Genomic DNA, 57671 nt, shown 5'->3' on the forward strand with positions numbered 1-57671 from the left:
TGGGAACCGTGGATGACAAGTTTTTTACGACACTTCTGACGCTGAGCCCGTTCGGAGATCACATCACAGCCGACTTTGCCAAAACGCTTATTGACGCTGAAAATCTGGGGGATGATGCAGTCACCGACTATCTCAGCGTCAGCTTCTCCGTGGCCGACTATGTCGGGCATTTCTTCGGGCCGTCCAGCTTGGAATACGAGGATAACTTGCTGCATCTGGATCGCACTCTGGCTAACCTTTTTGCCTATGTCGACGATCAGGTAGGGCTTGAAAACACACTGATCGTGCTGTCATCCGATCACGGTGCACCCGAGGCCCCCGGCTATCTTGCATCGCTTGGAATACCCGGCGGCAACGTGTCGCCCGACGAATGGGACACTGCGCCAGCACTGGCGCGTATCCGGGATCGCTTTGGCATAACTGGCGATTTGTTCGAAGGGTATGACCATCCCTACCTGACCCTCTCAGAGGCAGTTCGTAACAATCCGGATATCGATCAGTCCGAGCTGGAGACAGCCATTTCGCGAGAACTGGTCGCATTTGAAGGGGTCGCCTACGCTGTGCCGACATCCCGCTTGCGCGATGCATCCCTGCCGCAGAATGCACTGACACAAGCCATCCTGAACAACTACAACCCGGATCGTTCTGGCGATATCCACGTCGTTTTCCAACCCGAGTGGTTCATAAACGATATGGATGGGCTCTCTGTAACTGTGACCCATGGATCGCCGTGGCGTTACGATACCTATGTTCCGATAATATTCGGCGGATTCACCATCGGTGCCGAGACCGTGTCGCGGCCTGTGCATACGATAGATGTGGCGCTGACATTGTCACAAATTGCCGGAACCCGTCCCCCGTCGGGTGCGACTGGGGGTGTCTTGTATGAGGTAGTAGACCATTAGGCGCGTTGTTCGAAGTGGCGGTGGGGTATTTGCTGCGAAGTTCTGATTTTCAGTGCGCACCGCGCTTGGATCGGTCACGCGGCTAAAAAGCCCACTTTCCTCGAAACCAAACCCTGATTCAGATGAAAGCTTGCATCATAATTTGACCAAATTAAGCAAGCATTTGGCTTGAAATCAAATGAGCTCGGACCCTTTCAGCCCAATATTGGATGTCAGTACCGTTGGCGGTGCCTAACCAGTTGCAGACACAAGGGTGGAGGAGCGGTCATGAGGCCCGAAGCAGTAAGTGCTGTGGAAGTCATCAGCATGTATTTGAACAGACACTACGAAGCAGATCAACGCGCCGATGGGATGGTGGAGATGCTCTTGGAGAACGCGATTTCCAGTTCTGATTTTTGGCCATTGCTGCATGGGCTTTGGGGTGGTTTTCAAAAGATCGACCACACCATGTTTGTTCATGCCATGGATGTCGAAAAACGGAAATCGTGTTGGATGCCGACAACCGGATGGCATCGTCTTCCCAAGGAAATCACGGTGTATCGTGGTCAAAGCTTGCAGAAGGAAGTTGGATTGTCTTGGACCACCAGTTTTCATGCGGCTGCGGACTATGCGATCGGAAACAACGGAAGGTCGATCAAAACACCCATTATCCTTGCGACCAAAATCGACAAGAAAGCTGTCGCAATGGTCATAGAGAACGAAGCCCCGAATGATTTGGTCTTATGGAAAGCACCAAGGATTTCTGATTGCATCATAAAGCAGGTTTCACCCGTCACACACTGATGAACAGCATAGCCTGCAGAGCCCAGGATTACGGGCCCCACAGAAGTGTCTATACTCTCAAGCTGATGTTCTAAAATCGGGCGACGGGTCTTCGCCCGCAACACATCGTTTGGCCCGACCGGTCACTCTGCGCTCATTCCGAGATGGTCGCGCCAAGGGACGAATTCGCAGGGGTTGGTCTGATCGATATCCGAAGCTTCGGTCGTCTGGTGACAAGGAGGATTTTGAACAAAGAGCCAGAGCTGGCCTTGACCAAGGCCGGTTGCGATATAACGCTCCATCCCGATCAGCCTACTGGACATATAGCTTTGTTCATCAAAGCGAAAACGAGTTCGCAATCAAAACAACTTCTCATTTCCCAGTTTGACATTAGGCTGGAACCGATGTTCCGACAGCTCCTACCCATATCGGCACTACTTCTTGGATCAGGCCTTCTTCTGTTCGCAGGTGGGGTCCATGGCCTGATACTTCCGGTTCGGGGCTCTTTCGAAGGGTTTTCTGCCAGTGCACTGGGTCTTTTGGGAACGGGGTGGGCAGTCGGATATGTAGCTGGATGCCTTGTTGCACCAAGGCTGGTTGGAGCAGTGGGACATATTCGCACCTTCGGCGTCATGTGCGCTCTCGCTGCCGTAACGATCCTTTTCCAAGCTGTGGTAGTAGAAACATGGGCCTGGATACCATCGCGCGCAGTTTCAGGTTTTTGTTTTGCGGGCGCTGCAATGATCGTCGAGTCTTGGCTCAACGATAAGGTTGAACCTAATACGCGTGGTACGGTCTTTGGCATCTACACGATGGTTAATCTGGGTGCGGTGACAGCCGGTCAGATGGCTATCTCACTGGGAGATGCAACGGGTTTCATCTTTTTTGCCATTGGCGCGATGGTGTATTGCTTGGCGCTGATACCAACAGCTCTGTCAACTTCGGCCTCGCCCGCTCCGCTGACATCTGTGCGTCTCGACCTACCAGCGTTGTGGCGAAACTCACCCGTTGCGGTCGCAGCGGTCTTTCTTGTTGGCATTTCTAATGCAGCATTTGGGACACTTGCTGCGGTGTATGCAGATCGCGTGGGGTTATCACTGACTGCAATTGCCTTGTTCGCAAGTATTCCGGTTTTGGCCGGAGCTTTTGCGCAAGTTCCGATTGGATTTGCAAGTGATCGAATGGACCGCCGCAAAGTCTTGCTGTTTACAGCGGTCGTGGCGCTCGCTTCTGACCTGGCTTTCGTCCTTCTTGCGCCAGAGTCGCGTGTCATGAACCTTGCTTTGGTCGGGATATTCGGCGCTGCAATTTTTGCGATGTATCCGGTCATCGTTGCGCACGCGAATGACCATGCGCCACCAGGCACTTCGATCCAGGTTTCAGGCGGGCTTTTGATGGTTTTCGGCTTAGGTTCGATCGTCGGGCCGCTGATCGCTGGTTTGGCGATGGCCGGGCTCGGGCCGCAAGGTTTGTTTCTGACAACCGTCGTAGCGCATTGTCTGATGATCCTGTTCACGATCTGGCGCATTCTCTCTAAGTCGGCCGTTCCCGAGGAAGAGAAGACGGCATTCCGGGTCAGCGCCCCTGCCAGGGTGGTTACGCCTGAAACTGCCGCACTTGCTGCTGGTGAAGATGAGGCAATTTCGCTTGCTGAAGCCGAGATCGAGTTGGGCACCCCATCGGATGTGACGGATCCGTTGGGGCCAAGAACAAATTCTGAAGACAGTCAGTTGTGATCTTTTTCAGTGCATGAGCAGCGCACAATGTTGGGTCACCGTCGGCGTCATTGGAGCGCTTTGAGGACATTCCTATCACTCGTCAACAACACGAAACTCACCGGAAGGTGCGTCAGTAGGTGGCTCTTCGAACTCATTTGAAATCAAACCGCGACGGATGAGCTCACGGATGGCCGCCGCTCTGGACGGCAATCTGTTCTCAAACCGCCAATCATCGATAGCCTTAAGCTCTTCTAAGTCGAGCATCAGTTGCAGTTTTTCGGTGCGCTTGGGTGGTCGATTTTGATCTGACAATGATATGACCTCAGTCGCTTACGTCACTTACTCCATGCATGTATAGCAATGCGCCTGCATGTCTACATCCATATTGGCATGTTGAGCTGGATACCCAGGATCATGAAATACCCCATGATGCTCCTGATACGTATTGTAAGTATATGAAAATATTTGATAAAAAGTAAAAACTGCTTATGTTCCCCTCTGTAAACAACGCAACGGAGTGGAAATGCTACAGCAAGTATTGAAGTCTGAAGTTCAGGAAGAAACGAATGATACGGGCATCGATAAGGATGCATGGATCGCTAATGCAGTGACGGAAGTTCTGGCCGATACCATGGTTCTCATGGTGAAAACGCAAGGCACGCACTGGAACGTAGTGGGTCCGCTGTTTCTGCCGATCCATGAACTGACAGAACGTCAATATCGTGACCTGTTCGAAGCCACTGACGAACTGGCTGAACGTGTGCGCGCGCTGGGTCAGGTGGCACCGATTTCGTTCACGGACATGATCAGCCAAGCCAAACTGACCGAAGAAGAAACGGTCAAAGACGCAGAGGGCATGATCAAACAATTGGTCGCGGACCACGAAGCGATAGTTCGAAACCTGCGTGACACCGCCGCGACTGCGGCGCGTTATGGCGATGGGGCTACAGAAGATCTGATGAACGCCAGAATGTCGAAGCATGAGGAAGCAGTCTGGATGCTGAAGGCGATTGTTGCAGCCTGATAGTCGGATTTCGCCGAATTGAACCAGTGTTTGAGAAGAAAGGATAAATGATGACACGAGTTGGGTACGAAAAAAAGGCGCAGCTGCAACTGGATAGCTGGAATGCCCAAATTGATGTTCTCGAAGCCAAACTGAAAGTGGCGGAAGCGGATGCCAAAATCGAACTCGAAGAACAACTTAGTCAACTCTACGAGGTAAGGTCCGATGCCGAAGCGCAGCTGAAGGATCTGAAATCGACGAGCGACGAGGCTTGGGAAGATGTCAAAGAAGGCTACGAGGCCGCCTGGGGCGATATGCAGAATGCCTTGAAACAGGCCGCCGACCGGTTTGCGTAACGTATCTGGCTGGGCGTTTGCACTTAGGTCGAATTAATGATGGTGGGCGGAGCGTAAACGCTCAGAAATTGGCTGAGATGATTGCGTCCCGCGACCGTCATGCTCTGTGACCAGACACTGCCACAAATGCGCAGGTTGCTTGCGCAATACGACGACTCTGCGACCTGCGCGCTTTTTGATGGTTTAGATGAGAGTTACGCAAACCGGTGCGTGAACTCCGGCAGTGGTTTTGGGTCGATACTGACATGTGGAGTCTGAGACTTCGAACGCCAAGTAACGCAACGACGGCAAGCAAATCGGGTGCGGCCCTGATATCAGGCGACTTGCTACAGGTCGACAATAGGGCGGCAGATCTCAAGCCATGATCAGCCTTGCGTCATTCGCAAGAAATTGTACGCCCGAGAAGACGACATCGATTTCGGGTTTTTCCTTCCGCATCGATTGCGTCCATCGACCAGCCGCCATCTGCTCTCAGGCTCAACATCAAGAAGCCGAAATCGCTATTGCTCACAACGGTGCTTGCCAGGCTGCCAGCCACTTCGACGTTGGTCGCATGATCCGTGGGCATAGGATCCAGTTGAGTTCCTCCATTGCCACTTATCCCTTGCACCGGACCGTCCAGCATATCGATCGCCTGAAAAGCGTGGATATGCCCTGACAAAACCAGGCTGACTGTTTCTGGAATAAGTCCTCCGAACGCTGCCCGCTGGGTATCGTCACCATCAATCAATTCCCCGAAAGCATGCATGTTCACCCAAAGTGGCCGGTGCGTGAGAAACCAGATTTCGCCGCTGGTTCTTGCAAACAGGTCTTGGGCCATTCGCCGGTAGACATTTGTCAGGTCGGGGCTGCTTTGCGGGGCCGGTCCGGCGGACGAGTCAAACGCAATCAGACTAAGACCATCGACAGAAACGACCCACGGCAGGGTTACAACGGGGCAACTAAAGGGACGAGCCCCGGCTTCGAAGTACCGGAACCACCCTTTATCGCCGCGTCCGCAGTTTTCGTGATTGCCTCGAAGAAATAAGAACGGGACGCGCCTGAGCAGACCGTTCGCCGGGTCCAACCAGTCTGCACCCCAGGAGTCGAAGGTGTCACCGAAAGGAGATCCGCCGCATTTTTCTGCGTCTGGGCATTGCGATGCCCGATACAGGTAGTCGCCAACATGGATAACCAGATCCGGAGATCGGTCTGTGATCTCCTCCAGAATGGAACTCAAGGGCCAAGCGGTTGGATCATTGCAGTTCTGTACTCTGCCGCCGCGAATTCGGCACCCGGTATCCCCGATCACGGCAATCCGTTGCAAGCTTGGATTGAGCGTGGGCAGCGGGGTTCCTTCCAGCAGTATCTCGCGAACCAGTTTTGACGCGTGGTATTCGCAAACCAGATGCGGGAACTGGTCCTCGGGCATCGCTCGCTTTTTCATCGCAACAGCCTGCCCATCGATTTGCAAAAGGGGGCAGTCAGGCGAGGCAGAGATTGCTCTTACAATAATTTGGTCATCGGGTCCGAGTTGGACCCAATGATGCAGCACGTCGGCTTTGGAAGGTAAAACAGCAAAACACAGCCAAACCCACGCCCCAAAAACGAGTGAAGCGGTTCTCGTCAACATGCCGGCCCCCTTTCCGAAATTGATGCAAGGTTAGGGAAGGGGCTCTGTATGTCCAGTGATTATCCTGCGCCGTGGACGCGAGCGGGCCGAGGATTCAGGCGGTTCCAACCGGTTGCCTGTCAGGTCTCATGTCATCGGGGCGCATCGCGATGTAATGTTCAAGCTTCGCCTTGATGCCCCCGAACTCCGGATCGTCAAACAGATTGTTCTGCTCACAGGGATCTGAAACCAGATCATACAGTTCACCTGCACCCGAGTTCAGTTCCACCGTCATCTTGTGTGTTCTTGTGCGTACAGTACGCAATTCCAGCGCCATACCCACGCGCCCCGGCAGCAGACCCCATTCGTTGAGTGCAAAGTCACGACGCCCTTTGTTCTCAAGCACATCGCGCAGGCTTGTGCCGTGCTGTGTCTGCAGTGGTGCAGCATTGCCGTAGTCCATGAAGGTTGGTCCCAGATCGAGGGTTGAAACCGGCTCGTCCACCACCTGTCCAGCTGGGATGCCGGGCCCTCGAACAATCATGGGAACCCGCAACAGCCCCTCGTAGTGCATCGGTCCTTTCAGTATCAGCCCGTGATCGCCCAGCCAGTCGCCATGGTCCGAGATGTAGATAACGATGGTGTTCTCATCCAGACCGGCTTGTTGCAAGGCAATCAGCATGCGCCCGACCTCGTGGTCAATATAGGCAATCTGACCATAAGTATTGGCAATTATCTCGCGCAGTTGTTCATCTGTTTGGGGGGCAATCCGGCTGTATGCCTTGCGCACATCAGCGAACTTCGGATCCGCCGGTTCGTTCTCAATCGCCGCAAGATGCCACCACGGCTTGCCGTCAAAGTCTCGTGTTCGATTGGGTGGCAGATCTACCTCTTCAGGCTTGTGCAGCCATGACCAGGGTTCGGGGCAATCAAACGGGTGATGCGGATCAGGAAAGCTGACCCAGGTGCAAAATGGCGTTTGGGCGTCCCGGCCGTGATTAAGCCACTCGATGAACCGATCTGATGTCCAGCTTGTATTGTGGAATGCTGTCGGCAGTTTCGAATGCCAGGTCTGGGCCGCATCCCTTGTGTCACCCGCATTGTCCCACATCAGTTTGGTGCGGTCATCCCCACGTCCGTCAGCGTGATAGAACCGTTCGTAATGCTGTCCCAGCGGCGGTTTTACGGGTGCCCACCAATTATGCCCGACCAGCATTAACTCAACGTGCTGAAAACCCATGTAGGGCCCATTCCACCGCTCATCATAGTCAGCCCCGGATTGAAGGCATTCCGGTGTGCCGGTTGGCTCGTAGGTGTGATAGGTTGAAAAATGCGCCTTTCCGAAAAAGCTGGTCTGGTATCCAGCCGCTGCCATTGCACCGGCCCAGCCCTTTTCCCCGACATTAGGATCAAGGTCGATGCCGTTGTCATGAACCCCGTGCGTGCGACACAGCTGCCCCGTCAGAATCGACGCCCGTGCTGGCTGACAGACCACGGACGGCGTAGTACATGACGTGAAGTGGGTTCCGTCGTTGGCCAACTGGTCCAGATGCGGTGTCTTGACGTTGCGCCCCATGAATCCAAAGCAATCCGCGCGTTGCTGGTCGGCAGAAATCAAGAGGATGTTCGGGCAGCTCATATTTGGGGCTCCGTACGAGAACGATTGGAAAGGAAGACGACAGTCACGGCGAGAGCTATAAAAATGGCGGCTATGGGGTTGGTGAACAGGAACCACGCGTCACCACCGGTTGCGGCAAACGCCTGGCGCGCGGTTTCTTCAAGATTGCCGCCGAGGATGAACGCAATCACAAAAGGCAGAGGCGACATGCCCAACCGCCGCATCAGATATCCAAGGACTCCAAACCCGACTGCAAACCAGATCGCGGACATGCGTGCCTCTTGCACGTAGATAGCGGTGAACGTCAGCAACAGAACCACGGGCAGCAGAATGTGTTTGGGGATATGGATCATGTGACCGACAATCCGCATGAACCCGCCACCAATGGTCCAGTTGAGCAGATTTGCAAGCATCATGACCGTAAACAGGCCAAAGGCCATGACCAATTCCGGATTGATGCTGCCTGTTGTGAACTTGAAAACCGACGGTCCGGGATTGAATCCGCCGATACTGTCCGCGGCAAGGATAAGAAACACAGCAGCGGCATTTCCCGGAATGCCGAGACTGAGAACTGGGATAAGGTTCGCGCCCGAGACGGAACTGTTGGCGGCCTCGGTGGATGCAATGCCTTCTGGCGCCCCATTGCCAAACTGCGTTGCATCCGGGGCTTTCTTGGCGTGACGTCGACTTCCGGTCGTGAACCCAAGTGTCGCGGCCAGCGTGCTACCGACGCCCGGCAAAGCACCAATGGCCGTTCCGATCAAGGCCGAGCGCGCAATGTAAGGCGCAATACGAAGCAGGTCAGCACGGTGCAAACGTTGATCGCCGGTTTCCGTGTATTGGGGCTGCGCTTTGGTAAAGCGATGTTCGTGCCACAGGTCCTCGATGGATTTGAACACTTCGCCAAGGATCAAAACGCCTAGTATGGCCGTTGCAATCGGAAATCCCTGCGCCAGAGTTTGCGATCCCATTGTCAGGCGCGGATAGAAGTCTTCGCCCGTTCCGATGTACACCGCCAGCAGGCCAAGTCCCATGGAAATCAGCCCCTTACCCACTGAGTCCCCGATGACCGAGGCGATGAATGCAAGCGACAGGATCAACAGAGCCGTTTTCTCTGGCAGGTCCAGATAGGCTTCGACCAGTACCGCCAAGAATGGTGCGCACAGGATCAAAACAATATCCGAGAACGTGTCCCCTGACGCTGAACTTACATGAGCGACCTTTAGTGCTTTGCGGGCCTTGCCTGCCTGCGTCATCGGATAGCCGTCCAGTGTGGTCATGAACGCGTCCGGTGTGCCTGGCGTGTTGAACAGGATCGCGGGAACGGCTCCTCCGATTGTGGCGCCTTTCATGATCCCGATCAGAAAGCCCATGACGGGCAAAAGCGCGTCTTGCGAGAATCCGAAGATTGAAATCAGGATTGGCAACGAGATCGCCATCGCCATCGGACCGGCCAACCCCGGCGTTGCCCCCACAGCGATGCCCAGAAGGAACCCGAACAAAACCATGACCGGTGTGACCGGAACACCAAAGTCGGCAATCGCGAACAGGTCCGGGCCCTGAAACACGGCCCCGACGCCGAGTTGGATATAGGTCCAGACCTCCATCATACGTCCCCGTTGGGTGGCAGCAACAGGTCATCAAACGGGACATCATACAGCAGGATCAACAGCGCACTTGCGATGACGCCAACCACCACTGCCCGGTAAGACGGACGTCCTTCGATCAGCGCGATCAGCGCGACAATCATCACTGTGCCGCCAAGGAAGAACCCGACCATGTTCCAGGGTGCTGTCGTGCGCAGCGATGCATAGCTTTCCCCCGGGCCAAATAAGGCCACCGCAGCTGGTCCCGCCCAACGCATGATTGTGAAAGTCAGCAAAAGCAGTCCAAGTAGCATCGCCAGATAACGCAGATTGGTCTGACGCAAGCGCCCGTCCATCGCCGTGGCGCGCTGTAAGACCAGCAAAAGCCCTCCAACACCGATGAAACCTGCTGCCAGCGTGGGGGCAAGTGCGTCACCGATCGTCACCTGACGGCGCACCTTTTCGATCAGACCCGTTCCGGTATCCAAGGGAACCCAGACCAAAGCGATCACCAAAGCCGCCACGATGGCGACAAGCGCGACGACGCGATTTGTATGGTTTTCCGGGGACATACGCCTGTCTCGCTGAACCAGAATGACTGTGGCGAAGTGTGGTTGCCCCGCCAGAGGGCGGGGCAATCATGTTATTCGGACGCCGCCTCCAACAACGCGCCGGCCTCAACATACTCGGCCTGCAAACGTTCTTGCAACGCGTCGCCCGACTGGATCAGCGGGCCGCCAAAGGCTTTGGTGATCATCGCGTTGGACTTCGTGCCTTCGGTTGAGATAGCCGTACCGATGGCCGATGCCAAAGCGTCCCGTACCTTCGGATCCATGCCGCCGGGGCCCACAAAGACAAAGGCACCGTCAGAGTTGAACTCGACACCCAGATCCGCAAATGTCGGTGCGTCCGGCGTCTGTTTCAGGGGTTCGGAAAGCGCCGAGGCCAGATTGACCAGATCCCCGGCGGCAACACCTTTGCCCTGGATGCCGGCCATGAAACCAAGGTCCATGTCACCCGCATTCACGCCATTCATAACTGCACGGCCACCTTTGACCGACACAATGTTAAAATCGACGCCCTGCGCCTTGCCCAGCAGATACGCGAGGTCGGCAAGACGTGGGCTCATCACCCCAAACCGCAGCTCTTCGCCGGCCTTGGCAGCGGTAACCACGTCTTCAAAGCTGTTCCAGCCTTTGGAAGACAGTGACACGACCCCCATCTGGAAACCCGCTGTCGTGGTAATGCCGGTGAAATCCGCAGGGCTGACGCCTGCATCAGCAGCTTTCATGTTGTAACCCAGCGTCTCTGTCACAACCATTCCAATGACGGACCCGTCATTCGGCATATCCTTGATGGCCAAGGCAAGGTTCATCCCGCCCTTTCCTGTCACTTGCTCGGGTATGAACTCCCAGCCGGTTGCCGCTTCCAGGTCTTCCGCGATCAATCGGGCCTGCGTATCGGCACCACCCCCTGCAGCAAACGCAATCATAAGCTTGATGGGCCCCGGCGGCGCCCACTCCTCGGCCTGCGCCGATACCGCCAGCGCCGCACCAAAAACGATAGCCGCGATGGTCTTGAATGCGAAATTCATAGCGTTTCCTCCCTGACGCAACAGGTCAAGCATCGTCGGAAATAAGTTGACCTGTCAACTAATATCAGTTGACGCATCAACCAAACTGCCCCTACGATCATGCAAATGAGGGGTGATTTATGACACTGGACAACGACCACCATCTGGGGCCCTACGAAGAGCCGTTGGAGCAGATGATCACCCTGCGTCTGGCCCGCGTATATGCTCGGCTTAATGCCCAAGCGGCCAAAATCCTTAAAGAATCCGCGGGCCTCTCTCAGGTGCAGTGGCGGGTTTTGGTGATGCTGATCAGTCTCGGCCCACTGTCCGCACATCAGATTGTACGCCGCCTTTTGATGGATAAGGGCCAACTCAGCCGCACAATAAAGATAATGGAAAAAGACGGGCTGCTTTCGGTGCGCGGCAGCGAATCAGACAGCAGGGCCTCGGTTCTGGAAATCTCAGCCAAAGGACGTGAGCTTTACGAACGTGCCCTGCCGCAAATGCGCGAACGCCAATCATTTCTGAACGCACAGTTCACAACCGAGGAACGCCGCAAGTTCATCGAAGCGCTCGGACGTATCGAGGCGGTTGTACAGGACTTTGAGATGGAGGCATCGTGACCAACTTTTTGGTGATCATGTCGGATGAGCATCAGGCGCGCGCCATGGGTTGCGCCGGTCATGACTTTGTCCAGACGCCACATCTGGATGCGTTGGCAGCTCATGGAACCCGGTTCACAAACGCATATACACCTAGCCCGATCTGCGTCCCTGCTCGTGCGTGTTTCGCCACAGGCCAGCCGGTTCACGTCACGCGCCTTTGGGACAATGCCATGCCCTATTCCGGCCAGATGCAGGGTTGGGGCCACGCCCTGCAACAAGGCGGGATACCGGTCGAAAGCATCGGCAAACTGCATTACCGCGCGCCCGAAGATCCGGCCGGCTTTGACGTCGAGCACCTCCCGATGATGGTAGCCGACGGGGTTGGCATGGTTTGGGCTTCGATCCGGCGCGAGGATGAACGCGTCACTGCAGGTCCAAGAATGCTGGGGGAATACATCGGACCGGGTCAAAGCAGATACACCGAATACGATGCAGCCGTCACAAAGCGGGCCGAAGACTGGTTAGTAGACCGTGCAGCGCGAGGGGGCCCACAACCATGGTGCCTGTACGTTGGTCTCGTCGCTCCACACTTCCCGCTGGTTTGCCCGAAAGAGTTCTTTGAGTTGTATCCCAGCGACATTCTGCCCCCGGTCAAGTTGCACCCCGATGAGGGCCACTTGCGCCACCCTTGGGTAGAAAAACAGAACGCGATGATGGATAGCGAAAACCGGTTCTCCAGCCAACAAGAACGTCTTACGGCGATGTCGGCCTATTTCGGGCTTACAAGTTGGCTGGACAGCAACGTGGGCCGTATCCTGAACGCTTTGCAAGCCAGCGGCATGGCAGAGGACACTGTCATAGTCTATACCTCGGATCACGGTGACAACGTCGGTGCACGCGGGCTGTGGGGAAAGTCCAACCTGTATGAGGAAAGTGTGGCGATACCTATGATTATGGCTGGTCCGGATGTACCTGTCGGTACCTGTGAGACCCCGGTCAGCCTTTTGGACCTCGCCGCAACCATCCCTGCGCATTTTGGTCAGGACTTCCGCTCGGAGGGGAGATCGCTTTATGAAATTGCCGCAGCTCCATCCGACCCGGATCGCCCGATCCTGAGCCAGTACCACGCCGCCGGGGCAGTGTCCGGTGCGTTCATGCTGCGCCAGGGTCGCTGGAAACTGAACCAATACATCGGTTTTGAGCCCGAACTGTTTGACCTGGTCGCAGACCCGGAGGAGTTGATCAACCTCGCTTCGGATTCCGGTCATAAAAAAACGCTTGAGCGCATGGAAAACGCGATGTCGAATCTCTTGAGTATCGAAGCTGTAGACGCGCAAGCTTTCGCTGATCAGGCTGCTTTGATCGCGCATTACGGCGGTCGTGAAGCCGCACTCAAACTCGGCGCTCCCGGCGCCACTCCGCCACCCGGGGTCACGTGATGAAACTCACCATTCTTGGGTCCGGCTCGCCCGAGGCTCACGCCCGCCGCGCTTCAAGCGGTTATCTTCTTGAAATCGGCAAAGATGTGATCCTGCTTGATTGCGGCGGCGGCGTGTTCGACAATCTGCTGCGCTCTGGCCGGTCACCTTCGGACGTCACGCACCTGTTTTTCACGCATCTGCATACCGACCACATGATGGACTATGCGCGGCTTGTACACGCAGCGTGGGACGAAGGAGGTGCGCCGCTCAAAGTGTTCGGCCCGACCCCAATCGCGCAGATCACTAACGGCTACTTTGGTCAGAATGGCGTCCTTTCCCACGACCTTCGTGCCCGCACGCAGTTTGCCCCAAGCCAAGAGGTCTGGAAAGCGCGCGGAGGCAGCCTGCCGCGCCCATGGCCCGCGCCAAGGGTACAAGAAATAGCGCCCGGATTTGTATATCAGGGCGAAGGCTGGTCGCTGAATTCCTGCGAAGTTCCGCACGCGCAGCCCTTTTTGTCCTGCCTTGCATTCTCGGTGCAAAGCGATGAGAAGAAATTTGTTTATTCCGGCGATGCTGGCCTGTGCGATGACCTGTCCGCTCTTAGTCAAGACGCCGACTTGCTGCTGCATTGGTGTTATCGTTTGGACGGTGAGCCCGCAAATCCCACGATGGCTGCCTTGACGCCGACCCCAAGCGAAATCGCATCAGCCGCGAAAGACGCTGGAGTCAAACAGCTATTACTGACTCATTTTCGTGTTCATATGGATAGCGAATCCTCACACGAAACCGCTTTGAACAGCATTCGCGGAGTGTTTGAAGGCCCGTTTGGCATTGTGGAAGATCTGCAAGAGTACTCGGTCTGACTGTTGCGCGATCAGACAGAGGCCGCCGCAAAGTGTGGATACGTTTCGTTACGTTCACGTGATGTTAGTTCAGCTGAGGGGCTTCGCGTTGCTTTGCCGTCTCACACTGAAACTGCGGTTCTGAGCTGATGCTTCTCGATCTGGGATTTCTCCCCATGCAGGTACGGCGTTCCGCGTTCCAAAACCAGGAAACTGTCACCCAAGGCGTATGCAAAATCAAAATACTGTTCGACGAGCACTATAGCCATCTCACCCTGATCGCGCAGCAGGCGAATGACATCTCCTATTTGCTTGATAATATTGGGTTGAATGCCCTCGGTTGGCTCGTCCAGCAGAAGCAGCTTTGGTTTCGTGATCAGCGCACGCGCGATTGCAAGTTGTTGTTGTTGACCTCCAGACAAGTCGCCCCCGCGCCGCGCAAGAAACTCTTTGAGGATTGGAAAAAGCTCAAAGATATAGTCCGGGATCGTGTGATCGGTGCGGGGCAGGCAGGCAAAGCCGGTTTCGAGGTTCTCGCGAACGGTCAAAAACGGGAAAATCTCGCGACCTTGCGGAACGTAGGCCACACCTTTTCTGGCGAGGTCATAGGCCGTGGCCCTGCCGATCTCTTCGCCGTTGAGCAGGTATTGACCTCCGCTGCGGGGATGCGTGCCGGATATGGCTTTCAACAGGCTCGTCTTTCCCACGCCGTTGGTGCCCATCACGCATGTGACATGACCCTGTCGCGCGGTGATGTTTACATTGCTCAAAATCTGGCTGCCACCGTAGTGCAGCGACAGATCAGAGACTTCAAGAAGGTTAGCGCCCAAGATAAACCTCGATTACTCTTTCGTCCCGAGTGACATGGTCCAACGATCCTTCCGCAAGAACCGAGCCTTCGTGCAACACGGTCACTCTGCAGTTGAGGCGGCGGACGAACTCCATATCGTGCTCGACAACGACGACAGCCCGGGTTTTGGCCGCCTCGACGAGGATGTCGGTGGTGTGCTCACGCTCTGCCGGAGTCATTCCGGCCGCCGGTTCATCCACCAGCAGCAATTGCGGGTCCTGCGCCAGCAGCATGCCGATTTCAAGCCATTGTTTTTGACCGTGGCTGAGTTCGCCTGCTTTGCGGTCCAGAGCGTTTTGCAACCCAATTTCTTCAGCCAGTCTGGCGACTTTCGCGTGATCTTCCTGTCGCGCCCGGAACCGGAGCACGGCCAGCGGTCCGCGCTTGTTTTTCAGGGCAAGCATCAGGTTTTCGCGCACGCTTTGATCTTCGAACACGGTTGGGCGTTGGAATTTTCGCCCCACGCCGGCCTGCGCGATCTGACTTTCGCTCATCGACAGTAGCGAGACCGACTTTTCGCCCCATAGAACATGACCGTCGTCTGGCTTGGTTTTGCCTGTGATGATGTCCATGAAGGTCGTCTTGCCTGCTCCGTTCGGGCCGATGACAGCCCGCATCTCGGCCGGGCCGATTTGGAATGTCAGGTTGTTGATGGCCTTGAAACCGTCAAAGGACACGGAAACCCCAGAGACTTCGAGCAGCGTGCTCATTCATTTGCCTCCTTTTCGCGCAGCGACCCAAGGTCGGGGCCCAGATCGGCGCCATGTCGATCCGGCGCGCGGCGCTCTGTGAGCTTGTCGATCAGCCCTCCTATGCCGCGGGGCGCGAACAGCGTGACTGCAACAAACGAGAGCCCCAGAAGGATGGTCCACCAGTCGACCCATTGGATCGTATAGAACCCAAGTGAGATGTCGGGGGCTTGCCCACCCGTGAACCAAGTCGACAGCAGCGAGACAAAAGCTGCACCGATCACGGCACCGTAGAGTCTTCCACGTCCGCCGATTGCCACCCAGACGGCCAGATAGATTGACGCGATGGGCGCGATCTCAGCCGGGTTGATGATACCTGCCTGCGGGTAATACAACGCGCCCGCGATCCCGCAGATCACGGCGGTGAAGGTGAAGATGAAAAGTTTGTAGGCCTCGACCGAATAGCCAAGGAACCGAACCCGGCTCTCATCATCGCGGATGGCGCGAATGACCGATCCGAACTTGCCGGACACCACCCATGCACAAACAAGATAGCCCAACCCAAGCGCCAAAGCGGATGCCCAGAAGAACAGGATCGAAATCGTTGACTGCGGCACCGCATCAAGCCCCGGCAGGTTTTGGAGCCCGGACAAGCCGTTATTCCCGCGCAGCCCGCTGTCATTTTGGAACAGGTACAGGGATAGCGCGAGCGTCATCGCTTGCGTCAGGATGGACAGATAGACCCCGGTTACGCGGCTGCGGAAGGCCAGCCAGCCAAAGACCAGAGCCAGCAGACCCGGCACCAACACGACGGCAGCCAGTTGTAACGGCAGTGAATGCGCAAAGGCCCAGATCGGAGGGAACTCGGACGCACCGACAACGCCGAAAATCTGAGTGGCGATACCATCCGAGATTTCTTGCGCGGTTGGTGGCAAGGTAGAGGCCGCGAGGCTATCAACCACGATAATCTCGGTACGGGCGTACATGAGCCACATGCCGATTGCATACCCGCCAATACCAAAGAAGGCCATGTGTCCCAGGGACAGGATACCGGTGTATCCCCAGACCAAATCCATCGCCAGCGCGGCAAGACACAAGCACAGTGTCTTACCCAAAGTCTTGATAAAACTGGTAGAGATCAGCCCGATACCAAAGCCTTCGCCCAGCACGGTGATGATCGCCGTAAACAGAGACAGGACGATCAGAAAGATGACGACAGAGGGATAGCGCAGCGCCAGCGGCTTGCGTATCGGCTCGGCTGTGGATGTCATTTCGACCATATCACGCTTCCGCCGCCCGACCTTTGAGCGCGATGATGCCGCGTGGTCGGAATTGAATGAACAGGATGATGAACAGGATCATGTAGGTCTGCGCTGCCAGAGTATTGGAAGGATTTAACCACTCAATCCCCTTTTGCAGCGTTCCGACCATCGTCGCGCCCAACAGCGTGCCCCAGATGTTGCCAACGCCACCAACGACCACGGTCATGAAGCTTTGCACGATGTAGTCAGATCCCATCTCGGACGTGACTTTTGCGTAAAGCCCGATCGCCACACCAGCGATGCCCGCAATTCCAGAGCCTAGGCCGAAGGTCAGCATGTTGATCCGATCCGGGTTGATGCCCATCGAGGACGCCATGCGGGGATTCTGCGTTACAGCTCGTACCTCAAGCCCCAATCGGGTTCGGTTCATGACGATCAGAAACAGCGCCAAAAACAGCAGTGCCAGAACAAAGATCGCAATACGGATATAGCTGATGGACACGATGTCGTTCAGCACCATCGACCCGTCCAACCATGCCGGAGCGGTCAGAGGACGCGCCTGAGTGCCAAAGATGTTCTTGGCCAATTGCTGCAAAGCAATCGAAACGCCGAAAGTTGCCAGCAACGTCTCCAGCGGGCGGTGATAGAGCCACCGAATAACCAACCGCTCAAGCAGAACACCGGCCCCAAATGTCACGAGAAACGCGCAAGGAATTGCAACAAGGATGGAAAGTGTCAGGTCAGGAATGAACAACTGCACGACATAGCCGGTGTAAGCGCCCATCATGATGAACTCACCATGGGCCATGTTGATCACGCCCATGACCCCGAAAGTGATGGCAAGGCCGATCGCAGCCAGGAAATAGATCGAGGCCAGAGACAGTGCGTCCAACACCAGATCTGCAGTCTGGTTCAACGCAACTTGTGTTTCGATGTTGTCCAATGCGACCTGCGCAGCAAGAGCAACGGGTAGTGGGGCGGAGACGTAGACTTTGAAAAACTTATGTTTTTCGACAGCCTCAGCAATATCGCCCTGTGTCACCAGCGGTGCTGCAAGGCCTTGCTGGGCCAATACCAGATACGCGGCCTCTCGTGCGGCGTCCTCGTCCAGGCTTGCCACTTGCACACCCGCGACGGTATCGCCGTTTATGTTGGCGATCAGGGTTTGCTTTACGGCTTCGGCATCCACCGGTTCCTGCGCCAGCCCATTGGCGACAAGCAGGCCATAGGCCTGGTCCAGCGTTAGGTCGTCTGACCCAACCTTTATCCCAACCGCGCCATCCGGAACTTCATCTGCGACTTTGATTTCAGATGAAACCAACGGATTGAGCGTTGCCCGGACATCAACGCCCAGATCACCGGCAAAGCTCTCGATGGCAGCCAGCCTGGCGGCCTCGTCCTCATCAAAACGGATCGTCAGCAGGCGCTCCAACCGGTCTTTGCGCGCCTTGAGATCGGTGTCTTGTTCCGCGTCGATGGAACCACGCAATGCGGACAGATGCGACGCCTCTGCGTCTCGCTCGATCGCGGTCAAAGCGGCGTCGCGGGTTTCTGGATCAGCGTCGTTAAGTTGAAACTGCACGAGGGCGGACGCGATTAGCCCTCGAATGCCAGAATTAGGCTTGAGCTGCTTGTATTCCTTTTTGTCGACTACGCCGATCTCGGTCCCGTCCGATACGTCGAAAATCTGCAACCCGCCGTCAGCCTTTGTGGCAAAGACAAACAGGCCGGTTTCTTTGTTGAACCACATGTCTTTGGCTTGCCAACGTTCCAGAACGGTCTGCGCTTCCGGCAATCCACTTTGTGCCAGCGCCTCAATCGCCGGACCAATTGTCTTACGAGAGGATTTCTGGATCACCTCCGCATGCGACTGCAAAACCTGTTGCACCGGGGCATCTGCGGATTGCGCTTGCAGAAGGGTCGGGGCGGCAAGGACCAGCAGGGCAAGCACTGCCCACCTGAACGGACGCGTCATTTAGGAAGACCTTTGTATTGAACTTCGGGACACAAGACGCGCCCCGAAGACTTCAGGTTAAGAGCTTAGTAGTTGGACTTGATCTGTACACAGCTCTCGGTTTCGGTGTTGTACATACCGCAACCCAGCTCTTTCCAATCCGACACCAGAATGGCGGATTCAGGCAGATAGTCGGTCCAGGCGTCGCCCGGAACTTCTTCGGTCTGGCTGATGATGTCGAACTGGCCGTCTTCCTGGATTTCACCGATCAGCACCGGCTTGGCCAGGTGGTGGTTCGGCAGCATCACGGCTGTACCGCCTGTGAGGTTTGGGAATTCCTGACCATACATAGCGGTTCGCACGGCGTCGACATCTGTGGTGTCAGCCTCGGTTGCTGCGTTCACCCACATGTTAAAGCCGATGTAGTGGGCTTCCATAGGGTCGTTGGTGACACGGTCCTCACCCATACGAGCCTTCCACGCTTCGACCCAAGCTGCGTTCGCGTCGCTTTCAGCTGATTGGAAGTAGTTCCAGGCCGCCAGATGACCGACGAGGTTGCTGGTATCGAGACCGGCCAGTTCCTCTTCACCGACCGAGAAAGCAACAACCGGAATATCGTCAGCCGAGATGCCTGCGGCCGCAAGTTCCTTATAGAAACCCACGTTCGCGTCGCCGTTGATGGTCGAAATCACACCGACTTTCTTGCCGTCCGCGCCAAGCGCAACCACGTCGGCAACGATCTTGGACCAGTCGGAATGACCAAAGGGGGTGTAATTGACGAAAATATCCTCTTCCGCGATACCCTTCTGCTTCAAGTAGCTTTCGAGGATATTGTTTGTGGTCCGCGGGTAGACATAGTCGGTTCCCAGCAACGCAAATTTCTCAACTTCCAACTCGTCCAGGAAGTAGTCAGTGGCCGGAATCGCCTGCTGGTTCGGCGCTGCGCCCGTGTAGAACACGTTCTTTGAGCTTTCTTCACCCTCATATTGGACCGGGTAGAACAGCAGCCCATTGAGTTCTTCGATCACGGGCAGGACAGATTTGCGAGACACCGAAGTCCAGTTGCCAAAGATCACGTCAACCTCATGCACCGTCAGCAACTCGCGCGCCTTTTCGGCAAAGAGCGGCCAGTCAGAGGCCGGATCAACGACGACCGCCTCAAGCTCGCACCCCAGCAGACCACCTGCTTCGTTTTGCTGTTCGACCAGCATTTCCATCGTGTCTTTCAGCGTGGTTTCCGAAATGGCCATCGTGCCCGACAGCGAATGCAATACACCGACCTTGATCGGGCAATCGGCCAGTGCAGGCAGAGAACTGGCCAACAGGGCTGCAGCGGTTGTGATGAGAAGTTTGTTGTGCATCAACATTTCCTTTTATGCGATGCGCAGCAAGGTTGTGCGGGCCGCCGAAACGTCCCATATAACCCCCACGCATAATTGCGGTGTGCGAGGGTGTTTTCAGGTTCCTACGCCGGACACCTTCGCACATTTTCCAAGCCGTCTTGCGGCACGCCATAGTGCTATGACGGTTCTTGCCAGCTATCAGAGTCTCATGACCCGAGTTCTTGGATTGATTCACGGCATTGCCTAAATATGCGGCGGTACAGCATGTTCCGCTCAAGAATGCGGCACTGCAGCGATGCGCCTTTTAGGCGCCTCCCAGTATCAACAGATTACACTGGTCTAAATATCGCTTGGCCGTCCTGCGGGCCGCGATTGCTTTGGTTTCATCTGAACTGAAGGTCGCGGTTTGCAGCAAGCGCGCATGCGCGTGTTTGGAATTCACCCTATGGTTCAGGATCAACTCGGCATTGTCAGCTGTCGCTGCCGCTTCCAGCAAAGATACAAAACCGCCGCGCCGCGCTTCGTGGTCCTGAGCATTTGCATCGTTCAAAAGCCAAGCGTGCTCCATTTCAGCTGAAAAACGGCCTGCACAGCTCGCAAACGATTTTACCATACTGTTTTCAGCATGAAGCACCCCGGTGGAGGCCATGATGAAGTGCAGTGCAACGAAACCCGTTCTTAATACGCCCATTAATTAAACATTATGACCGAAAAAGCGCCCGTCAAGGAGGCGATCTCGAAATGATTTTCACTGTTGAGTTGCCATCTCAGAATTGTGAGGAGCGTCCCCAGGGACTGTAACCTTCTGTTTCGTCGGACAGAACCGCGTCGTCGTTTGCTGTTGAATAGGCGGTTTGAAGATGTTCGTGTTCTGAATGGTGATCATTGTCTGCCTGTTTCGGATGACGAGGATCAAATCACGAAAATACAGAAAGGCAGGTCAGCGCATCTGAGCCCGGAAGCGCCTATAGGAGTTACTTCGTCACCAGCGTTGACGACTACCCAAGCAATCACTTTAGATCAGAACGTTGCATTGTCATTCGCGATTTTCCCGCCTGTGAGAAGCATCACGAAGCGGGTGAACAGATCGATGGCTTGCATAGCATCCCAATGCTCGCGCAGTTTGCCGTCTTCAAGGCGGAAGGTATCGGTGATGATGAACCCTTTACTTTCGTTCCCGCGATGCTGCGCCTTAAGCGTTACATGGCTATGCAACACAACCAAATTACCGCTCGCGATGATGCGTTTGACGTCGTAGCTGTAGTCCGGAAACCGCTTCGTTAGGGTCTTCACGTACCCGATCACGCCAGACATCTCAGACGGGATAGCCCTGTTATGCTGGATGTAAGGTCCGTCTGAATAGGTGCGGGACACGTACTCAAAATCGTGATCGTTCATAAGCCGTTGGAAGAAATCAACTACAACGGTCGCATTCTTGGTTTCCTGTACTGTCCAGTGATCCTGCTTCAGCTGATCAAATGGGATTTGGGGTTTCGGGCTGGGTATGTGATGCATTGTTTTTGGTCCTGTACCGCGAAGGATTTGTCTCTCGCCTTACCGATCCTTGGGGCCGGTCGATTGTTGATGATTCAGTCTTAGAATTTGCCGTTGTTGTGTGACATCTCTGCCGGAGTGCGTGACACGACATCCCAGTGTTCGACGATCAAGCCATCTTCCACGCGCCAGAGATCGAAGAAGGCCCAAGGCTGTCCGCTGACGGTGGCATCCGAAGCTACGAAGACAAAGTTGCCCTCAGCGACCACAATTTGCGGTTCGAATTTGGTGATAACGAAACCTTGTTCCGCCCAGGTTTTGGTTCCTTCAAACAATCCTTCAATGCCATCGGCAAGGTTGGGATTATGCTGCATATAGACTTCAGAGTACTGTGGTGCATTTTCAGGCGCCTCGCCGCCGAGCACGTCACGCACAAATCCGAGCACGAGAGCTTTGTTTTCTTCTGTCTTGTCCAGATCGGTGATCTCAGTCGGGCCGTCGGTCATACCTCGACCCGAAACCGTCGTTTCAGGAACTGGTTGCAGGTTATCCCAGTGTTCGACGACCATGCCATTTTCGACGCGAAACACATCGAAAGCTGCGACAGTTTCGGCGCCAAGCACCTGTGCGTTGTCGAACGTACTGTGCAGCACAACCATATCGCCTTCACTGATGACCCTGTGGGTGACCACAGTCATTCCTGATTGCTCGATGAGCGGTATCAGGTTTACCAATCCTTCAGCGCCGGTCTCAATCCGCGGATTGTGCTGGATATAGTCCGGGGTGATCAGCGCACGTGCCGCCTCGGGGTCATGATCGACAAAGGCTGCGGTGAACAGGGCGACGACAAGTTCTTGTGGAGACATGGAGAGATCCTATGATTCGTATCTTTCCAGTACGTAGTAGCAATATCATACCAAACAGCAATTACGTACTTTTGCCAAACTAGGTATTGTCAACCATACTGCTCAGTGGAGAAGAGAATTGATGAATGCAAATGAGTGAGCTAAGTTATCAATAGTCTGTGATTCATACTAGAAATTGATATGCTACCGATTGGAGTCGCCAACAAAGCCGAGGCATCAAACTGCTGTATCCGTTCCGTGCTGTCCAACGTGACGGGCAAGTGGAGGATGATCATCATTCTGGCCTTGGAAGACGAACCAAGACGGTTTGGTGATCTCAAACGGTGCATTGGCGACGTTACGCAAAGCGTACTTACTGAAAACCTGCGTGGCTTACAGCGAGATGGATACCTGACACGAACGGTCGAGCCCGGTCCTCCGGTCGCTGTAACCTACGAGCTGACAGATTTAGGGCGCAGCCTTCTCAATGTGCTTAAACCGCTGGTGTTCTGGTCGCATGAGCAGATGGACGATGTCAGGCAGTTTCGAATGGAATTTGATCGGCAACAGGTCAGCTTAGTGCCCAAGGGAAGGTTTGGCAGAGGCGAACCCTAGATCAGCTATTCGAGCTGCGGGCGCAGAAGTTCGAAAGCTACGCGGGACAGGTGTTTTGACAGATTGGATGTCCGGCGACGAAACGGGCGAACACCCGCAGCGAGCTCAGCTCTAGGGTTAAAAATCTGTGGCCAACGACAATGGTATCACGCAGAACTTCTCCCAACCTTGTAAGCCGGCCGACGGCGCTTTCACAGATGTGCTGAACACAAAGCTCAGGGCCGGGTGCTTGTTGGTAGATTGGTTCCGTTTTCTGGCAGATCCCTTCGCGAGGATGGAATTATGTTGTAATTACCACAACGAAGGAAGACCATACAGCCCATTGGAAACATCCCAATGGCAATCCTGGCAAACTTGCATGACGCTACAAACCGGTCCAGGTGGAGAAATCCAGATAAACTACTTTCTAGCGACAGAAGTTCGGGTTTTGCAGCACAGTGTTGAACTTGCCCACGAGGAAGGATTTCGTTTAATTCTTCTTGTGTCGGCGAATTCAGAGAGATTGCCATGCACAGGTACATAGGCGGCCAGAATGGCCCTTTTGGTTTGTTTATTCTTGCGATCGTTTTGGTTTTTGGGGCTGTTCAACTCTATTTCTGGTCTGACCGCAGCATCTGGATCGACGAAGTATCGCAGCTGTTGAATTTCCCACTAGATAATCTGACACAAGCCTTCGGTCCGTTGCCTGAGGCGCAACAAGCAGGGCCACCGATTTTCAATTTGCTGTTGCATGGCATCTCAGGTCTGACGATCCGTGCTATGCGCTTGATCATAGTCCTGCTGACGCTCGGCGTATTCGTTGCAGCCTTGATTGGTGCATTTGGAAAGCAGGCTTTGCCGATCGCCGCGGGTCTGTTTGTGGTGCTGTCGCTCCCGTCCTTTTTGGTCAACGGATCGATGTTGAAATTCTATGCTTTCGATGCAGCAGGGTTCGCTATATTCGCTGCCTGGATTTTCGCAAAGGATCGATCTGATGCCTTCAGTTTGCGTGATTTTACCATTCTTCTAGCAGGGCTTTTTTTGGGCGTCTCAACAATTGTTGGCGCTTGTGTCGTGGTGGGCGTTTTTCTGATGCTGCGTTTGATCGGCCACAAGCTTGAGTTACGCGAGGGCGCGGTTGCGGCAGTGCTGTTCGTGATCGCATGCGCGTATTACCTGCAGATTGGCCATGCAACGAGAATTCAGATCACCGCTTTCCCCGATGCTTATGGCGGTCTGGGTATGGAGGCGCTGGCTAGATTCGGTGACGCCGCAATAGCTCTGTTTCAGACGCGGGGCGCCGTCATATTGCTTGTAATCTGCCTATTGGCCCTGGTTGCGCTCGTGTTCCTAAAGAGGCCGGAGCGCTCGCGATTGTCGGCGCTGATGTTGTTTGTGGGCGCTATCGTGACCGTCTTCTTGGGCCTTGCCGCAATAGGAAAATATCCGGCAGTCAGCTCACGACACCTCGTTTGGATGTTGGGAATACTCCCAGTGTTGGCAGCGGCTACGGTTGATTGTCTGCTACGGTGCATGGATTCTCGACGTCCATTTGCTATAGCGGGTCTTGTCATACTGGGCGGCGTGCTTGCAGCGACTGGACTACGTGTGATGACGAAATGGCCCCCGCAACTTGTCGAAGGCTCCAGCAAACAGCTGGTCGCGACTTTATCGGAGCTTCCTCCGTCACAGGTGTTGCACTACTTCGGGACGTTTCGACTGATCCCGTTGATGATCGAACGGGGCGCACCAATTGATCACCATAGTTATGCACCGTCGCTCGCAACTGGCAGTGTTGCGATTGACCCTTCGTATTTCGGCCCGGAGTGGAATGAGTTAGACGCTGGCAGGTTTTCTGAAGCAATTGAAGATATGTTACACAATGACCCTGACGCGTGGTCAAAAATGTACATCATGCTGCGGTTACGTGGTGATTTTCGACCTCTTGCCAGGTTTGTACTGGATGCGGCACCAGAAGACGGAAGCACATTTTACATAAGTTCAATCCACGCCGCTTGGCCGGGAGAACCGGGGCGGGCAACACGAGGCTTGCGGGATGTTCTTGACGAAAGATCTTGTGAATACAAACCCGTAGGGGTTTTTCAAACACTGCTCAGTCCGGGTTATGTACTTAAAGTCAATTGCCCGAACCTGTCTTAATCCTGAACGCTCAGCTTTGTAGTACAAAGCATCTCAGATCTTTAGCTTCTTGAATACACTCTCGGGAATGTTGCAGATGATCGCCATGATCAGCCACCAAATCGCTCGGACAAATACCACGTTTTTTCCGCGCTCGACCGCAGTAGCGATTTTTTCGGCAACTTCCTGAGGTTGGGCCGTCAATTTCTTCGGCAAGTCCATGTTTTCCGTCATCTGCGTCGCAACAAATCCGGGCAAAACCGTCACCACATGCACGCCTTTTTTTGATAGCCGATTTCTCAGGCCGGACAGAAAAGCGGTAAAACCTGCCTTTGCTGAGCCATAGACATAGTTCGTCGCGCGCCCACGCAGCCCTGCTATCGAGCTAACGCCGACCAGAGTGCCCGAGCCTCGGGCTTCGAACCGATTGGCGAGTTCCGCCAGAATTCCGGCCGGCCCTTCGAAATTCGTGCGCATGACCAGATTGGAGGCCAAGATATCTCGTTCGTTTTCAGATTGCTCGCCCATGTATCCGACCGTACAAATGGCAACGCTGGGCAATTCAGGCAGACTGTCAACGAAAGCTGCAAAGCTTTCTGGGTCCAAGGCGTCGAACTCGTGTAGAGAAACCTCGACGTTGTGACGGGTCATCACATCGTCGCGGTTGGGTTTCAGGCTTTCCACATTACGCGCCGCAAGTTGGATCGGATGGCCAAGGCTTGCGAATTTTTGCGCCACCGCCAAGCCCATATCCGAACGCGCGCCAAGGATGAGAACGGGAGTTTTGCTCATAAGGCGAGCCTTTCGGATTGGGAGGATTGAAATGTACCTACGGCACTGTTGTCGCGGCGCTGCGCTACGAATGCTGCTACGCGCGGATCACTCTCGATCAGCGTTTGCGCGGTCATCCGGCCATCCTTGGCCAGATAGAAGCGGCCTCCGTGGTCGATGGTAATACGGTCCAGTCGCTCCAGCAGCTTGAAATTCTTTGGGCTCGCCGGAAAATCCAGTGCCAGCGTATATCCAAGCATCGGAAATGAAAATCTACTGGGCTGATCGCCGAACTTCTTCAACACTGCAAGGAAGGATCCTGAAGCAGCGTCAGATATGGCCGCCAGCAGAGCATCGAGGCCTTCTTTTGATGCGTCCATAGGTAGCGCGCACTGGAATTGAACGAAACCCCTGCGGCCGTACATCCGATTCCAGTCGAGGATCGCATCCAATGGATAGAAATAGCTGTCCCAGTCGACCAGACGCTCGCCTGCACTGCGTCGTCCGGCGCGGAAATATAGTGCGTTGAATGCTTTTACTGCTGGTCCGGACATAGCGAAGGCGGGAAAATCGAAGCCGACGCGCTTTTTACGTTTTTGTCGTAGCGCAAATCGATCACTGTTTTCTTTTGTACCAAGTATGTCGCGCGGCGCGTGTTCGCCCAACATAACTAGGGATCGACCGCGGTTTGCGCCACCTTTGAGGCAATCTATCCATGCGACTGAATATGTGAACGCATCACCAGTCTCTAACGCATTCATAGCTTCGGTAAGGTTTTGGGCCGGGATCATCGTTTGCTTAATCCAGCCAGATTCCACCGGTTGCAGTCGAATGGCCGCCCGCAGGATTACGCCAGTTAGCCCCATGCTACCGGGTATCCAGTCAAACAGGTCTGGGTTTTCCGAACGCGATGCCCGGCGTACCGTACCGGATCCGTCCATCACGTCCACCCATTCAACGGCGGCTGACATCGAGCCTTCGCGATGATGGTTCTTACCATGGACATCCGCAGCAATCATGCCGCCTAAGGTCACGTATTTGGTTCCCGGCGTCACCAAAGGGAACCAGCCACGCGGCAGGAAAGATGTAATTACATCGGCCAGCAATACCCCGGCCTCTGCCACCAGAACGCCGCTTTTTGGGTCAAATGAAATCATGCGGTTGAAGTGTCGCATATCGATGGTGCCGCGGCGGCTGATTGCGCTGTCACCATAGGCGCGGCCGTTTCCTCGGGCGATTACACCCCCTTGTTCTAAAGCTGCAGCTAGTTCGACTTCGGAGCGCGGCCTTTTGACCAATGGCGCATAAATGACGGGAAACCTGCCCCAACCGCTGAGCATCATGTGGCGCGCCCCAATGACAGCATCGAGTCCGTGAACACATAGCGCCGATCCAGATTGTATTTGACGACGTAACCTATGGTCAGGCCGATCACGGCGCCCGTCTCACGCGCCAGGTCGGTTTGCCAGATCAACCAGAATGCGGTTTCGGTGCCCCAAAATATTGCGGTCGTGACTAGCCCCATGATGGTGTACAGTGTGAACTTCTTGCCGTGGGCTGCAGCGCCCGAAGATACGTCGAAAAAGATCCAGCGTTTATCTAGCAGATATTTTATGATCAGCCCCACTAGGGTGCCTACTGCGAGAGCGATGACGAATAGTCCCAGGCCCTCACCCCACTGCAAAACCAACCGCTGCGTGGCTAGGTTCGCTATTGTTGCGATGATTGCGAAGGCTCCATAGCGTAAGATCAATGCGCCGAGTGTCATAGCAATGCTCCCCAGACGGCGCAAAACAATATGGCCAGAAAGCACAGCAGGCTTGTCCGGTCCTTTGCAGCGAATACCACAGGGTCGTCATGCATGTTGCCGCGATGGGTTATCATGATGATACGCGTGAGCCAATATAGCAGGATAAGGCACACCACCCAAAGCGCTGTAGGTGATCGGTATAGTTGCATCACGGTCGGGGAATTAATATACAACGCCATCACCAAAACAGAAACATAACCTGACGAGATTGCTACCTGACTGATAAGTGGCAGATCATCGACTTGGTATCCACGACCGGTAGCTTCCATGGCACCGCGTTTGGCGGTGTCTATCAATTCTGCTTGGCGTTTGACCGAGGCCAGTGACAGAAAGAAAAACACAGAAAAAGCTAACAACCAGACGGATAAAGGTATGCCGGTGGCGTAGCCGCCAGCGATGATGCGTGTCGTGTACAATCCGGCCAACATCATTATGTCGGCCACAATCCGGCGTTTGATGTTCAGCGAGTAAGCGGTGGTCGCCACGTAATAAAACAGCATTACGCCCAATAGAGCCAGATTGACGCTGGCGGCGATCACGACGCCCAGGCCGAGCAAGCCAAATGCCATCTGGGTACCATGTGCAATTGGTATTGCACCCGAAGCAAAAGGCCGGTTGCGTTTACGTGGATGGGCGCGATCAGCTTCAAGATCTAGAAGGTCGTTCGATACATACGCGCTGGACGCAACCATCGAAAAGGAAAGGAAAGCTAACAGAGCTGAAAAGAAAGTCACCGCGTCATATTGGTGCGCTGCGAGCATGGGCAAAAAGACAAGTATATTCTTAAGCCACTGATGCGGGCGAATTGCTTTTATATAAGGCTTTATCGCGCTAGATCTGGTCTGAAGATGTTCGACCCGAGAGTTCAGGTCGTCGACAGTGCGGCGCAAAGAGGCTGGGGCGTTAACTGTAATGGCTTGCTTGGCTTGCGACCAGACCGGCACATCGGCATGCGCATCGCCCATGTAGGCAAATCCACCGGTATAGTGGTCCTTAAGAAACGAAGCTTTCTCTGGGCCTTTTAGATTGCGCTGTCCGTCTGAGCCATAGACTTCATCAAAAATATCTAAATGTTCGTAGATGCGCTTGGCAATTTTTTCGTCGCTTGCGGTTACCAGTGCTGTTTGACCTCCGCGGCTGCGCCAAGCTTGAACATAGTCGATCACCTCGGAGTCGTAAGGCAAGGTCGCGACATCCACCGGCCCGGTCTCTGCCAGGTCATGTTTTAGCTTTGCCTTGCTCTGTAATAACGAAGTGACGGCCCGAAAGGGCGTTCGCCAGTCTTTGCCCAATGCGCTCCAAAATGTTTCAAACAAAATGTCGGAGCGCAAAAGCGTTCCGTCCAGATCCACGACCAGAACTGGTAAAGGTGTTTCACTCGTCATAGAGACAAACGGCCGAAGCCCCTCAAATCAATAGTTAGATACGCTAGCATGTTTAGTGTTTGTTTAATGGTATAATACGGCGGATATGTGTCTGGCGAGGCGCTAAATCCCTCACATGCACCCATTCTGCCTCGAATATCTTTTTCCAGAATGTCTAAGGTTCGCCCAGAAAGCTAATATGGAATGACCGTTGTTTCCCAGGTCGATATAATATGAGCGATTTTGCAGCACTATGGAAGCTGGGTGCAAAAAATTCTGGTTTGTAAGATGTACTTCGTAAACGGGCGCGATACCCTATACCGAAGAGAAAACCTATCGGGAGTTTATGCAGTGCGTTTTTTGTGTGCCGCCCTTGTTTCTATCGTTACCGCCTCGTCGGTGCCGAGTATTGCCCAGGCCGAAGTTTTGCAGAGACGGGCGACAGGCGCGTATATGAACAGCCTATACGACCTAGTTCCCCCCATGATGAAATTGCTGGTCGAAGCAAATGGCGAACAGTTTTTTGCAGCGCAGGGTAGCTATGACATCGCGCCTCCGCTGTCTTCGCCCAATTGGAAGGAAAACTGGATTCGGTTTGGCGTGCCATCTTCAGGGGTTGAAAAAACCTGGCGATCGCTTGAAACGGCGAATGTCACTGATGTCATCATTGTGACGGATAACTTCTCAGGTCCGCCAGTATATAAATCACAAGGAGCCAATCCGGATCCGGTAGTCGGTGGTCCGATCCCCAGGCCTGCGCAAGAAGGGAAGGCGCTTACCTGGGGTGACGAAGTCACCGACATTATCTCTGCTCATGAAGAAAACGTCACCGACGAGCCGATTTATTGGATCTATGAAGGTTGGGCGGATGCGGGTCGGATTCTGGATGAGGACACTGGCGCAGGATCGGATAGTGACTTTGCCGATTGGCGCGAAAGAACAACCACGCTGCTGAATTACACAGGTTGGTTTGACAACTTGTTGGATCACGCACAGGAAACTCTTCCTGAGGTGGCATCGCGCATCAGAATGATCCCAGTTGCTCGCACAATGGTATCAGTCATGGAAGAAACGCCTGCATCTGCGCTAAAGGCGGGTGATTGGTTTGTGGATGATGCACCGCACGGAAACGATACTTTGCATCTGTTGGTGGCAATGATCGTTTATTCAGCCATGTTCGAGCAGGAGGCTCCAAGGCCGGACGTTTCCGGGAAAAACATCAACAGTGTTTTCATGGACAATTACGAAGAGATCTCTGCGCATGTATTCGATGCAGTGCGTCCTTACATATCGTCCTGAGTTCTCAGTTCAGCCTAATGATCTCCAAACAATGCGATCTCGCGCGCGGGATCCGTTTGATATTCCAGATGATGCATAAGTTTGTGTTCTCGCGCAGGTCAGGCTGCAATTGCGTGAAAAATGCCATCTAGTGTTTTCCAAGCGATGCCTCCCCATATGACGTTAACGAAATGTGAAACCCCGACACACAAGAAGAAAACCAGGAGACTGTTAAACTTTTTTGGAGGCAGTTCGGTGTTCGATCCGGTTTTTGCGTAACCCAGACTTAGGGCGATCAACAAAGAGAAGATGACGGCGGTTGTATGGAAACTGACCCAACGCCCCCAATCCACGGCGACGATGTAGAGAGGCAGAAATAGCAACCCAGAAACCAGATAGGCGATCAAAAAGCGGCGTCCATCCACAAAGTGCCTGCCTATCAGAATGATCGGAACCGCCGTGATTGCATACAAAAGCGCAAAAGACAGTATCAAAGGTGAAAAGAGCATCCAAAACGTTGCTGTCAGATAGTCTCCAAGCGGTATCTCCAGAGCTTTGATTGCCCCCGAGCAAATCTCGATATCCGCGCCGGCGGCGAGTAACGGGCGGCAAACTGCCATGAAATCTGTCACGGTATCGAAACTGAACGCAATAACAATCGCCGCTATGCAAGCCCCAGAAATGATGAGTGCCAAGGCGACGAGATCACTGCGCGAAATATCGGATTTCAGAAACATCAAATAATAGCAAAACGCAAAAAACGGAGCAAAAAACAGATTTCCTTCGTGGCTCAGAACAGCACAGCTAAACACGATGGCTGCCGCATATATAAAAAGCCTGCTGCTCGTTTGGCGGCTAGCGGCAAAAAGCAACAGCGCAAACGCAAGAAATGTGATGAGTTCTTTGCGTAAACCTCCCTGATCATCGAGAGCCCAAAAACTGATGAAGAATCCCGGCGACAGAAGAAGAAGCCAAAGCGTTGCAGGTGTTTCAGATTTTCTAACACAAAACGCTACCAGGCTCACCGTCGTGAGCAGTAGGAGTCCTTGCAGTAGCACAACCAATAGAATCAGGTCGATAGACAAGGCTCGTGAAACCCGCAACAAGATCGACCCCATAACCCCTCGGCGGACTATGGCATCGACACTATTGATCAGCCAGTCACCTTGCTTCCAAGCGTTGCCGCCCAAAAGAAAATCCTGATATGCCAGCGCTGCAACGTAGAGCGCTAATGCCCATACGAGAACTTTGGGAATGGAATATAGATAGTTTTGCAAGGTTTATGTCCCCGCTTGAATAAGTGTCAGAACAGTGACCTACCCATACACCAAACAGCGACGGGCCTATGCGGCGACCGATCAGAACAAGATTCAGCAATCCTTGAGCCTGATACTAAGCTCGGAGCCATAGGGCCGGTTAAGGACGCCAAGCGAATTCCCGCCCGATCGAAAAGAATGCAAGAGGGCTATCGGCGCGGCCCAGTCCTTCTTCGTCACGCACGCGGTAATTCAGGCCCGCGTTGACGATCCATTCTGACTCTAATTCGTAGCTATACACGGCGTTCAAATCGGTGCGTTCGATGCGCGGGTCGACGGCTGTAGCTTCTGTAAGGATGTGCGTCGCCCCAAAACCCAGACGTGAGGAGGGGCCAAGTCCAAAGATATAGCCAACGTCGAGAATATTCACGGTTTGGAAAACGTCGTCCGTGGTCGCTATAGTATTGCGATCAAAAAATATTTGCAGTTCGTTTTCGCCGAATAATTGAGAATAAGTCAGTGTTCCAATTGGTTCGATGGCATCGGTGCTTGTGTTGGCAAACCCAAGGTTTGCAGAAAACTCGCCATTCGCAATCGCAAGATCTCGGCCCACGCGTAGGCGGTTGAGGCGCCCGGCGGTGTCAAGTTCGGATTCAGCTAATACGAATGCGCCACCATCTGCCAGGTCACGCTCGACCTCGATGCTGCCGATAAAACCTGTAGTCTCGATATCCCCCATAATGTCGCGCCGTTCGTCTATGTCCGAGTAGCCCAGGGTCAAGGCAACTCGAGCGTCGGCGGACAATTCTTGGGTAAGACCAAGATTAATCTCTTTGGTGCGACGGTCTGTTTGGTCGGGATCATCCTCATCGAATTGTTCCGCGAAGATTTCGATACTCGCTGTCGTGCGCGGCGACAGTATAAAGCCGATCCCCGCAGTGGCGCTGCTAGTTGTTTCATCGAAAAGGTCGGGATTGGTCTGGTCGATATACCGAATGTCAACTGTGTCGACCCGGAAGAAATAGTTCACCAGATCTTGGCGACCGAAATCCATCTGTAAAGATAGGCCATATTCGCGCCGCGTACCGTCGCCGGTCAGGTCGTCGAAATCAGGCGGCAGGTCGACCACGCCTTCTTCGTCGACGAAATCTCGCAAAGACCTGAGAAAGCCAATATCGTAGCTGAGAAAATCAACACCGAGGTCCAGTCCGGCATTTGCGCTCTCGCGACTGTAGTCGAGATCAAAAATCGAATCTCCAAAATCGAACTCGCTCGAGCGATCTGGCAAGTTGGACCAGCGGAGTGCCGTCACCGCGTCGAGATTGAAACTTTGGATTGGAGTTATACTTGATATGCCGAAAGACAGTGGGGTCGAAATGATCGTGCCATGGCCTTCTTCCGGGACATCTAAACTGAGGTTGCGACCGGCCTCGATCCTTTGGGCTATTCCAAATGTATAAATCGTTCCGGATGTGTCGGCAGGCAAGGTCTGAGCCTCTGCGCGATTACTCGCGCTCGCGATCGAGAAGACGGCACCAGTGAATGCCGCAATTCGGACAGGGTTGAGTTTCACGGTCCGGTCACTTTCACGATTATTCGAACAGGCGTCGCTGCGGGATCACGATCACGTCGCCATCAATCAGCCTTGTATTGCCACCGGTACCCGTTCCGTCAAGCATAGCGTCATAGTTGAACTGGTAGACGTTTTCATTGCCCGATTTATCTGTGCGACGCAGCATAACCCGTTTGGTCGCCGCAAATCGTGAGAAACCACCCATTTCACCAAAAAACTGCAAAAGTGTCGTGCCGCGTACCGGTTCATGGCGTCCAGGAGAGCCCGCCTCGCCGATGACATAGACATTGATCGTCTCATCCGGGAGCGGCGGGATCGGTACATTCAATGCCCCCAGTGAGACAAACACATTGGGTTCAGAAGCGAAATTGGGCGCAAGCAAACCTGTTAGCTCTGATCTCACTTGTTCGACCGTCCGACCGCCCGCTCGTACCGTGCCAGCTAGCGGCACGTTGATCCGACCATCCGGCGCGACAAGGATATCACGGTTAAGGCTTTCGTCCTCCAAAACTTCAACTCGCACGGTATCGCCAGGTTGAAGTCTGTACCCTTGCGCCAGAGCCGGCAGCGCAGGAACGCTGATCAATACCAAAAAAAGAAATGTGAAAAACGATCTCATGTTCAAGCTCTTTCAACTCTTCATTGCAGAATGGCCGACGCTACGTCGGGGTGCCCAGTATCTTGTTTCGGCGATATCTTGCCCAGCTTTCAAGTCATATTCCATGATTTCTTTTGAACTGTGTCGAAGTTACCCTTTGTTAACCGACCATTATTAAGCTGATCGGCAAATGCTTGCCGTCTTCGTGCGCCAGTTCAGGACATTATTGTGACACATTTATATACTTCTCTGACATGGCGTCAGGGCTGCACTGGTCGAGGCGCAGTCGGGGAAGAAGCGTAAGATGATAGTCGGACTGATCTTGCTTAGTATAGTGGCCGGTGGCGTGCTCAGCGTCGGCGCACTGATTTCTGGTTCGTCACTTGGTACTGCGATCTTAATCTACGCTGTGACTGGCGGTTTCGTTTGCTTGGTTCTGTGTGCCCTGCTCATGTGGCGTTTTCTGTTTGCCAAGGAAAACCGCATTGAACACGTTTCTGCCCAGCAGGCTAACTAATAATTAGAGTCCGTTGCTTGCTTGCCTGTTGGTCTGGTAGGGCAATTCCAGCAACTATCACCAGCTTATCGCAAATATCTAAATCCTCGCCACTTGGGCCGCATCAACATGCGTTCGAAGGCGGTGCTTGCATCTTACTCACATCCAGTAGCCATGCTGTCTGCATCCAGTTATCGTGCAAAGCGCGATCCCGCATATGTATTGCGAAAGGTAGGCAGTAGCAAATGCGCACGCAACATTTGTGCATCTACGCGATGAAGGCCGATCAGACTTAAGAGATTGGTTGCGCAAATTTCCACATCAGGGTGGTCGACGTAGAACGCAAGATAAGCGATAGCGGCACCTTTGAAATCGCTATTGCTTCTCTAGTTGTTCTGCGATGAAGGCTTTCGGCACTGCTCTTGTGAGTTGGTTGGCAGCTTGGGTCTTCAATTTTTGGCAACCCGATGCGGCCAACGTGGCTTGATATCAAGTCGGTCAGGAATCAAAGCGTTCATCTCAATGCCCGCGACCTCAGCGTCTTGGGTCCGGGCAGGAAACCGACGAGCCGCGAGTCGTCTGCGGCAGCAGCTGTGGTTTCCTTGTGCGCTGGCGCTGAAGCGCTTGGGCACCCGCACGAGTGTTCCTACACATATGCTAGGCAAGCCGGATGTTGTAAATTGGCAGTTGGAAGGATGGCCGATCTGACATGTCGCATAGCGGGTCCCTGACGGCCCCTAAATCCTTTTTTTCCGACGCAACTCCTAAACGGGCCAAATTGAACTGGTATCCGCTAGGAAGGTGCGTCGAGGCTTACTCGGGTCTGATGCAAAGCCAAACCGGGGTTTCTGTTTGCCACTACACGCTTGAATACTGTGCGCCATGCAAAAGGCCCATCAAGTCTGGTGAGCAAACTGGCTTGGGTGATCTGTGACCGTGGGCCCAGAGTATCGGCAACTTTGGTTTCGATCCCTTCGCGGAGGTTGAGCGCCGTATCCAAATGCGCGTAACTGCATTTACTGAAACCTAGGCAAGCGCCGCGCGCGTCCATCTTCCTGCTTCGGACTCTCGTCAAATAGACGGTGCCCGATATTCCGCGCGGTGGTTCGCTTTGGGATATGGCGCAACTCAATCATCGCGCGTTTTGGATCATTAAATGAAGCGCCAGCTGTTCGTGCCGTTCGATCCGCTTTGCAGAGGTTTCAAAACCACCCAGGCACGAAGACTGGCATAATGCGATGATTGGGATTGGAAGAAGGAAGTGGAAAACTGTGTTTCGACTCGTGAGTTCCAACTACACATTGCCGTCTAGTGAAATGCGCTGTCACCGAAACCGTGGCGGATAACAACTTTGCGCGTATTTGCAGCTTTGTGTTTCACGACACCTCAAAAAGAAAACTAATCTGCGCTGGATTTAATCAATGGCGTCGAAATAACGCTTTCGGGGGAAAATTCCGAGCGCGACCATTCGTATTCGTGCACACTTACAATATAACGCCATCGAAGATGACGGAATCCCGGTTTATGCAAGAGTTTGAGTTGGTCTGTTTATTGTCAGGATTGTTTGAGTTTTGCGGTCAAGAATTCGTATGCGTATAAAGTATCACAAAGCACCTGGATTATGATAACATCATGGCTAGGTTGAATATTCTGGTTACAGGCGCAAGCGGATTCATCGGGCGCCATACTGTGGATGCGGCGCGCGCCGTCGGCCACAAAGTGGTGGCATTGGTACGTTCTGAGGCCTCAGCGCCCGCTGCGTGGAGCTCTGATTCAGGTATAGAGGTATTCGCCTTAGATTTGGCCAAGGCCGCTTCTGCAGATCAGCTAGCGAAACGATTGTCCAATGTGGATGTGATTATTCACGCAGCCGCTATAATGACGGGATCACCAGATCGCCAGCTTCGAGAAACTCTCGCGGCAACTGAAACCGTCCTGAGTTCTGTTCAGGCCTGTTCGTCCACACCACGATTGGTCCTGGTAAGTTCCTTGTCAGTTTACGATTGTCGATCATTGCAAGCTGGTTCATTGCTAACTGAGGAGTGTCCGCTAGAACCTGCCCCGCACGAGCGGGATGCCTATTGTCGGGCCAAACTGATGCAAGAGCAGCAAACAAGAGCTGCTGCAGAAGCGCACGGTGTCGATCTTTGGATCATGCGACCCGGCGCAGTGTTCGGTCCAGGTCGATTGTGGAATGGGCATTTGGGACATCCGGTCGGGCCCGTACTGATTGCGATGGAAAGCGCCGGAGAGGTTCCTGTCAGCCAAGTCGCACACACCGCGCAGGCACTTGTAAAGGCTGCAGAAACACCAGCCAACGGGGTTGATGTGATCAATGTGTTTGATGATGATCGCCCGGACCGCGCAACCTATGTCGCAGCCTTGCGCCAGACCGGCTGGCCACGTGCTGTTCTGCCTATCAGCTGGCGCCTTTTTGGCTTTGTGGGGGGGATGCTTGCCAAGATACCAGGTCTTGGGACTAAGTTGCCCGGGCTATTGCGACCCGCTACGCTACACGCCCGGATGAAACCACTGTGTTATGACACGACCCGGCTTCATGCGCGATTAGATATCCAGCCGCAAAAGTCTTTCGCCGAGGTCATGCGACGGTCACAGATCGAGGGTCAAACACAATGAGTCGTCTCGCACCCATCGCCTATCTGACGGGCGAATACCCTCGTGCGACAGATACATTCATTCAGCGAGAAATTTTTGCGCTGCGTGAACAGGGTATCCCTGTCGAAACTTGCTCGATCCGCAAGACCGGCTTCGAGCATCATGTTGGCCCGGAACAGCAGCAGGAATTTCGAAACACGTTTTACGTCATCGCCGCCGCAAAATTCCCGTTGCATCTTGTCAAATGCCATATGAAGGCTCTTGTGCAGGCACCGGGCAGGTATTTTTCGGCTTTAAGATTGGCGCTGAATACGCGTCCTGCCGGATTGAAAGGCCTGATTTATCAGCTCTTCTATTTTGCTGAGGCGGCGGTGTTGGCAGAACATTTACGTGAACGTAAGGTCCGTCATCTGCACAATCATATCGCTACAGCAACCTGCACTGTTGCGATGTTGACAAGCCGGATTAGTGGCATCCCCTTCAGCTTTACAATCCATGGGCCAGACATTTTTTTCGAACCGAAACACTGGCGTATCGATACTAAGATTGCAGAAGCTAAATTTGTGGCCTGTATCAGCGATTTCTGCCGCAGCCAGTGTATGATTTTCTCGGATTCTCGACACTGGCATAAGCTCAATATCGTTCATTGTGGAATTGACCCTGAACGGTATCTGGCAACCAGCGCCGCAGATCCTGACCGACCACACTTGGTTTTTGTCGGTCGGTTGGCTGGAGTAAAGGGAGTTCCGATCCTACTTGAAGCTGTGGCGCGTCTGGTCCCACGGGTTCCGGGGCTGCGAGTGACATTGATCGGGGACGGACCAGAACGATCTGACCTCAAATGCAAAGCGCGTGACCTGAAACTAGATACGGTTGTTCAGTTTCCAGGTTATAAATCCCAAAGTGAGGTGGCGGATGTTTTGGCGGATGCCGACGCCTTGGTGCTTCCCAGCTTTGCTGAAGGTGTGCCGGTGACGCTGATGGAGGCCATGGCAAGCGGTTTGCCCGTTCTGGCGACCCGGGTTGGTGGCATCACGGAGTTGGTTGAGGATGGCGTCAGCGGTTACTTGGTGCCTCCGGGTAACGTGGATGCGTTGACCCAGCGTCTCGGCGACTTGCTGTGTGATCCAGAATTGCGAACGCGCATGGGGCGCGCTGGGCGGGCTAAGGTGACCACAGAGTTCAATCACAAAACCGAAGCCGCGCGTCTGGCGCGACTTATTCATTCCGAACTGGAAGAGGCACGGGATGCCGAATGAGAACCCGACGCCCGCAATCGGGCTGGTCCTGATAGGCAGAAATGAAGGCGAGCGTCTGGTACGTTGTCTTGCTTCGGTTCCCTCCGAAGTATCCGCTGTAGTCTATGTAGATTCGAATTCATCCGATGATAGCGTGCGGCAGGCTCGCGACGCCGGTGCGCATGTTGTCGAACTGGACTTGTCCCGCCCGTTCACCGCGGCACGGGCACGCAATGCGGGATATGCTGCGCTAAAGGCGATGGATACTCCAATGGACTTTGTCCAATTTATCGATGGCGATTGCGCTGTTGTCGATGGTTGGATTCCTGCCGCCGCCGACGCGCTGCGTAGCGTACCCGAGCTGGGCATTGTGACGGGATGGAGGGCTGAGATCTATCCTGATGCGAGCATATACAATGCGCTTTGTGAATTTGAATGGCACCGCCCGGCCGGTCCGATCCTGACCTGCGGCGGCGACATGATGGTCCGCGTCGAAGCGTTTGATGGGGTTGGTGGTTTTGATAACAACGTCATCGCCGCCGAGGATGATGAGTTCTGCGTGCGAATCCGCGATGCTGGATGGAAAATCGAGCGCCTGCCTTTGGGCATGACGCGGCACGACGCGGCAATGACGCGCTTCTCGCAATGGTGGAAGCGAGCCGTTCGCACAGGGCATGGGTTCGCGCAGGTAGGTGATCTGCATCCCGGCTATTTCACACGAGAACGCAAAAGGGTGTGGTTCTATGGTTCTGTGCTGCCGGTTATCGCGGTACTTGGACTGTTTGTGTCGTTTTGGCTGACTTTGGCGGTATTGTGTGTCTATCTCCTGTCTTACCTGAAGACGACACAAGGGCTATTGAGTGATGGGCTGCCTCGCTCATCGGCAATGCGACAGGCTGTTTTTTTGACCTTGTCTAAGATTCCCAACGTCATCGGTATGTTGACTTATCTATCGCGTCGCAGACGAGCGGCGCCAATGAAGATCATCGAGTATAAATAATCAATTGTGTTGAAAAGAATATGTCTCAGAATCCAATTCGTGTCGGCCTGATCGGAGCCGGATACATCGCAACCTGGCACGCAAACGCTCTGCGGGCTAGCAAAGGCGTAGAGTTAACAGCAATCTGCGATGTGTCTTCTGATGCCGCGTCGGATTTTGCAGGAACTTATGGAATTCAGCCGTTTACATCGATCGAAGACATGGCAGAGGCAAATGTTTGCGATGCGGTTCATATACTAACGCCTCCGCATATCCATGCTGATTTGGCGGAGCGTTGTTTGCTTGCCGGCTTCCATGTGATGGTGGAAAAACCATTTGCTTTGTCGCAGGATGACTGCGTGTCCGTTGCGACTGCGGCCGAAGAGGCAGCGCGAAAGGTTGCAGTGTGTCATAATTTCCTGGGTGTTCCCTCGTATGGGCGACTAAAGCACGCCTTTAAATCAGGCGCGCTGGGACGCGTTAATAGCGCCGAGTTCAACTGGCGTTTTCCTCTGGGGCCTCTGAGATCCGGACCTTATGGTCTGTGGATGTTGCAAGACACGCGGAACCTGCTTTTTGAGCTTGGCCCGCATCTTTTCGCGTTCGCCGTCGATCTGTTCGGTGAGATTAGTGATTTCAAGTTGGACACAGGCAAACCCGTGACACTGCAAGGGGGTCAGTCCCGTCCGCAATGCTGGAAGATCCGGGCGCGGGCAGGGCATGTTGATCTAACGTTCAATCTGGATCTGGTCGAAACCATGGATGACAGGTCAGTCGTGATACATGGCTCTTCGGCGACTGCAAGGTTGGACTACGCAGCCGATACGCTCATGGTTCGCCGTGAGAACACATCGGACATTGTGATCAATCCATTCCGTCAACAGATGGGACTGGCCGGCCAGCATCTGCGTGAAGGTGTGGTCAATGGTATCACGCAACTAGCCTCTTTAAACCGCAGGTCCCCTTATGCCCTGAGCTTTCTCGGTGCATTTGAGGCTTTTTATGATGCTATCCGCACCAATAGCCCGGTGGACGACCGTTTTTCAGCTGCTGCTGCAGAAGCTGTCATAAGCGCCATCGAGCGAACCGCCGATTTGATACCGGATGAATTCACCGCGAAACCTGATCCGATTGTGCCGAAGACCCCATTGAAACCCACGATTATGGTGATTGGCGGGACGGGTTTTATAGGTCGCCATCTGACCCGCATGTTGGTGAAAGGCGGGCGTCAGGTGCGGGTGCTGAGTCGCGGGCGTCACGGTCCTTTCGCCGATATCGCTGATCACGTCGAAACCGTCGCGGTTTCGCTGCGCGACAAAGCGGCGCTGACCGCCGCGATGGAAGGCATAGAGGTTGTCTATAATCTAGCCAAATCGTTAGACGGGACTTGGGAAGGTTGCCTGGAAAACGACGTCGGAGTGGCTGTACGCGTGGCCGAGGCTGCGCAGGCGGCTGGCGTCAAACGGTTGATCTACACCGGTACGATTGCTTCGTACGATATGTCCGATCCTGCGCGTACGATTACCGAGGACACTGGATTCGCCGAGGACATGAGAGACCGCAACCTCTACGCCCGTTCCAAGGCGGAATGTGAGAAGCGGCTGTTAGAGATGTATCGAACACAGGGATTGCCGCTGGTAATTGCGCGCCCCGGTATTGTGATCGGCGAGGGCGGGCCGTTGCAGCATTGGGGCATCGGACGCTGGCACGGGGCCGGGGCCGTTCGAGTTTGGGGCAACGGGAAGAACATCCTGCCCTTTGTTCTGATTGAGGATATCGCAGACGCCCTCATCGCGATGATAGACAATGATGCGGCGTTAGGTCAGTCATTTAATCTTATTGGTGAGCCGATGATGAGCGCACGGGATTACTTTGATGCGATTCACGAGGCTCTGGGTGCGCGGATTGAGGTCAAAACTGGCGCTTTTTGGACTTTTTTTCTGTCTGGCAGCATCAAATATCTACTCAAACGCTATGTCGTGGGACTGCGGGACCTCAAAAACCAATCTTATAGTGACTGGAAATCACGGGGTCATCTGTCTCCCTTCAGCAATGCCAAGACTAAAGAGGTGTTAGACTGGAAACCAGTAGCGGATCGGGATGATTTCGTCCGAAAGGGCATCACCCAAGCCAACCTTTTCGGATTCTAGGGATGCGTCGGGGTCTGGCCATGACTGAGGCACTATGAAGTCACTGGGACAAAGCATATCCGCGTTGATGTCCGATCGCCACAGTTTGCGGCGCAAGATCATGGCATCCGTCGCGTTGTCGACAATGGTCTTCGTCATGCAGGTCATTGCGCGGATCGTCTCGACGATCGTTCTGACTCGCATTCTGACGCCTGAGATTTTTGGTGTTTTTGCCGTCGTTATGACTTTCATTTTTGTGCTCGAGATGTTCTCGGATTTGGGTGTGCGGTCGCTGATTCTGACACGCGAGGGCGAGTTGGATGACGGATTTTTGCGTTCATGTTGGACGGCGCAGATCCTGCGCGGTGTGCTGATTCTGTTTGTTTGTGTCTTGTTGGGCTTTGGCATTGATTGGGGGCAGGGGGCAGATCTGTTCGACATCGAGTCAAGCTATGGCGACCCCAGCCTGCCTTTTGCGGTCGCTGCCATCGGCGGGTTCTCCATCATCAGCGGCTTCGCGTCACCGGCTAAGTTTGTCTATGAGCGCGAGATGAAGTTTCGGCAGGTCAGTAAAGAAACGCTGATCAGGTTGGTGCTTACCACCGCTATCACCATTGGTCTCGCATATTGGTTGCGCAATATCTGGGCTTTGGTTCTGGGCAATCTCGCAGGTGCGTTGATCATGGTCACACTGAGCTATGCGATGTTCTCTGGCCCGAAGATGCGCTTGATTTGGAACATTGCTGATTTTCGGATCATCATCGAACGTGGCAAGTGGATCATCGGTCATTCCGCCTTGTCTGCGGTTACCGTGATGGCGGATCGATTTGTTTTGGGTTTTGCAATGTCTGCAAGTTCGTTTGGTTTCTACTATATCGCGCGTCAGATCGTGGACCTTGTCGAGACTTTTCTAAACACCGTTCATGCTCAGATGGGGCTGCAGGTCTTTACCGAACTTCACAAAGACCAAGAAGGTTCTTCTCTGCGCCGCCGTTATTATCGATATCGCATCCTGTTTGACGGTCTTGCGACATTTGCGGCCGGGGCGCTGCTTACGTTCGCTCCGACCCTTATCGGTATCATTTATGATGATCGTTACGCGGATGTTGCAGGTATGATCCAAATACTGGCTGTTGGCCTGATCCTGATCGGGCCACGCCTGTTGCGCGAGGCCTACAGCGCACAACGTCGTTTCCGAGAGATGACCGTGCTCAGCCTGATGAGCGCAGCAACGATCTGGATCGGATTGTGCATCGCGATCTGGGGTTTCAATTCAACGACGCTTGCGTTGTTCGTTGTCGCTTTGCATCGCATCCCCGAAGTCACGATGCTCTTGATCATGGGGCGCCGTGAAGGCTGGGTCTCACTCCTGCACGAATTCCGGTTGATGCCGCTCGTGCTTGTCGGCGCAGCGGTTGGTTGGGGAATGGCTGAGCTTTGGGCGGCAATCCCATAGCTACAAGCGAAGTTCTGAAGTAAAAGCTTCAGCCCGTGGTGGGCTGGCTACCTATCCGCAGAAAACTTCCAGTTGCTTTCGCACATGTCCAATAGGCTGTGCTTGGCCTCGAATCCAAGAACTTCGCGCGCCCGGTCGGTTGCCGCGTAGGATACAGGTGGGTCTCCAGGGCGGCGATCCTCTATTCGACTTGGGATCTCCCTGTCGATCACATCAGAATACGTTTTCAGAACCTCCAGTACCGAATGCCCTTGCCCGGTCCCGAGATTAACGAGGTGGCTTTCATTTTGTTCCAGCAGCGCGTCAAGGCTCAGCACGTGTCCACGGGCCAGGTCAAGAACATGGATGTAGTCTCGGATGCAGGTTCCGTCTGGTGTTGCGTAGTCGCTGCCAAAGATCGATAGGGCTTCGATATCTCCACGCGCAACCCGAGCTATGACGGGCACGAGATTTCCGGGCGGCTGCGAAGGATCCTCACCTATCAGCCCGGATGAATGGGCGCCAACGGGATTGAAGTAACGCAAAATACCGGTCTTAACGTTAGGATGTGCTTTTGTGACACGGGCCAACAGTTCTTCGCCAAAAAGCTTGGTTGCACCATAGCAGCTATCCGGCGCACAGATATGCTTCTCGGTCAGTGGCATTTCCGCGGCGCTTCCGTAAACCGCCGCCGAAGACGAAAAGACGATGTTTTCGACAGCGCTTGCTTGCATCGCGTCGACGATATTGATCAGGCCCGCACAGTTCGAATTGTAATACCCGATTGGATCAGCCTCACTGTCAGGTACAGACTTAAGTGCAGCGAAATGCACCACTGCGTCAAAATCATTGGTGCTAAAGGCAGCCCTGATGGCGTTCTGGTCGCGAATATCCGCTTCGATTACCGGGACAGTTTTGCCGGTGATCTGATTTAGCCGTTCAGGCACGTCGCGACGGGCATTTTCGAAATTGTCCAGTATAGTGACGGTGTAACCGGCTTCCACCAGTGCCGCATAAGTGTGCGAGCCGATAAATCCAGCGCCACCAGTAAGAAGAATATGCCTTGTCATGTTTCACCATTATGACGGGGCCGATCATGCGATTGTTCCATTGCGGTCTCCCTGATCAATTTACGCAACAATAATAAACATCCCATTAGATTGTCGCCGCTCCAAGGGCCGATCCCCAGTTGTGGAAACTGCCGCATGTTATTGCAAATAATGCCAGAATCTGGCGTTGATACTGTGCCACAGGTCGCGGCAACTGCAACTAGAATCTAGCATGAACCACGACTCCCTGATACGAGTCAGTTACGTACGCAACACCCGCAGTGAAGTGGTGGTTGTTCCATCCTTTTATAAAGTTGATTAAGCCCTAAGAAGGAGTTGGGCAAAGAACCATTTGCTCAGTTTTTTTGGATATGAATGAAAAAACAGACCAGTCGATGAAGATTGCAATTTACGTCTCATCATGGCCGCCCGGGCGTGTCGCGTCTGGGATTGTTACCTACACTTCCCAGCTTGTGTCCTCTCTTCGAGCTTTTGGGCATGAAGTCTATATTCTGACCCCTGACGCTGGTGAGCCAGACCCCTACACGATTGATCTACAGCAAATAAAGGTTCCGCTTTCATCCAGGATTTGGCAGAAGATTCAATCGAAACTGACATCCCGCCCTTATGATGCTTTGCGCCATTCTGCCAAGATCACGTCAGCTATTTGTAAACTGGTAGATGAAAAGGGAATAGAAGTCTTCGAGATCGAGGAATCCTTTGGTATGGGTGCCGAAGTTGCGATGATGAATATCGTCCCCGTTTCGATACGCCTTCATGGGCCGTTTGTTTTGACCGGCGGTTTCGACGACGCGTTGTCGGCATTGCCCATCAATGACGGGCGTTCCGAGCGCGAAGGACAAGCAATCAAATCAGCTCATTTTATTTCGGCGATCTGTAATTATACTTTGGATGCGGTCAGGAAGCAGTACGGTCTTGAGCTTGAGAACAGTACAATTATTCCGACGCCAATCGTGGCAGCACCGGAGAAAGAGATCTGGAGCGTTGACGGCTGCGATAAAAACAAAGTGCTCTTTGTCGGGCGATTTGACAGCATAAAAGGCGGGGATTTGGTTCTGCAGGCGTTTGCGAAGCTTGCCGAGCTAAACTCGGATTTGACGTTGACTTTCGTCGGGCCGGATCAAGGTATTCGGTCTGAGAAAGGCATTCTTTACTTTGAAGACTATTTCAAAGCACATTTTCCATCTGAGCTGCGAGAAAGGGTCGATTACCGCGGGGAAATGAGCCACGCAGATTTAATGGCGCTGCGCACAAATCACTATTTGACAATCACAGCGGCTCGTTACGACACGATGGGATATATGTTGTTAGAAGCGATGTCGCTAGGTTGTCCGTTGATTGGCACAGCAGTTGGAGGGACACCTGAGGTAATCAGGAATGAGCATAATGGCCTCATCATCCCAAGTGAGGACGTTGATGCACTAGCAGAAGCATGTCAAAGATTGCTCGATAATCCCAAACTTGCCGAGCAACTTGGACGACAAGCATGGATCGATTGTAGCGAGTTGTACAACTCCAGAGCCGTGGCGGCTAAAACCCTTGAGGGGTACAAGGCGGCGATCCATCGTTTCAAAGTACAAAACGCTAGTTGATGCGTTGAAAACTGATTTTGGTTTCTATGCATTGGAGAAAACCCTCCGTTTTCCGGAAGGCAACTTCATGCAGTATGATACTGCCAAGCACAGAGTTTTCTATCATTGCAATAACACGGACCGGTCGATGAAACCTCGCCACAAAGCACTGACTGGTCGGGTGCCCGGCATGATCCGTCAAGTCTGCACGAGAACGAAGTCAACATCCTGCGCGGGATGAAGAGTCGTTTGCCTCGCAAGGTGCAAGGTGAGTGTCCTGCGCTGGACCGGCGCTATTGGTGCCGCCGGTTTTAGGTGAGGGAACGTTGTTCAAGTACCAACGGGGACCTCACCGAGGACATCGTGCGGCAATAGGTCGAAAGCCACATCACAGATCCTGCTGGAGCCAGCCGCTAGTCGCTCAGGAAAGGCTCAACGGAATACGTTTTTTCCCGGTAATCTTGTTTAACAGCTTCCGTTTGAGAGAGATCGGCTCAAGAAACTCGCTATCTTGATCAAAAAGCCGACCCGTGAGCATTGGATCATGCCATAACGCCAGTCGTACGCCCCATTTGGCGGCATCTGCAGGATCAATCCCGTCGGGTACGCCCATGCGCGTTTTCAAAGAGCCCGGGATCCAATCGTTAATTACGATATCCGGAAAACGGTCGCCAAGATCCGCCACCAGTGATTGGGTCAAAATGCGTGCGGCTCCCTTGGTCACCGAATAGGCCGCCGCAGTCGGTGCCGGGGCGATATGGGCGAAGGTGCTGAGGTTGACGATCCGGCCATAGCCGCGCTCGACCATGCCGGGAAGGACTGCGTGACAGCAATAGAATACGCCTCCCAAGTTGATGTTAACGGATTGCATGAAGCTTTCGGGGGTTTCGTCCAGAATATCACGACGCGGATAGACAGCTGCGTTGTTGATCAGGATCGTAGGCATACCTGCGGCGGTATTGATCTCTTCAAATGCGCGGGCAACGGCGTCGGGATCTGAAACATCTGCTTCAACGGGCATAAACCTATCGCCCAAGTCCGCCGCAAGCTCGGTCAATGCGCCCATGTTGCGACCGACGCCTGCAACACGAAGATTCTCAGCAACAAGAGTGCGGCACAGCTCACGACCCAAACCGGCGTTGGCTCCTGTAACAATGGCAACACCTTCTCGAATTCGTTGACTTATATCGGTCATGGAGCCTCCGTGAACAGAGTTGGCTTATTTGCGCGCTTGGCGATGATGTCTCCGACCCTAAGCGCATTGGCGGCGATGGTCAGACTTGGATTAACCCCCATTGATGTCGGCATAAACGAGCCATCGGCGACATACAGGTTTTGCAAATCATGTGCCTTGCAGTCGGGGTCGAGCACGGATGTGCCGGGATCGGTTCCAAAGCGCAATGTACCCAGCGGGTGGCCTACATTAACGATTGGCTTGATCGACAAAAACATCATGCGCCAGCGACCGATCGCACGCCGTATCGCCCGGCGTAACCCGATTTGGCGGGTGAACACATCGCGTGCGACAGAGTATTCGAAAGTAAAGACTTCGGGGTCTTCTGGATTCAGCAGAACGCGGTTCTCACGGACTGGAAAATCCTCCATCTGGGCAACGAAGACATCTGCATTTCCGAACAGTTTGGCTGCCAAAAGGGCAGGTATGTTCAGCAGGCGACGCAGTTTTGTATACTTGGCAAACCGCGAGCGGTCGAACTGCATGAGCAGGAAACGCAGAATCGTTCCGTAATTCGCCTCATATCCCATGGATTGGGTCAGTCCCATGCGCTCATTTTTCACGACATAGAAATCACGCGTCGACACCGCCCGGCTGCTACCAATGGGTTTCGCTTTGCGACGTGGCCAGACAGCAAAGAAATTATCAATATGGAACATCAACCCGCGCCCAACCCAATCGCTAGAGTTCGCGCAGCCTGCTGCGGATTGATCAGTAGATCGAAGCAATAAGGTAGGAGAGCCGAATGAGCCGGCCGCCAGAACATAAGTTGAGGCATGCAGCATGTAGGAATCGCCCTGATGCAAAACGCGGACGCCGGTGATCTGGCCGGGTTGATCTTCCACCAATTCTTGAACATCGCATTCGGTGATAAGTGCAGCGCGTCCACTGGCTAGCGCGGGCTCTACACCGGCCGAGCGGCCATCCATCTTACAGGCACGTGGACATTTTCCACCGAGGCAATTTGTGCAGCCCTCAAGTCCTTTTCGAGCAATATGTGAGTAGTAGGGATGCAGACCCCGTTCGCGGAAATCGCTTACCATAGCAGCTTCTTCGGGGGTGAACTTGGGCGGTGGCCGGAGTTTGACTGACGGTACGTCTGACAGCGGATCTTCGCCGCCGTGTACGTATAGAATATCCTCGGCTTGATCAAAATAGGGTAGAAAGGCGTCGAAACTTACGGGCCAGCCGCCTGTGGGGTGCTTGATGCCGGGCGTGTCGTCCAGATCATGCGGTTCGGGGCGTTCAAGTGCAGCAGCATAAAAAACAGAAGAGCCTCCGACGCCGCTGCCTAAGGGCGCGAAATAGCGCGCGGTTGTCCCTTTGTCACGCGCTTCGACCGGTTTGGGCCAAAAACCCCGCAGTTTGCGTGCGAACGGATCGCCTATATCGGGTGTGTAAGCCTGTCTCTCACTCCGGTGGCCTGCAATACCTTTTTCAAGAAAGAGCACCGATAGCCCGTGCTCAGTCAAGCGACGTCCGATGATGCCACCGCCCATGCCGGCGCCAATGACGATCACGTCCCAGGCTTGCGATTGAGCTTCTTTGGGAGATATCACCCCAGGCCTCCTTCCGCGGTTAAGCTGGGTCGTGCAGTATCGCGTATTTGACGACCACCGATCATCTGTCCTCCGCGTCGCGTCATCGTCCTCTGCTCCAAGTGGAGTCGCTGCGCATACGCACCAGCAAGCTGACTGTCACATAGACCCCAAAGCCAACCGGATCAGTCAGAGCAAGCCTCATGAGATGCCCCTTGGTCAGTGGAGTTTTGCCTTCCCGGTCCAGAATACCGGGATACAGATTGGCAAGCTCGGCAACACCTGCGTCCTGCCTGCGACGTACCCGTACAAGGGCCCGCAACCCTTCCACCAGCGGCCAAGAATATGAGGCGGGAACTGGTCGGCGCTCTTCCGGAGTAAATTGCAACCGTACGAAAGTGTCGTCGGAGATGATTTGCGGAAATTCGTCCCATCGCCCGCGCCCAGCAGCGTTGACAGCAAACAAACCGGCACCTGGAACGCCTTCTGTCATGAAAGGAAGCCGGGTCCATATTCGGCCATAAGCCCGTGTGACCCAGCTTTGCGCTGGGCGCAGTTTCAGATCACCGCTCGCATAGACAGGTTCCACACGATCAAGAACCTCTACCAGCTCGCCCAACAATAGCGGGGACATCACAACATCGGCGTCCAAGTAAGCTCGCGCCCCACATCTTGCAACGGCATCGGCGCGGTTGAGTGCCGCAGGTTTGCCTGCGATATCCGATTCCAAAATCTCAAAAGACCAGCCCCGCTCTGAGAACCGCTGCGCATAGCTGCGCGCGATGTCAGCGGTGCCGTCGGTGCAGGCATTTGCCGATACGATAACCTGGGCGCGCCGTGGGGTGACTTGCGACAATACGCCTTCAAGGCAAGGGCCAATATACGCTTCCTCGTTGTTTGCAGGTATGATGACCGAGATGTCGTACATGGATTAGCGGGCCAGCTTCTCTGCCCACGGCATGGGTGCAACTGGTTCGAAGCGGGTTTGCATGGCGGCAGAGCCAGCATGTTCCCTAGCATTTTGCAGGGCCAGCGTGACTTCGTTCATGTGCAGCGACAGGTCGGGCGACAGTCGGCATGGTCGGTCTTCGAGGATTGCATTCCGCAGCTCTACTACGCCGAGAGCAAAGTTCATCGATGCGGCGCCCTTGCGCCCAAGCTTTTCGTGGGTCGGTCCTTTGAGCTTGAGACGCCGGGCCAGAGGAGCATTGACCAATCTGCGGCGTAGGGGAAATCGGCGACGCAGACGCACAGTGGCCGCGTTATTCCAGCATTCGTCCATTTCGATCACTCCTGTATCCCCGATGATCCTGAGTTCATGGTTGTGGGTGGCGAGTATTGAACAAGTTAAACGCGCGACGATGCCGCTTTCGAAAAACAGGGTTCCAACGGAAAAATCTGGTGCCGGATCGGGCGTCACATCCTGCACATCCGCCAGAACCGCAGAGGCGGCTACAACTGTGCGAACCGGACCAAACATCGGCAATAGCCAGGCCAGATAATAACCGGCATGTTCAAGTGTGCAGCCCACCTCGAACTCGTCTTTTGCCGGCCATGGCGCACCGCTCTCAGATAGCCATTTTTGATAGGGGGCCTGCGAGATAAAATCGTCATCCATCTCGGCATAGACCAAGCGGACTTCCCCGATCACACCAGCACGCAATCCAGACCAGATCGTTTGCGGTGCCTCACCCAGAAAGCTGCAGGGCGCTGAGGCAATGCGTAAACATCGCTCGGCTGCAAGATTGATCAACGCATGCGCCTGATCCATCTGCATCGCCAAAGGTTTTTCAGAATAGACGTGAAGCCCGGCCTCGAGAGCTTGACGCGATACGTCGAAATGCTCGGAAGGGTTGGTAAGGTTCAGCAGAATATCCCCTGCCTCTGCGGTCTTAAGTAACGCCTCAAAGCTGTCTACAGATGGCAAAGACCAATATGTGCAGAACTGTGAAAGCCTGGCCGGGTTGCGGTCAAAGCAGCCGGCTATCTTTATGTCAGGGTACAGCTTAAGAGAGCGCAGATACAAATCCGCGACATATCCAGTACCAATAATCAACAATCTGGGCATAAAGAGAAATGACTCTTACTCAATGGATGGGCACTCATAAACAACGAACAATTTAATATGGGCAGAATTGCGGATGCGCTACTGTAAATTGGTTGCGCTCACGCAATTCAAGCAACCCCTGGACCTGATCTTGTTGTTCATAAGCAAAGACTCAGAGTTTTCCCTGCTCTGGCTGTCAGGATTGATTGTCGCAAATTGCGAGACTGTCTTGCCAATATGTGGCGATTGATCCGGATCCTATGTTTGTCAGTGCGGGTTAGATATGTCACATTGTGATTTGAGGGAAATACCTCCATTTTTTTGTTAGAAAATCTTGATCCCTACCTTGCTCTGCTGTTGTAGATGCTAGCCGGTTATTCGAGTTGTGTTATTGTTAAGATAGGAAAAGAAGATGGCGATCTATCAAATTGATCCCGAGCGTCTGAGTATAAGTGTAGACAACGCCCGCGCTGCGGCGGCTCCCTTTGCTGAGGAATATCAGAGCGGCGAACCGTATAATCATATCTGCATCGACAACTTTCTTCCCGAAGAGGTTCTGCGCAAGGTTCAGAAAGACGTCGCCACGCTTGAAGAGAATGAGGACAGCGACACGTTCGAACGGGCGCAAGAGAATCTGAAAACGCAATACAATCCCGAACGGTTGCCCATCTACTCGCGCGAGTTGTTTCACGCTTTCAATTCGCGCCCGTTTATTCTGTTTCTTGAGGAGATGACGGGTATCAAAGGGCTGATCCCTGATCCTTATTATATCGGCGCGGGTATTCATCGGGTAAAGAACGGTGGCCACCTGGATATCCACGCGGATTTCAATTTACACAAACAGATGGTTGTTGAGCGCCGCCTGAACGTCCTGATCTATCTGAATGACGACTGGCGCGAAGAGTGGGGTGGCTCGTTCGAAATCTGGAGCAACGACATGAGCACCAAGATCAAGAGCTTTGTTCCAACTTTCAACCGCATGTGCTGCTTCTCTACAGGGTCGAATACGTTCCACGGGAACCCCGAAAAAGTGAACCACCCCAATGGTGAGCCACGCCAGTCGATTGCGCTTTACTATTACACGGCGACTTGGGATCCTAGCCGTAAAGCCCATTCGACGATCTTCAAGCCGCGCCCTGGAACCGATGATCAGTTTGATCGTCAGTCGCGCCGGCAGGAAGTGCTCGAGAATTGGTTGCCGCCTGTTGTCTACCGTAGGGTCTACCCTCGCCTTGCGCGGCTGGGTTTCTGACGAAGATCAATCGTGCCGGACACTCATGGCTCGACTGCTCAAAAGGTTGGAGAGATCAAGCCAATGCAAGGCGACTTAAAAGACCCGCCATCCGCCGAGCTTGAACCGCCGCAGGTCATCTCTGCGACGGTTCCTGATTGGTCCCGAGAGGAAGTTCGGCAATTCTGGGACCCAGGCTACAAACTTTTGCGGTCGATCCGGCGCTATCAGCGGGCAAAGGCACGCGGGGGTGCTGTCGGCTGGGTGTTCAGTAAGTACTGGATTTTGATACATCGGTTCTGGTCGGTGATCACACAATCCGAGATTCACCTGAATACGCATATTGAGGGCGGGTTACGCTTGCCGCACCCGACGGGTATCATAATCCACCCCAGCGCGCGAATTGGGCCAAATTGCATGATTTTCCATCAGGTTACGCTGGTTTCGACCGTGGTATTAGGCGGGCATGTTGACCTCGGCGCTGGGGCAAAGATCATGGGACCGCTAAAGATAGGCGATCATGTAACGGTCGGTGCCAACAGTGTTGTGACCCGTGATGTCGAAAGCGGATCAACGGTCGCAGGCGTACCTGCGAAAAGGCTTGACCTTTAGTTGTCGGTTTATCTGGGGCGTCGTTTTTTAACGGGCTCCTTTAACGGAATGACAGCAGCAGCCTGTGTTTTATCTCGCGGTTTGCGAACATGTTTTATGCGCGTCGGGTGCGGCTGAAGCGTCTCTTTGGATGTTTCATCCGTTTTGCTTTGCTCTGACACAATAGAATTGGCCAATAGCATTCCTGCCATCATCCAGGTCAGGTTATTTACAGATGCGTTTGGGATCAAATCCACCAGGTTTACGCCCAACATCAGCGCAGCGCCGTTTGTTACATACTCGTCTGGTGATCCTCGACAAAGTTTGCGTCTTGCCCATAACTTGAGAAGTGGGAGAGTGAGAAGCCCAAAGATACAGACATATCCGAACCAGCCCAACACTCCGATTACGATAACCCAGTAACCATCTGGTACGGTCAGCACCCGGCCAGTTTCCGGGTCCATGTTTCGATTACGGTTCCAAAATGCCCAGCCTGTAAGGGGTTTTTCTGCCGCCCTTTCAAGCAGCATGCTTTCGTTCTCGAAACGGAATCCCAAAGACTGGGCCCGCTCAGCTTGGATCATTCCGGCATAGCCGAGAAGCCGATCAACAGGGATCATATCCGCCGCGCGTAGGACTGGGTAGGACAATAAAATAACCGCGCACACCAGCATGGCCCAGCGTTGTATTCGCGAGGTCGCAAACAGAACGATTGGTGCAAACACTACCGCAAGTAAAACTGCCCCGACCGTTTTGCACAGTATCAGGATGGCAAATAGATAGACTAGAATACCAAACTTGTGCCCCTTGTCTTGCCCGAGCGAGCCCCTCAGAAGTGCTGCTGTTGCAAGGAAAGACATCAGGATGAAAAACGCCACCCCCAACCCATGGCCTAGGAAGACAGTAGGTCGAAAACCGCCAAATCGGACTTGTTGAGCAAAGAGTTGGGGGAAAAACCCATAAACCCAATTGTTTAATTGTGGACTTAGTCGAACTTCAAGCAGGATGGGAAAAGAGTATATCAGTCCGATGATCATATAGAGAGCCAAAAACTCTCGCTTGTTTTCAGGTGTAGAGAGGAAATTGAAGCCCAAAATGAATGGCATAAGATAGAGCACATGCTTTAGGAATTCGGAAAGCGCGTCTCGGACAGTCATTCCCGGGAGCATGACGGGCCCCGCGAAAACGGGCTCAAGATTGCCTAACGCGCTGACAATCGGGCTTGCAAGGAAACCCACCATCAGGACTGAAGCTAGGCGTGACTCAGGGAATAACCTGATCTTACGATCCACCATTGTCAGGCAGATTATGAATGCGGCCAAGCTCGGGATTGTGCGTTTGTCCAGAGTCGGAATCAAAGGCAAATCGAACTGAGTGTTCGGAGGCAAGACGACATAGCCACCGAGTATAGAGATCAAAAGTGCACGCTGGGGCGGCAGCTTTTTGAACAGAACGACCATAACGATCGGCCATACGATCAGCATAAGATAGGCAAATGAATTGGGCATGTGTCGGGTCGCGGTGTTAGCAGAGTCGAGTGTTAAGTATCATGTCGGCCTAGATTCTGTCCCGTGCCATTCAGTCCAGAAGAATGGTATCTGTTCCTCTGTCAGTCGAAGAAGCTGAAAGAGCGATGCAGATTGGATCAAACGCGACCCAACCCTGTAGGTGCGTAGCTTGTCACGACGTCCCACACGACTTCTTGCATCAGGCGCGCTGCTTCAGGGCCGGGGTCCTCAAAAGGTGTGCCATCGACCCTGAACAATTTATGCGGCAACTCCAGCGGTGATGTCTGGTACAAAACGGCATAGTGGGCCAGCGCAACCAGATAGGCGCCATAGTCGCTCAGATGGATCGTGTCAGAAAATAGGTCGTAGCGGTTGGTTATTGCCCCGACACCCCCACGATGTTCTACTTCACGCACAAATCGAGCCATGACCTGCCCGGCGGGAATGACATAGACTGGCATGGGTGTCTCTTCATGGCCTAATGCAACGCGCAAGATGCCATCTATCCAATAACGCCCGAGGTCTTTGTCTATTCGCTGCAACCAACCTTCTTTGTCATCTAAATGATGCCAGGTTTCGTAAAAAAAGATGCGCATGTCGGGGTGCGAACGACGCCCAAGTTGAATCCAATTGTGAAGATGTTGTGCGCTTTCGAAATACTTGATCGCCGCCCTGATTTCGACCATTTCAGTCAGAATCAGAGTATTATAGGTGCCGGATAATAGGGCCTGTTTTGCATCTTCATACTCGGGTGCTGTATTCCGCAGTTCGAACCCATTGATGGTTTCTTTGGGGTCCCAATGGGCCCTTAGCGGGGTACCCCATCCCAATTGGCTGCTGTATTCGTGACCTTCACCCGCTAGTTGCTTTAGCATTTCGGGGATGTCCGGACCGACCAGGCTATGGCCAAGATGGAAAACGTTTTGTGGAAAAGAGGGTGCTGGTCCGGGCTTTGCATATAGCGCTTCAAATGTGCCGGTATCGACTGGCCTGGTACCGCCGAGGCGCAAGACTCTGGCTATTGCCGCCATAGCTACCAAAACACGGCCGGGAAGATTTCGCTTGATCACGATAGTCTCTCTAAGCGGTTGATAGATTTTGATGGCATCTTGTCGAACGCAGCGAAATACATGGTGTTTTGATCATCAATTCGGTGCGAAGCTCAAAATTCCAGCTTGATTTGTCTACAAGAAATGGTCTGCACAATGGGCATTTCCGCTTCGAAGGTCGCATGCTTTTCCTGTGGTCGCTATGTGACGCCAAAGGCTCGAGGATCAGTCACACCAACGCGGATATCTGGGCGGGGCATCGTGATGTTCAGCTTTTGGTGTAGCAAACCTGTTCACGCTGATCGTCTACGGGCACGCATTTCGCGGCGGCGGGCCATTGCATCGTTTCTGCTACTCGCTTTTTCCGTGGGCGACTGCGACGGATTGGCCTCAGTCGGTTTGGCACCGGTTTTCTTCTCAACCGTCTCGGCCAGGGCTGCCAATGTCGGGAAGCGGAAGATATCCGTGATACTGAGGCCGGGAACATTCAGCTCTTTGCGGATTTCCCGGTGTGCCTGTACGGCCAATAGGGAGTGCCCGCCGAGATCGAAGAAATTGTCTCGTCCGCTGATATCGTTGACCCCCAAAATCTGAGACCAGATCGCTGCGATCTTCTGCGGGACCGAGCCGCCCGCGACGGGTTCGGATACCGGAGGCGCAACGCGGGGCTTCTGCACTGACGGGGCAGGCAGGGCCTTGCGGTCGACTTTGCGGTTTGGTGTCAGCGGGAAGCTCTCCAGCGTCACGAAATGTGTCGGCACCATGTAGTCCGGCAGTTGTCCGGACAGGGCCTGACGCAGTGCTTTATCATCCACCGGCTGGTCGACCGTCATATAGGCCGCCAGTTGCACCAGGCCCGGCGTGTCCTCGCGCGCGATGACAACGGATTGGCGCACGCCGGCTTGCGCGTCGATCAGGCTTTCGATCTCGCCCAGCTCGATCCGGTAGCCGCGCAGTTTGATCTGATGATCGGCCCGGCCCAGGAAATCGAGCTTACCATCTGTCTGCCAGCGCACCAGATCTCCGGTGCGATAGAGCCGTGCGTCCGGCGTATCTGAGAACGGGTCAGGCACGAACCGCTCGGCGGTCAGGTCCTCGCGTTGCCAGTAACCGCGGGTGACGCCAGCGCCGCCGATATACAGCTCTCCGGCCACGCCGATGGGAACGGGGTGTCTGTGTTCGTCCAGCACGTAGACCTGCGTATTGGCTATGGGCGTGCCGACATTGATCACGCCTTCGGCAGACGCGGCGGTTTCGGTTGTGGACCAGATCGTTGTTTCCGTCGGCCCGTACATGTTTTCGATATGCGCAGGCGACAACTTGTTGATCTGTTTGACCAGCGAACCGGGCAGGGCCTCGCCACCGATCATCATGTGCTTGATCTTGGACAAGGCAAACCGCGCCTCATCGCTCATCAGGATCATCTGCGCCATGCTGGGGGTGCATTGCAGGTGGCTGACGTTGTGGCGAATGATCTGGGCGGCAATGGAATAGTCGTCCTCGGCCAACTCTGTATCCTGATTGGACAAGCGCAACACCTCGGCCAGAGGCTTCAGACCCTCCATCACCTGATCGACCGAAATACCGTAGTCGATCAGGCAGGCGATCTCATCGACACCGATGCGTTTCAGTTCTTCGACCCGGTTCAGGCAATCCTCGACGGTGCCAAACAGGCCGGAATCCTCGAAATAGCGCAGGAAAGCGAAATCGAGGATGCCTTCAAGTTCCTCATCAGACAGGCTGCCCAGATCCAGCTGGAATGGGTTCGAGACACCTTTGGGTTTCTTGAAGGCCGGGAAGGCCCAGGCATATTGCTTGATCAGCCCGGCGGCCGAGCGCAGGTAATCCTTCATCGGCTCGCGCGCGACCTCGCGCACTTCTTCGCGGTCCTGCCCGACATAGGTGTGCAGCATCAGGGTGACTGTGTGATCATCGGGGTCATGGCCAGCTTCGCGCAGGGCAGCGTGATAAATGCCAATTTTGTCGGCCACCTCTTGCACGCTCTGGCCCAGAAGGTGAGTCAGCACGTTGGCCCCGATGGCCCCGGCTTCGCGCCAGGTGTCCGGATTGCCCGCAGTGGTCACCCAAACAGGCAGTTTCTTCGATACCGGGCGCGGCTGCGTAACCACGCCGTGCATATCCCCGGACTTGGTGGGGAATTCCACTGTCTCGCCAGCCCAGAGCTGACGAAGAGTGTTGATCGCCTCTAACATCGCGGGTTTGTTTTCCGGCGGCGTGTTCTCGGGCCGCAGGACAAAATCATCAGGCTGCCAGCCAGAGGCGATGGCAAGCCCTGCGCGCCCGTTTGTCAGGTTGTCGATCACCGCCCATTCTTCGGCAATGCGCGCGGTATGGTGCAGCGGCGCGACGCAGCTGCCTGCGCGGACACCGATATTCTCGGTCACGGCGGCGACGGCTGCACCCGTCACGGACGGGTTCGGGTAGGGGCCCCCGAAGGCATGGAAATGGCGTTCAGGCGTCCAGACGGCGCAGAAGCCGTTCCGATCTCCGAACTTCGCGCCCTCAAGCAGCAGTTTGTACTTGTCGCGCCCGACACCATCATCGTTGCCCCAGTAGAACAGGCTGAACTCCATTCCCTTGCCGGTGATGGATTTCCCGGCACTCGCATCGCCTGCGACCAACGCGCGGTTTTCGTCATCGCTGAGGACGATCTTGAACCCGCGTGCCAGCGTCCAGAACAGCTCTAGCACCGAAATATCGAAGGACAGGCTGGTCACCGCTAGCCAGACCCCAGCCGGATCGTGGCTGATGCGATCGTCCATGCCGGTGAAGAAGTTCGACACGTTGCGATGTTCGACCATGACCCCCTTGGGGCGTCCGGTCGAGCCGGAGGTGTAGATCATGTAGGCGAGGTTCTCCGAACGCACGCCGCTGTCGGCATTGTCTGTCGCAGCCGTTCCCAGCCGTGGGTCCGTGTCCAGCAGCAAGGCTTGCGCGCCGTGGTCGGGCAGGCTTGCGGCCAGAGCGGATTCCGTCAGCACCACCTTCGCGCCGCTATCCTCAAGATACAGCGCCGTCCGGTCCGCGGGGTAGGCCGGGTCCATCGGCACATAAGCTCCGCCCGCCTTCAGGATCCCCAGCGCTCCGATCAGCAACAGCGGGGATCGTTTGACAT

The 57671-nt window shown here is 54.2% G+C and carries 49 protein-coding genes (2 of these 49 only partly in view); 20 read left to right on the forward strand and 29 right to left on the reverse strand.

Annotation, left to right across the window (positions count from 1 at the left end; all coding sequences use genetic code 11):
* The 3 genes from ACR0KM_RS06180 to ACR0KM_RS06190 all read left to right on the forward strand — a co-directional run.
* Positions 1 to 905 carry the 3' portion of an alkaline phosphatase family protein gene (locus ACR0KM_RS06180; RefSeq protein WP_480858333.1) on the forward strand. The gene continues 790 nt to the left of window position 1, outside the view, so 905 of the gene's 1695 nt are visible here — the last part of the coding sequence; the start codon falls outside the window, past its left edge; it ends in the stop codon at positions 903 to 905.
* Between the two features lie 267 nt (positions 906 to 1172).
* On the forward strand, positions 1173 to 1688 hold the full coding sequence (locus ACR0KM_RS06185) for a hypothetical protein (protein ID WP_480821289.1): 516 nt from the start codon (positions 1173 to 1175) through the stop codon (positions 1686 to 1688).
* 224 nt (positions 1689 to 1912) lie between these two features.
* Positions 1913 to 3403: an MFS transporter gene (locus ACR0KM_RS06190; RefSeq protein WP_480858335.1), complete on the forward strand. Its 1491-nt coding sequence runs from the start codon at positions 1913 to 1915 to the stop codon at positions 3401 to 3403.
* Positions 3404 to 3478: 75 nt separating this feature from the next.
* On the opposite strand, the gene ACR0KM_RS06195 is transcribed toward ACR0KM_RS06190, so the two are convergent.
* The gene (locus ACR0KM_RS06195; RefSeq protein WP_152456637.1) at positions 3479 to 3697 is read right to left on the reverse strand and encodes a hypothetical protein; all 219 of its coding nucleotides are present in this window, start codon (positions 3695 to 3697) and stop codon (positions 3479 to 3481) included.
* Positions 3698 to 3908: 211 nt separating this feature from the next.
* On the opposite strand from ACR0KM_RS06195, the gene ACR0KM_RS06200 reads away from it, so the two are divergent.
* Positions 3909 to 4409: a Dps family protein gene (locus tag ACR0KM_RS06200; protein ID WP_480821283.1), complete on the forward strand. Its 501-nt coding sequence runs from the start codon at positions 3909 to 3911 to the stop codon at positions 4407 to 4409.
* Between the two features lie 47 nt (positions 4410 to 4456).
* Positions 4457 to 4744: a sll1863 family stress response protein gene (locus ACR0KM_RS06205; protein ID WP_480821281.1), complete on the forward strand. Its 288-nt coding sequence runs from the start codon at positions 4457 to 4459 to the stop codon at positions 4742 to 4744.
* Positions 4745 to 5120: 376 nt separating this feature from the next.
* On the opposite strand, the gene ACR0KM_RS06210 is transcribed toward ACR0KM_RS06205, so the two are convergent.
* The 5 genes from ACR0KM_RS06210 to ACR0KM_RS06230 all read right to left on the reverse strand — a co-directional run bounded on the left by ACR0KM_RS06210 (position 5121) and on the right by ACR0KM_RS06230 (position 11133).
* Positions 5121 to 6356, reverse strand: a complete 1236-nt coding sequence (locus ACR0KM_RS06210) for a metallophosphoesterase (RefSeq protein WP_480858337.1) — start codon at positions 6354 to 6356, stop codon at positions 5121 to 5123.
* Between the two features lie 94 nt (positions 6357 to 6450).
* Positions 6451 to 7974 (reverse strand): sulfatase-like hydrolase/transferase, encoded by a 1524-nt coding sequence (locus ACR0KM_RS06215; protein ID WP_480858339.1) that lies wholly within the window; start codon positions 7972 to 7974, stop codon positions 6451 to 6453.
* Positions 7971 to 9560, reverse strand: coding sequence for a tripartite tricarboxylate transporter permease (locus ACR0KM_RS06220; protein WP_480858341.1), 1590 nt, complete (start codon positions 9558 to 9560; stop codon positions 7971 to 7973). Before ACR0KM_RS06220 ends, ACR0KM_RS06215 begins: the two co-directional genes overlap by 4 nt.
* Positions 9560 to 10111: a hypothetical protein gene (locus ACR0KM_RS06225; RefSeq protein WP_480858343.1), complete on the reverse strand. Its 552-nt coding sequence runs from the start codon at positions 10109 to 10111 to the stop codon at positions 9560 to 9562. Before ACR0KM_RS06225 ends, ACR0KM_RS06220 begins: the two co-directional genes overlap by 1 nt.
* Positions 10112 to 10182: 71 nt before the next feature.
* The gene (locus tag ACR0KM_RS06230; RefSeq protein ID WP_480858344.1) at positions 10183 to 11133 is read right to left on the reverse strand and encodes a tripartite tricarboxylate transporter substrate-binding protein; all 951 of its coding nucleotides are present in this window, start codon (positions 11131 to 11133) and stop codon (positions 10183 to 10185) included.
* A gap of 119 nt (positions 11134 to 11252) precedes the next feature.
* Between ACR0KM_RS06230 and ACR0KM_RS06235 the strand changes: the two genes are divergently transcribed.
* Genes ACR0KM_RS06235 through ACR0KM_RS06245 form a run of 3 tightly spaced genes read left to right on the forward strand, consistent with a single transcriptional unit; the run spans position 11253 to position 14004 of the window.
* The gene (locus ACR0KM_RS06235) at positions 11253 to 11735 is read left to right on the forward strand and encodes a MarR family winged helix-turn-helix transcriptional regulator (RefSeq protein WP_480858346.1); all 483 of its coding nucleotides are present in this window, start codon (positions 11253 to 11255) and stop codon (positions 11733 to 11735) included.
* Positions 11732 to 13156 carry a sulfatase family protein gene (locus ACR0KM_RS06240; protein ID WP_480858348.1) on the forward strand — a complete coding sequence of 475 codons (1425 nt, stop codon included), beginning with the start codon at positions 11732 to 11734 and terminating at the stop codon, positions 13154 to 13156. The genes ACR0KM_RS06235 and ACR0KM_RS06240 overlap by 4 nt, the downstream gene beginning before the upstream one ends.
* Positions 13156 to 14004, forward strand: coding sequence for an MBL fold metallo-hydrolase (locus ACR0KM_RS06245; protein WP_480858349.1), 849 nt, complete (start codon positions 13156 to 13158; stop codon positions 14002 to 14004). Before ACR0KM_RS06240 ends, ACR0KM_RS06245 begins: the two co-directional genes overlap by 1 nt.
* Before the next feature lie 101 nt (positions 14005 to 14105).
* Here ACR0KM_RS06245 and urtE read toward each other — a convergent pair whose 3' ends face one another.
* The 8 genes from urtE to ACR0KM_RS06285 all read right to left on the reverse strand — a co-directional run bounded on the left by urtE (position 14106) and on the right by ACR0KM_RS06285 (position 22441).
* The gene (gene urtE, locus ACR0KM_RS06250; RefSeq protein WP_480858351.1) at positions 14106 to 14813 is read right to left on the reverse strand and encodes an urea ABC transporter ATP-binding subunit UrtE; all 708 of its coding nucleotides are present in this window, start codon (positions 14811 to 14813) and stop codon (positions 14106 to 14108) included.
* A complete protein-coding gene (urtD, locus tag ACR0KM_RS06255; RefSeq protein WP_480821262.1) occupies positions 14803 to 15543 on the reverse strand; it encodes an urea ABC transporter ATP-binding protein UrtD in 741 nt (246 codons plus the stop codon). Before urtD ends, urtE begins: the two co-directional genes overlap by 11 nt.
* The gene (gene urtC, locus ACR0KM_RS06260) at positions 15540 to 16793 is read right to left on the reverse strand and encodes an urea ABC transporter permease subunit UrtC (protein WP_480858567.1); all 1254 of its coding nucleotides are present in this window, start codon (positions 16791 to 16793) and stop codon (positions 15540 to 15542) included. The genes urtD and urtC overlap by 4 nt, the downstream gene beginning before the upstream one ends.
* Before the next feature lie 10 nt (positions 16794 to 16803).
* Entirely contained in the window at positions 16804 to 18759 is a 1956-nt protein-coding gene (urtB, locus tag ACR0KM_RS06265; RefSeq protein WP_480858353.1) for an urea ABC transporter permease subunit UrtB, read from the reverse strand.
* Between the two features lie 65 nt (positions 18760 to 18824).
* Entirely contained in the window at positions 18825 to 20099 is a 1275-nt protein-coding gene (gene urtA, locus ACR0KM_RS06270; RefSeq protein WP_480858354.1) for an urea ABC transporter substrate-binding protein, read from the reverse strand.
* 286 nt (positions 20100 to 20385) lie between these two features.
* Positions 20386 to 20772, reverse strand: a complete 387-nt coding sequence (locus ACR0KM_RS06275; protein WP_480821256.1) for a hypothetical protein — start codon at positions 20770 to 20772, stop codon at positions 20386 to 20388.
* A 329-nt stretch (positions 20773 to 21101) separates the two neighbouring features.
* Positions 21102 to 21596, reverse strand: coding sequence for a nuclear transport factor 2 family protein (locus tag ACR0KM_RS06280; protein ID WP_480821254.1), 495 nt, complete (start codon positions 21594 to 21596; stop codon positions 21102 to 21104).
* Positions 21597 to 21676: 80 nt separating this feature from the next.
* Positions 21677 to 22441 (reverse strand): nuclear transport factor 2 family protein, encoded by a 765-nt coding sequence (locus ACR0KM_RS06285; protein ID WP_480858356.1) that lies wholly within the window; start codon positions 22439 to 22441, stop codon positions 21677 to 21679.
* A gap of 180 nt (positions 22442 to 22621) precedes the next feature.
* On the opposite strand from ACR0KM_RS06285, the gene ACR0KM_RS06290 reads away from it, so the two are divergent.
* A complete protein-coding gene (locus ACR0KM_RS06290; RefSeq protein ID WP_480858358.1) occupies positions 22622 to 23035 on the forward strand; it encodes a winged helix-turn-helix transcriptional regulator in 414 nt (137 codons plus the stop codon).
* A gap of 507 nt (positions 23036 to 23542) precedes the next feature.
* On the forward strand, positions 23543 to 25174 hold the full coding sequence (locus ACR0KM_RS06295) for a hypothetical protein (protein ID WP_480858360.1): 1632 nt from the start codon (positions 23543 to 23545) through the stop codon (positions 25172 to 25174).
* 33 nt (positions 25175 to 25207) lie between these two features.
* Here ACR0KM_RS06295 and ACR0KM_RS06300 read toward each other — a convergent pair whose 3' ends face one another.
* The 4 genes from ACR0KM_RS06300 to ACR0KM_RS06315 are packed head-to-tail and all read right to left on the reverse strand — an operon-like array spanning position 25208 to position 29119.
* On the reverse strand, positions 25208 to 25945 hold the full coding sequence (locus tag ACR0KM_RS06300; RefSeq protein ID WP_480858362.1) for an SDR family oxidoreductase: 738 nt from the start codon (positions 25943 to 25945) through the stop codon (positions 25208 to 25210).
* Entirely contained in the window at positions 25942 to 27267 is a 1326-nt protein-coding gene (locus ACR0KM_RS06305; protein WP_480821244.1) for an FAD-binding oxidoreductase, read from the reverse strand. Before ACR0KM_RS06305 ends, ACR0KM_RS06300 begins: the two co-directional genes overlap by 4 nt.
* Positions 27264 to 27692, reverse strand: coding sequence for a GtrA family protein (locus ACR0KM_RS06310; RefSeq protein ID WP_480858363.1), 429 nt, complete (start codon positions 27690 to 27692; stop codon positions 27264 to 27266). The genes ACR0KM_RS06305 and ACR0KM_RS06310 overlap by 4 nt, the downstream gene beginning before the upstream one ends.
* Entirely contained in the window at positions 27689 to 29119 is a 1431-nt protein-coding gene (locus ACR0KM_RS06315; protein ID WP_480858365.1) for a UbiA family prenyltransferase, read from the reverse strand. Before ACR0KM_RS06315 ends, ACR0KM_RS06310 begins: the two co-directional genes overlap by 4 nt.
* 267 nt (positions 29120 to 29386) lie before the next feature.
* On the opposite strand from ACR0KM_RS06315, the gene ACR0KM_RS06320 reads away from it, so the two are divergent.
* On the forward strand, positions 29387 to 30397 hold the full coding sequence (locus tag ACR0KM_RS06320; protein WP_480858367.1) for a hypothetical protein: 1011 nt from the start codon (positions 29387 to 29389) through the stop codon (positions 30395 to 30397).
* 98 nt (positions 30398 to 30495) lie between these two features.
* On the opposite strand, the gene ACR0KM_RS06325 is transcribed toward ACR0KM_RS06320, so the two are convergent.
* The 3 genes from ACR0KM_RS06325 to ACR0KM_RS06335 all read right to left on the reverse strand — a co-directional run bounded on the left by ACR0KM_RS06325 (position 30496) and on the right by ACR0KM_RS06335 (position 33824).
* Positions 30496 to 31653 carry a hypothetical protein gene (locus ACR0KM_RS06325; protein WP_480858369.1) on the reverse strand — a complete coding sequence of 386 codons (1158 nt, stop codon included), beginning with the start codon at positions 31651 to 31653 and terminating at the stop codon, positions 30496 to 30498.
* Between the two features lie 139 nt (positions 31654 to 31792).
* A complete protein-coding gene (locus ACR0KM_RS06330; protein ID WP_480858370.1) occupies positions 31793 to 33205 on the reverse strand; it encodes a hypothetical protein in 1413 nt (470 codons plus the stop codon).
* A gap of 19 nt (positions 33206 to 33224) precedes the next feature.
* A complete protein-coding gene (locus ACR0KM_RS06335) occupies positions 33225 to 33824 on the reverse strand; it encodes a polysaccharide biosynthesis/export family protein (RefSeq protein WP_480821232.1) in 600 nt (199 codons plus the stop codon).
* A 283-nt stretch (positions 33825 to 34107) separates the two neighbouring features.
* Here ACR0KM_RS06335 and ACR0KM_RS06340 point away from each other — a divergent pair, with 283 nt between their 5' ends.
* The 6 genes from ACR0KM_RS06340 (at position 34108) to ACR0KM_RS06365 (ending at position 42717) form a co-directional block, all read left to right on the forward strand.
* Positions 34108 to 34320 (forward strand): hypothetical protein, encoded by a 213-nt coding sequence (locus ACR0KM_RS06340; protein ID WP_480858372.1) that lies wholly within the window; start codon positions 34108 to 34110, stop codon positions 34318 to 34320.
* Between the two features lie 1611 nt (positions 34321 to 35931).
* A complete protein-coding gene (locus ACR0KM_RS06345) occupies positions 35932 to 36936 on the forward strand; it encodes an NAD-dependent epimerase/dehydratase family protein (protein ID WP_480858374.1) in 1005 nt (334 codons plus the stop codon).
* A complete protein-coding gene (locus tag ACR0KM_RS06350) occupies positions 36933 to 38174 on the forward strand; it encodes a glycosyltransferase family 4 protein (RefSeq protein ID WP_480858375.1) in 1242 nt (413 codons plus the stop codon). Before ACR0KM_RS06345 ends, ACR0KM_RS06350 begins: the two co-directional genes overlap by 4 nt.
* The gene (locus ACR0KM_RS06355; protein WP_480858376.1) at positions 38164 to 39153 is read left to right on the forward strand and encodes a glycosyltransferase family 2 protein; all 990 of its coding nucleotides are present in this window, start codon (positions 38164 to 38166) and stop codon (positions 39151 to 39153) included. The genes ACR0KM_RS06350 and ACR0KM_RS06355 overlap by 11 nt, the downstream gene beginning before the upstream one ends.
* A 20-nt stretch (positions 39154 to 39173) precedes the next feature.
* Positions 39174 to 41282, forward strand: coding sequence for an NAD-dependent epimerase/dehydratase family protein (locus ACR0KM_RS06360; protein WP_480858377.1), 2109 nt, complete (start codon positions 39174 to 39176; stop codon positions 41280 to 41282).
* Between the two features lie 34 nt (positions 41283 to 41316).
* A complete protein-coding gene (locus ACR0KM_RS06365; RefSeq protein ID WP_480821220.1) occupies positions 41317 to 42717 on the forward strand; it encodes an oligosaccharide flippase family protein in 1401 nt (466 codons plus the stop codon).
* A 47-nt stretch (positions 42718 to 42764) separates the two neighbouring features.
* On the opposite strand, the gene galE is transcribed toward ACR0KM_RS06365, so the two are convergent.
* Complete coding sequence (gene galE, locus ACR0KM_RS06370) at positions 42765 to 43766, reverse strand: UDP-glucose 4-epimerase GalE (RefSeq protein ID WP_480858378.1); 1002 nt, start codon at positions 43764 to 43766, stop codon at positions 42765 to 42767.
* A 374-nt stretch (positions 43767 to 44140) separates the two neighbouring features.
* Between galE and ACR0KM_RS06375 the strand changes: the two genes are divergently transcribed.
* Positions 44141 to 45358 (forward strand): glycosyltransferase family 4 protein, encoded by a 1218-nt coding sequence (locus ACR0KM_RS06375; RefSeq protein WP_480858379.1) that lies wholly within the window; start codon positions 44141 to 44143, stop codon positions 45356 to 45358.
* A 400-nt stretch (positions 45359 to 45758) separates the two neighbouring features.
* Here ACR0KM_RS06375 and ACR0KM_RS06380 read toward each other — a convergent pair whose 3' ends face one another.
* The 4 genes from ACR0KM_RS06380 to ACR0KM_RS06395 form a co-directional block, all read right to left on the reverse strand.
* Positions 45759 to 46532: an SDR family oxidoreductase gene (locus ACR0KM_RS06380; RefSeq protein WP_480858381.1), complete on the reverse strand. Its 774-nt coding sequence runs from the start codon at positions 46530 to 46532 to the stop codon at positions 45759 to 45761.
* Positions 46529 to 48130: a GMC oxidoreductase gene (locus ACR0KM_RS06385; RefSeq protein ID WP_480858383.1), complete on the reverse strand. Its 1602-nt coding sequence runs from the start codon at positions 48128 to 48130 to the stop codon at positions 46529 to 46531. Before ACR0KM_RS06385 ends, ACR0KM_RS06380 begins: the two co-directional genes overlap by 4 nt.
* Before the next feature lie 82 nt (positions 48131 to 48212).
* Positions 48213 to 49037 (reverse strand): glycosyltransferase family 2 protein, encoded by an 825-nt coding sequence (locus ACR0KM_RS06390; protein ID WP_480821208.1) that lies wholly within the window; start codon positions 49035 to 49037, stop codon positions 48213 to 48215.
* A gap of 3 nt (positions 49038 to 49040) precedes the next feature.
* Entirely contained in the window at positions 49041 to 50177 is a 1137-nt protein-coding gene (locus ACR0KM_RS06395) for a Gfo/Idh/MocA family protein (RefSeq protein WP_480821206.1), read from the reverse strand.
* A gap of 391 nt (positions 50178 to 50568) precedes the next feature.
* Here ACR0KM_RS06395 and ACR0KM_RS06400 point away from each other — a divergent pair, with 391 nt between their 5' ends.
* Both ACR0KM_RS06400 and ACR0KM_RS06405 read left to right on the forward strand, forming a co-directional pair.
* Entirely contained in the window at positions 50569 to 51408 is an 840-nt protein-coding gene (locus ACR0KM_RS06400) for a 2OG-Fe(II) oxygenase (protein ID WP_480821204.1), read from the forward strand.
* A gap of 63 nt (positions 51409 to 51471) precedes the next feature.
* Positions 51472 to 51999: a serine acetyltransferase gene (locus ACR0KM_RS06405; RefSeq protein WP_480843229.1), complete on the forward strand. Its 528-nt coding sequence runs from the start codon at positions 51472 to 51474 to the stop codon at positions 51997 to 51999.
* A gap of 8 nt (positions 52000 to 52007) precedes the next feature.
* Here the strand turns inward: ACR0KM_RS06405 and ACR0KM_RS06410 are convergent, their stop codons facing one another.
* The 3 genes from ACR0KM_RS06410 to ACR0KM_RS06420 all read right to left on the reverse strand — a co-directional run.
* Positions 52008 to 53486 carry a hypothetical protein gene (locus ACR0KM_RS06410; RefSeq protein ID WP_480858385.1) on the reverse strand — a complete coding sequence of 493 codons (1479 nt, stop codon included), beginning with the start codon at positions 53484 to 53486 and terminating at the stop codon, positions 52008 to 52010.
* Positions 53487 to 53623: 137 nt separating this feature from the next.
* Positions 53624 to 54556 carry a hypothetical protein gene (locus ACR0KM_RS06415; protein ID WP_480858387.1) on the reverse strand — a complete coding sequence of 311 codons (933 nt, stop codon included), beginning with the start codon at positions 54554 to 54556 and terminating at the stop codon, positions 53624 to 53626.
* Positions 54557 to 54828: 272 nt separating this feature from the next.
* A protein-coding gene (locus ACR0KM_RS06420; protein ID WP_480858389.1) for a MupA/Atu3671 family FMN-dependent luciferase-like monooxygenase crosses the window boundary here: on the reverse strand, positions 54829 to 57671 show its 3' portion. The gene runs 1777 nt beyond the window's last position; 2843 of the gene's 4620 nt are visible here — the last part of the coding sequence; the start codon falls outside the window, past its right edge; it ends in the stop codon at positions 54829 to 54831.

Source organism: Ruegeria sp. G10, assembly GCF_056533645.1.

Coding starts and splice junctions, on each gene's coding strand:
- ACR0KM_RS06340 (WP_480858372.1), top strand. CDS start 34,108: ATGATAGTCGGACTGATCTTGCTTAGTATAGTGGCCGGTGGCGTGCTC.
- ACR0KM_RS06355 (WP_480858376.1), top strand. CDS start 38,164: ATGCCGAATGAGAACCCGACGCCCGCAATCGGGCTGGTCCTGATAGGC.
- ACR0KM_RS06220 (WP_480858341.1), bottom strand. CDS start 9,560: ATGGAGGTCTGGACCTATATCCAACTCGGCGTCGGGGCCGTGTTTCAG.
- galE (WP_480858378.1), bottom strand. CDS start 43,766: ATGACAAGGCATATTCTTCTTACTGGTGGCGCTGGATTTATCGGCTCG.
- ACR0KM_RS06315 (WP_480858365.1), bottom strand. CDS start 29,119: ATGACGAGTGAAACACCTTTACCAGTTCTGGTCGTGGATCTGGACGGA.
- ACR0KM_RS06200 (WP_480821283.1), top strand. CDS start 3,909: ATGCTACAGCAAGTATTGAAGTCTGAAGTTCAGGAAGAAACGAATGAT.
- ACR0KM_RS06365 (WP_480821220.1), top strand. CDS start 41,317: ATGAAGTCACTGGGACAAAGCATATCCGCGTTGATGTCCGATCGCCAC.
- urtB (WP_480858353.1), bottom strand. CDS start 18,759: ATGACGCGTCCGTTCAGGTGGGCAGTGCTTGCCCTGCTGGTCCTTGCC.
- ACR0KM_RS06360 (WP_480858377.1), top strand. CDS start 39,174: ATGTCTCAGAATCCAATTCGTGTCGGCCTGATCGGAGCCGGATACATC.
- ACR0KM_RS06345 (WP_480858374.1), top strand. CDS start 35,932: ATGGCTAGGTTGAATATTCTGGTTACAGGCGCAAGCGGATTCATCGGG.
- ACR0KM_RS06300 (WP_480858362.1), bottom strand. CDS start 25,945: ATGAGCAAAACTCCCGTTCTCATCCTTGGCGCGCGTTCGGATATGGGC.
- urtA (WP_480858354.1), bottom strand. CDS start 20,099: ATGCACAACAAACTTCTCATCACAACCGCTGCAGCCCTGTTGGCCAGT.
- ACR0KM_RS06380 (WP_480858381.1), bottom strand. CDS start 46,532: ATGACCGATATAAGTCAACGAATTCGAGAAGGTGTTGCCATTGTTACA.
- ACR0KM_RS06225 (WP_480858343.1), bottom strand. CDS start 10,111: ATGTCCCCGGAAAACCATACAAATCGCGTCGTCGCGCTTGTCGCCATC.
- ACR0KM_RS06405 (WP_480843229.1), top strand. CDS start 51,472: ATGCAAGGCGACTTAAAAGACCCGCCATCCGCCGAGCTTGAACCGCCG.
- ACR0KM_RS06395 (WP_480821206.1), bottom strand. CDS start 50,177: ATGCCCAGATTGTTGATTATTGGTACTGGATATGTCGCGGATTTGTAT.
- ACR0KM_RS06205 (WP_480821281.1), top strand. CDS start 4,457: ATGATGACACGAGTTGGGTACGAAAAAAAGGCGCAGCTGCAACTGGAT.
- ACR0KM_RS06390 (WP_480821208.1), bottom strand. CDS start 49,037: ATGTACGACATCTCGGTCATCATACCTGCAAACAACGAGGAAGCGTAT.
- ACR0KM_RS06335 (WP_480821232.1), bottom strand. CDS start 33,824: ATGAGATCGTTTTTCACATTTCTTTTTTTGGTATTGATCAGCGTTCCT.
- ACR0KM_RS06410 (WP_480858385.1), bottom strand. CDS start 53,486: ATGCCCAATTCATTTGCCTATCTTATGCTGATCGTATGGCCGATCGTT.
- ACR0KM_RS06290 (WP_480858358.1), top strand. CDS start 22,622: ATGCTACCGATTGGAGTCGCCAACAAAGCCGAGGCATCAAACTGCTGT.
- urtD (WP_480821262.1), bottom strand. CDS start 15,543: ATGAGCACGCTGCTCGAAGTCTCTGGGGTTTCCGTGTCCTTTGACGGT.
- urtC (WP_480858567.1), bottom strand. CDS start 16,793: ATGACATCCACAGCCGAGCCGATACGCAAGCCGCTGGCGCTGCGCTAT.
- ACR0KM_RS06215 (WP_480858339.1), bottom strand. CDS start 7,974: ATGAGCTGCCCGAACATCCTCTTGATTTCTGCCGACCAGCAACGCGCG.
- ACR0KM_RS06375 (WP_480858379.1), top strand. CDS start 44,141: ATGAAGATTGCAATTTACGTCTCATCATGGCCGCCCGGGCGTGTCGCG.
- ACR0KM_RS06400 (WP_480821204.1), top strand. CDS start 50,569: ATGGCGATCTATCAAATTGATCCCGAGCGTCTGAGTATAAGTGTAGAC.
- ACR0KM_RS06295 (WP_480858360.1), top strand. CDS start 23,543: ATGCACAGGTACATAGGCGGCCAGAATGGCCCTTTTGGTTTGTTTATT.
- ACR0KM_RS06280 (WP_480821254.1), bottom strand. CDS start 21,596: ATGCATCACATACCCAGCCCGAAACCCCAAATCCCATTTGATCAGCTG.
- ACR0KM_RS06275 (WP_480821256.1), bottom strand. CDS start 20,772: ATGGGCGTATTAAGAACGGGTTTCGTTGCACTGCACTTCATCATGGCC.
- ACR0KM_RS06185 (WP_480821289.1), top strand. CDS start 1,173: ATGAGGCCCGAAGCAGTAAGTGCTGTGGAAGTCATCAGCATGTATTTG.
- ACR0KM_RS06245 (WP_480858349.1), top strand. CDS start 13,156: ATGAAACTCACCATTCTTGGGTCCGGCTCGCCCGAGGCTCACGCCCGC.
- ACR0KM_RS06285 (WP_480858356.1), bottom strand. CDS start 22,441: ATGTCTCCACAAGAACTTGTCGTCGCCCTGTTCACCGCAGCCTTTGTC.
- ACR0KM_RS06320 (WP_480858367.1), top strand. CDS start 29,387: ATGTACTTCGTAAACGGGCGCGATACCCTATACCGAAGAGAAAACCTA.
- ACR0KM_RS06305 (WP_480821244.1), bottom strand. CDS start 27,267: ATGATGCTCAGCGGTTGGGGCAGGTTTCCCGTCATTTATGCGCCATTG.
- ACR0KM_RS06235 (WP_480858346.1), top strand. CDS start 11,253: ATGACACTGGACAACGACCACCATCTGGGGCCCTACGAAGAGCCGTTG.
- ACR0KM_RS06350 (WP_480858375.1), top strand. CDS start 36,933: ATGAGTCGTCTCGCACCCATCGCCTATCTGACGGGCGAATACCCTCGT.
- ACR0KM_RS06230 (WP_480858344.1), bottom strand. CDS start 11,133: ATGAATTTCGCATTCAAGACCATCGCGGCTATCGTTTTTGGTGCGGCG.
- ACR0KM_RS06310 (WP_480858363.1), bottom strand. CDS start 27,692: ATGACACTCGGCGCATTGATCTTACGCTATGGAGCCTTCGCAATCATC.
- ACR0KM_RS06210 (WP_480858337.1), bottom strand. CDS start 6,356: ATGTTGACGAGAACCGCTTCACTCGTTTTTGGGGCGTGGGTTTGGCTG.